The organism is Raineyella sp. LH-20 (assembly GCF_033110965.1).
Taxonomy (GTDB): domain Bacteria; phylum Actinomycetota; class Actinomycetes; order Propionibacteriales; family Propionibacteriaceae; genus Raineyella.
Window position 1 is genome coordinate 3337956 of record NZ_CP137003.1, and the last position, 57455, is coordinate 3395410.

The window sequence follows — 57455 nt, forward strand, 5'->3', positions numbered from 1 at the left end:
AGAGCCTTCTTGGAGTCCATCATCCCGGCGCCAGTGGCGTCGCGGAGCTTCTTGACGTCTGCTGCAGTGATTGCCATCTGTTCCTCGGTCCTTCTGCGATTGTGCGGGTGGGATCACTCGTTGTCGGTGGCGGGCGCCTCAGCGGCGGGCTCGGCAGGAGCGGCGGGCTTCACGTCGGTCTCGGCGGCCTCAGCGGTCTCGGCGGCCGGAGCGGCAGGCTTGACCTCGACCGGGGCGGCCGGCTCGGTGGCGTTGAGCAGCTCCTTCTCCCACTCGGCCATCGGCTCGGCGGCCTCGGCGGTGGTGGCCTCACCGGAGGAACGCGACACCAGGCCGTCGGCGACGGCGTCGGCGATCACCCGGGTGAGCAGCGAGACGGAACGGATCGAGTCGTCGTTGCCCGGGATGGCGTAGTCGACCTCGTCGGGGTCGCAGTTGGTGTCGAGGATCGCAACGACCGGGATGCGGAGCTTGCGGGCCTCGTCGACGCCGAGGTGCTCCTTCTTGGTGTCGACGATCCAGACCGCCTGCGGGGTGCGGGTCATGTCCCGGATGCCGCCGAGGTCCTTCTCCAGCTTGTCCTTCTCGCGGGACAGGCCGAGGAGCTCCTTCTTGGTGAGGCCGGAGCCCTGCACCTTCTCGAAGTCCATCGCCTCCAGTTCCTTCATCCGCGCGATCCGCTTGGAGATGGTCTGGAAGTTGGTGAGCATGCCGCCCAGCCAGCGCTGGTTCACGTAGGGCATGCCGACGCGGGTGGCCTGCTGGGCGATGGCCTCCTGGGCCTGCTTCTTGGTGCCGACGAAGAGCACCTGACCGCCGCGGGCGACGGTCTCCTTGACGAAGGCGTACGCCTTGTCGATGTACTTGAGCGACTGCTGCAGATCGATGATGTAGATGCCGTTGCGCTCGTTGAAGATGAAGCGCTTCATCTTCGGGTTCCAACGACGGGTCTGGTGCCCGAAGTGGACACCGTTCTCGAGCAGCTCGCGGGCAGTCACGACGGCCATGGCCGTTCCTCCTTGTGGCGCGACGAAGCGCCGACGGTTGTTCCGGTGCCGACCTTCGGCACCGCCTGATGCAGTCACGTCCTCACCCACGAGGGACCGTACGGGACGCCCGGCCCACCACGCCGAAGCGCGGCATCCACCGGTGGGACTGCATGCGAAGTCACCCCGAAAGGTTCGAGGTGCTGCCAGCAGTCTAGGGCGGGCCCGGCAACGATGCCACTCGGGCCCGGGGCGTACGACGGGGTGCAGGTCGGGCGGGTCATTGGGGCCCGGCCCCCTTGGCCGCATCTGTGGTGTCCTCCGCCGGCCCTGCCCGATCGTCCACAGGCCGAATCGGACCCCGACGAATCGTCCACAGGCCTCCGCGGCCCGGGCGACCCAGCGCCCGGTTGTCCCACCCTGCCCGCGTGAGATCACTCCTCCGGCTGCCCCGGCACGTTCATCTGCCCCGGCATGTTCACCTGGCCCGGCATGTTCACCTGGCCCGGCATGTTCACCTGGCCCGGCACACGCATCTGCTGCGGCAGACGCGCCGTCCGCGCCCGCCGCGCCCTGCCCGCCCGCTGGGGCTCCTGGCGTGCTGCCTCCTCCTCGGGACCGGGCTGACCACTGCCCTGGCGGCGACCGCGCGGGCCCTTCCGCTGGCCTCCGGCCCGGAGGGTGTACCGGCCGGGGCCCTCCCGGTGAGCGGACCAGTGGTCCGCCCGTTCGCCCCGCCTCCGGAGCCGTGGCTCGCCGGCCACCGTGGGGTCGATCTCGCCGCCGAGGTCGGCGCTCCTGTGCTCGCCGCGGCCGCCGGGACCGTCACGTACGCCTCGACCCTCGCCGGCCGGGGCGTCGTGGTGATCGACCACGGCGCCACCCGCACCACGTACGAGCCGGTGCAGGCGACCGTACGGATCGGCCAGCTCGTCGCGACGGGCGACGTGCTCGGCACCTTGCAGGCCGGACACCAAGGGTGTCCGGCGGCCGCCTGCCTGCACTGGGGCCTGCGCGAAGGGGTCGACTACCTCGACCCGATGCTGTTGCCGGCCTTGCCGTCCGGCCCGATGACGCGTCTGGTCGGTAGTGAGGAGGTCACCGCGGCTCGCCGGGAGGCCGCGGCCCGCGCCCTCGCGGCAGCCGCCGGCGCCGCTGCGCCCGGTGGCACCGCGCCGACGCGAGTGGGCGGCTGGCTGCCGCCGGTGTCCGGGCCGGTGACGTCACCGTTCGGGATGCGGGTGCACCCGGTCACCGGGGTCCGCAAGCTGCACGACGGGGTGGACTACGGAGCCTCCTGTGGGGTCCCGCTCCGGGCTCCCCTGCCGGGTACCGTCATCGAGGTCGTCCGCCACCCGGCGTACGGCTGGCGGATCCGGATCGACCACGGCATGGTCGACGGACACCGGCTGATCACCTCGCTGAACCACGCCCGCGGCTACTCGGTGCACACCGGGGAGACGGTGCAGCGCGGCCAGACGCTGGGCGCGGTCGGGTCGACCGGCCTGTCCACCGGATGCCACCTGCACCTGATGGCGTGGCAGGACGGGGCGCTGGTCGATCCCAGCCGGCTCGCCTGACGTCCTGGTGGGCCTGACATGAGGTCGCCGCTGCGGTCAGGCCCTCGGATGCGCCTGCTGGAAGGCCTGCTGCAGCCGGTCGGCGGTCACATGGGTGTAGATCTGCGTCGTCGCCAGCGAGGCGTGACCCAACATCTCCTGGACGCTACGCAGGTCCGCCCCACCCTCGAGCAGGTGGGTGGCCATCGCGTGGCGCAGGCCGTGGGGGCCGAGATCCGGGGCACCGGTGACCAGGCCGAGGTGACGGTGCACCAGGCGACGGACCACCCGCGGGTCGATCCGGCCGCCGCGCGCCCCCAGGAAGAGCGCCTGACCGCTCAGCGACGTGGCGACCTCCGGGCGGCGGGCCAGCCATCGCTCCACGGCCGCCAGCGCCGGACCGCCGGCGGGGACCATGCGGTCCTTGTTCCCCTTACCGTGGACGAGGACCAGTCGCCGGTCACCGTCCAGCGACTCGGTGTTCAACCCGCACAGCTCAGAGACCCGCAGCCCGGACCCGTAGAGCATCTCAAGGATCGCCACGTCACGGACCCCGAGCGGGCCCGGTTGCTCGGCGGCCCGCAGCCGGGCCTCGTCCATCAGTGCCGCCGCCTGGGTCTGGTCGAGGATCGCCGGCAGTGTTCGGACCGCCTTCGGCGAGGCGAGCCGCAGACTCGGATCGGTCGTGAGCAGACCGTCACGGCGCGCCCAGGCGAAGAATCCGCGGACGGCCGAGGCCCGCCGGCCCAGGGTCCCGCGGGAAGCGCCGGCTCGTTGTTGGGCCGCCAGCCAATCACGGAGGTCGGCGATCGTCACCTCGTCGGCGGCAGTCACCCCGCGACGCCCGAGATGGGCGAACAGCTCGGTGAGGTCACCGACGTACGCCCGCACGGTGTTCGGCGAGACGTGGCGCTCCCCCGCCAGATGCCGGCGGTATCCCTCGAGGGCTCCGCGGAGGTCCGCCGGCAGGTCGTCCGTACCGATCACCATGGCCCCACTGTCGGCCGGAGACGGGCCGGGCGCAAGCGCGCCACGCGCCCGGTCGCGCACTCCGGCCGGGTCACCACCCAGGTACGTCGCAGGCGGTTCACACCTGCACGTCTCGCGCCGACGGCGCCGGTCGGCCGCCTAGAGTGGGGTCCGCAGGCCCCCGGGCACGCTGATCCGATCGGCCAGGTTCCGGAGCCTGGCCGCGTGGGGTCCGCAGGCCCCCGCGCACGCTTTCGAGAGACAGGACGACGAACACATGACGAGCCTCACCGAGCTCACCGTTGGCGGCACCCTCCGCCCCATCACCCGCTGGGGGACCCCGGTGATGCACGCCCCGACCCAGCCGGTGGTCGAGTTCGACGACGACCTGCGCACCCTGGTGCGCGACATGTTCGCCACCTTGGACGCCGCCCAGGGCGTCGGGCTCGCCGCCACCCAGGTGGGGGTGGGCCTTGCCGTCTTCGTGTACGACTGCCCCGACGCCGACAACCACTACCAGGTCGGCGTGGTCTGCAATCCGGTGGTCGAGCTGCCCGAGGGGCGCGAGCGGGTACTCGAGTCGGCCGATGAGGGATGCCTGTCGCTGCCGGGCGGATACGCCCCGCTGGCCCGTCCCGACCACGCGATCTGCCGCGGCCAGGACATCGACGGCAACCCTGTCGAGATCCACGGCACCGGCCTGCTCGCCCGGTGCCTGCAGCATGAGACGGATCACCTCAACGGGATGGTCTTCGGTGACCGGCTGTCGACCCGGGTCCGCAAGAAGCTCAACCAGTCCCACGAGGCGCTGGCCCACCTCTACCCCGAGGACTGGCCGGTCTCCCCCAAGCACACCTCCGCCTGACCCGCGGCCCAAGCGGTCCGCCGGAAGCTGCCTCGGTCGTATCGGTCGTATCGGTCGTATCGGTCGCCCCGGTCGTCTCGTCCTTCTCGGCCCCTCGATCGGTCGCGGGCGATCGCCGACGCCGGCCAGGCGCGGAACGAGCGTCCGCCGCTACCCCAACGACCGGGCCGCCGACGCCGGCCAGGCCACGCGCAGAACGAGCCAAGCCCGTCGATCGCCGAGCCGCCCCCTCTCTTCGAGAACACGGTGGTCGGGGTCAGCTGACCCCGACGATCATCGCCGACAAGGGGTTGACACATTCGTTGCGGCGAATACATTGGATCCATGACCGAGATCATAGAACGCACCGTGCCAGCCTCAGCCACCCGCATCTGGGAACTGTGGACCACTCCCGAGGGCATCTCCCACTGGTGGGCCCCGGAGGGGTTCCGGACAGACGTCACCCGCCTCGACCTGCGCGAGGGCGGCGAACTCATCTACACGATGACCACCGTCGCTCCCGAGCAGGTGGCGTTCATGGAACAGAACGGGATGCCGCTGTCCACGGAATCGCGCAAGTACTTCACCGAGATCACCGAGCCGACGCGCCTGGCCTACCGGTCCGTCGTCGACTTCGTGCCCGACCACGAGCCCTACGAGCAGCTCACCGAGATCGAGCTGGAACCCGTCGACGGCGGTACCCGGATCACGATGCGGGTCGAGCCGATGCACGACGAGGTGTGGACTCAACGCCTGGTGGCGGGGCGTGCGAACGAGCTGGACAACCTGGCCGCGCTCGTCGCGGACGAGTAGGGCTCGACGACTGCCCATGGACCGCGTGGCACTCGACATCCAGCGTGCGCTCTACACAGCCGGCGAACCGACCCGTTTCCGGATCCTCGAGCTGCTCGCGACCCGACCACACACCGTGGGTGAGGTAGCCGACGCCCTCGGTGCACTCCAACCTCAGACCACCAAACACCTACAGGCACTGGAAGCGGCGCGCATCATCCGGGTGCACCGGCTGGGCCGCCGACGAGTCGCCCGGCTCGACCGGGAGACCCTTGCCCACCTGGCGACCTACTTCCACGGGCTCGCGGCGCCCGACCCGGACGACTCAGTGCTGGACGACTACCAAGACGCCATCGCGCGGGAGATGGCACGACCCTCCGGTCAGAACGCTGGACCGGTCCTGCATTTCGAACGCGTCCTGCCGGCCAGTGCCGAGGACGTCTGGCGCGCGTGGACCGATCCGCAACAAGCGGCCGCATGGTGGGCCCCCCGACACTTCCGCGTCACCGCCTTCGAGCTCGAGCCGTCGGCCGGAGCGCCGATCCGGATCATCCTGCGCGAGGGGGACGGGGCCGAGTACGCATCCCGCGGACAGGTCGTGGACGCCCGTCCCGGCCGGCTCGTCTTCACGCTCGCTCCGGTCGACTCTGCGGGTGAACCGCTGTTCCACGCCCTGCACACCCTCACCATCACCGGGACCGACCCGGCGACCGTCACGCTCCTCATCGAGGTCTCCGACGTACGGACCGACGCCGCATCCGCGATCGCCGGCCTCGAGCCCGGCTGGCGGCAACTGTTGGACGCCCTGGACACCTACGTACGGCACCCGGACTCATCCCCAGAATGAGGCCACGCGACCGACTCCGGCCACGCTTCTGCGGCGTACGTTCGTACGCTCACCGCGTCGCGTAGAAGGCAACGGCAGAGGAGGCCGCGACGTTCAACGAGTCGACGCCGTGCATCATCGGGATGGTGACACGCCTGTCGAGCAGCCGGTCGGTCTTCGCCGTCAGGCCGTGGCCCTCGGTGCCGAACACCAACGCCAACCTCTGGTGGTTCTCCGCGACCAACTCGTCCAGGGTGATCGCGCCCTCTCCGAGTGTCATGCCCGCCACGACATAACCCGCTTCCTTCAGCAATCGGATGTCGGCGGGCCACGAGTCGACCCGAGCCCACGGCACCTGGAAGACGGTGCCCATGCTGACCTTGATCGACCGACGGTACAACGGGTCGGCGCAGCGGGGAGTCACCAGCACGGCATCGACACCGAGCGCCGCAGCCGAACGGAAGCACGCACCGACATTCGTATGATCGACCAGGTCTTCGAGCACGGCGATCCTCGACCGCTGCCGCGCCCTGTCGATCTGCGGCGCAACGACCCGATCCTCGGCACACCCGCCGGAGGTGCGGTCGAGGACGTCCTCACGGACCACCAGCTGCTGCAGGTCGAGCAGGTCGGTCATCGCCCGGCCGGTCACCCGCCGCATCGAGGCGAGGGCGCCGCGATGCACGTGGAAGCCGGTGATCTCCTCGGCCAGCGCCTCGGAAACGACGAAGATCGGGACGTCGGGGTGGGCCGCCAACGCGTCGGCCAACGAGTCCAGCCACCGCGGCGCCAGCAGGAACGACCGCGGCGGGTATCCGGCCTCCAGCGCCCGCCGGATCACCTTCTCGCCCTCGGCGATGAACAGACCGTGCTCGGCCTCCAACGACCGGCGCAGCGAGACGTCCCGCAGCCGTACGTAGTCGGCGACCCGGTCGTCGTGGGGCTCGGTGATCGTGATCAGGGTGAGCGCTGAACTGGACATCCCTCCCAGTCTGCCCCTTGTGTCGGCCGCCGGCGGACGGCGCTCAGGAAGTCCTGGGTCGCAGCACCATCCAGAAGGTCCACACCGCGACGACCGCCACCACCGGGGCGAGCCACCAGGTGCCGGGGGCCACCGCGGCGGCCACCGCACCGAACGCGCACCCGGCGGCGCAGGCCAGCGCCCGCCGGTCGCGTTGGAGGAGTTCGATCATCAGGGCGAGGACCACACCGGTGATCCACAACGCCCAGATGTTCAGGAAGAACCAGTCCTGCAGGTGCATCGACATCTAACGCGCCCTCGCGGTGAAGCGGCCCTGGCTCATGATCAGCCGCAACGGCATCTCGAAGGTCTCGCTCATCAGCGGCTCGGTCAGCACCTCACGCACCGGCCCGGCGGCGACGATCCGGCCCTTCTTCAACAGCAGCGCATGGGTGACACCCTGCGGGATCTCCTCCACATGGTGGGTCACCATGATGCTCGCCGGTGCCAGCGGGTCGTTAGCCAGGTGACCGAGCAGGGTGACCAACCGCTCGCGTCCACCGAGGTCGAGTCCCGAGGCCGGCTCGTCGAGGAGCAACAGCTCCGGGTCGACCATCAGGCCGCGGGCGATCTCGACCCGCTTGCGCTCCCCCGAGCTGAGGGTGCCGAACGTACGATCCCGCAACGCCAGCATCCCGAAACGGTCGAGCAGCGCGTCGGCCCGCTCGTGGTCGAAGCTCTCGTACTCCTCGTGCCAGCGGCCGACCACGGCGTACGCCGCGGAGACGACGAGGTCGTGCACGGTCTCCCCGTACGGCACCCGCTCCTGGAAGGTCTGCGACACCAGACCGATGCGCGGGCGCAGGTCGAAGACGTTCACCGCACCGAGGACCTCGTCGAGCACTCCCGCCATACCGCCGGTCGGGTAGAGGTCGCCGGTCAGCAGCCGCAGCAGTGTGGTCTTGCCGGCGCCGTTGGCGCCGAGGACGACCCAGCGATCCGTCTCCCCGACCTGCCAGTTGATGTTCTCCAGCAACATCGTGTTGCCGCGCCTCACGCTCACATCGACCAGATCCACCACAGCGACCATGCCCACGAACCTACATGTCCCGACGCCCCTGCACGTGCCCGGCTCGCCACGCGTACGGCACCCTTCCGGCGGCCCCGTCGACGGGTCCGCGCGACTGCCTGCGCCCTCCGGGCAGCTGCCGACGAAGCGCTTCGTCGGCCGATGGCACAGGATCGACGAGACGGGGCAGGAGGCTGACGTACGGTGGGCGGGTGCCCCTGCTCGCCGCGATCCGTCTGGTGACGACCCTCAACGTGCTGCGCCACGGTCCCGCGACCGGGGCCGCCGCGTCGTCGGCCCCGAGTGTCGAGGTGGCAACACGGATGGTCATCGACGGCGATGCCGCCCACCACGTCAGCGACCCCGACGCGCTCCTGGGACTGTCCGACGAAGGGTCGAGTCCGCTGGACGAGGCGATGCCGGCGGCATTGGCCCACACCGTCGAGGACTGGATCCTGGCGCTCCCTCGTCCCGGTCGACTGGGTCCCCTGCGGGGCCCCTTGTCCTTCACCCGGGCCGCGCTCGACGCCGGGGCGGCGGTGATCCCGCGCACCGGTGGCGCCGGGTGGATCCCCACCCGCGTCGGCCCGGCGATCCAGTGGCTGCTGGTGCCTGCCGAGCGCCCGTTCCCCCCGGTCTCCTCGGCGGAGACCGAACACGCCCTGGCCGACGCCATGCGGGCGGCCACCGGCGACCTCGACCGGCTCGGGATGGTGTCGGGGCGCCGGCCCGCGGGCGACGGTGCGGCGCTGCCGGCCGCCTATCCCAGCCGGCAGCGCAACGCCGCCGCCCGGGCGTTGCGCCTGGTCGAGGCCTGCGAAGCCGGTCTGGCCGACGAATCCGGCCTGTTGCACGTCCACGCCGCCGAGCTCCGGGCGCAGGCCCTGCGAGCCTTGCTGAACGCCGCCCTGGACAGCCTCGAGGCATCCTGCGCCTGGCCGCCCGCCGATGCCGATGTCGCTTGAGGCAATCGGCTGAGGCGGTTCGGCCTGCCCCACCTCGCTCCGTATGCCCGGCCTCGCGCCTGCACGCTGGGCCGGGACTCGGCCCGAGCCTCACTATGCCCGGCCTCACGCCTGCACGCTGGCCCGGACTCGGCCTGAGCCTCACCTCGTTCCCCGTACGCCCGGCATCACCCCCGCACATTGGCATGCCCGAACTCGAACTCGGCCCGCTCCCCGCCCCCCACTCATGCGTTGTGCTCATGCGTTGGTGCGTGAAGACCAGCACGAACGCATGAACACAACGCATGACCAGACGACACGGCATGACCAGACGACAGGGCATGAACGGGCTGGGGACCTGAAGCCTGAGGACGACCGGGGAGACTGAGCCCGAGGAACAACTCGGAGAGCCGAGGCCGAGGGACCGCCCCCTGAAGCCAGCGCCCCGAAGAACCGGGCACCCGAGGAGCCTGTCGACGCCTTCCTGATGGTGCGATGGTCCCGGACGGGCTCGGCCCGTCCACCCCGAGACGGGGCGCACGGGCCGAGAACGACGGGCCGGGTCGAAGAAGCGGATCAACCGGCAGGTGGATCACATCCCTGGGCCCGTCCCGCAGACTGCGGAGCCGGTCGAACAGAGAGGCAAAAGGACTCAGGCGCCGGTCGCGTGCAGACCGCCGTCGACGTGGATGACCTCGCCGGTGGTCATCGGGAACCAGTCGGAGAGCAGGGCGACAACGGCCTTGGCCGTGGCGGTCGCGTCGGTCGGATCCCAGCCGAGCGGCGCCCGGTCGGCCCACACGTCGTTGAACTCGTTACCGCCCGGGATGGCCTTCTTGGCGAGGGTGTCGATCGGGCCGGCCGACACCATGTTGGTCCGGATCCCGTCGGCCCCGACGTAGCGGGCCATGTAGCGGCTGGCGGCCTCCAGCGCGGCCTTGGCGACGCCCATCCAGTCGTACGTCGGCCAGGCGACCGACCCGTCGAAGGTGAGGCCGACGACGCTGGCCGGGCCGGTGATCAGCGGCTTGCAGGCCCGCACCAGCGAGACCAGCGAGTACGAGGACGTGTGCAGCGCGGTCGCGACGTCGTCCCACTCGGTGGTCATGAAGCCACCCCCGAGAGCGGTCTGCGGATTGGCGTACGCGATCGCGTGCACGATGCCGTCGATCCGGTCGACGTGCTCACCCAGCACGCCCGCCAGGCCGGCCAGCTGGTCGGCATCGGTGACATTGAGTTCCAGCACCGGGGGCACCGGATCCAGCTTCTGGACGACCCGGCGGGTGAGGCTCATCGCCCGGCCGAAGTTGGAGACGATGACCGTCGCGCCCTCCGCCTGGGCGATCTCCGCCACCTTGTAGGCGATCGAGGTGTTCATCGTCACGCCGGTGACGAGGATGTTCTTGCCGTCGAGGATTCCCATGCCGTGCTCCTGTCTGCTGTCAGTGCCCATGCGGTGTATCAGTGCCCGTGCGGTGTATCAGTGCCCGTGCGGTGTATCAGTGCCCCATGCTGAGGCCGCCGTCGACCGGCAGCACGGCTCCGGAGATGTAACCGGCGGCGTCCGAGGCCAGGAAGGTGACCGCGGCGGCGATGTCGTCGACCTCGCCGAGGTGGCCGACCGGGATCTGCGCGGCATACTTCGCGACCAGGTCATCACCCAGCTCCGCCGTCATGTCGGTGCGGACGAATCCGGGGGTGACGACGTTCGCGGTGATCCCGCGCGACCCCAGCTCGCGTGCCACCGAACGGGCCAGCCCGACCAACCCTGCCTTGGAGGCCGCGTAGTTCACCTGTCCGGCGCCGCCCATCAGGCCGACGACCGAGGAGATCAGGATGACGCGCCCGAAGCGGGCCTTCATCATCGCGCGGGCCGCGCGGCGTACGACCCGGAAAGTGCCGGTGAGATTGGTGTCGATGACCGCATCCCAGTCGTCGTCCTTCATCCGCATCAGCAGGGTGTCGCGGGTGATGCCGGCATTGGCGACCAGCACCTCGACCGGGCCGAGCTCCTTCTCCACCGTGCTGAAGGCCGCCTCGACCTGGTCCTGGTCGGTGATGTCGCAGGGCACCCCGAACACGCCCTCGGGCACCTCCCCCGTGCGCGAAGTCGCGGCCACGCGGTAGCCCTCGGCGCTCAGCCGAGCGGCGATGGCCCGCCCGATGCCACGATTGCCGCCGGTGACGAGGGCGACCCGGCCCGCCGGGGCCTCAGATGCTGTGCTCACCGGGCACACGCTAGCAGCGCGGCGGAGGCCGGCCGCGTCGTCGGTCACACAAGAAACCCGTCCGATTTCTGTCCGCGCTGTCGAGGCATCGCCGGAAAACAGGAGGAAGGCCGACGCCACCGGGCCCTCCTCGAGCGCTGTCGGCCGCTGGACCGGCCGCCTATAGTGACGGAGTGGCAAGGTCAGCGGACCGACGGCGGCGGACCGGCAGGCACCGTCCGGCGCTGATCACCAGCGCCCCGCACAGCCCTGAGGAAGACCTCAACCGCCGCCAGATGGAGTACCTGGCGATGATGTCGCTGCGGGTCGCCTGCTTCATCGCCGCGGTGTTCCTGCACGGCGTGTGGCGCTGGATCGCCGTTGCCGGCGCGGCGTTCCTCCCGGCCATCGCGGTCGTCATCGCCAACGCCGTCGACCTCCGGCTCAACAAGGGCCAGGATCTGCCGGACGTGCCCCCCGAGGAGCCGCAGCGCCCCGAACTGGAGGGGCCCGACCGTACGACCCCGCTGATCATTCCCGGAGAATCGGAGCCGCTCCGCGGGAACGGCACGCCGCCGCCCACTTCCGGTGAACCGCAACCCGGTCGGCCCGAAGCTGCCGGGACCGAGGACGATCCCGAGAGCGCGGGCCCCGAGGACACTGCGCCAGGTGCGGACGGTCCGGCCGGCTGAGCACCCGGCACGTACGTCCTACCCATCCGGACATTTCGCCTACCCGTCCGGACATTTCGCCCGGCACGTACGTCCTGCCGTCCGCACCCCGAAGCCCGGTTCGCCCACCGGCACGAGGTGCCGTCAGAGGCGTCAGCCGCCGATCGCCGACATCGGCCGATCGGGCTGCAGGAAGCTCGGATCGTTGATGCCGTGGCCGGGCAGCTTCACGGCCACCGCCCGCGCCCACTGCTCGGCGATCTCCTCGTCACCGGCGCCGGAGCGCAGCAGTGTCCGCAGGTCGTCCTCGGTGCGGGAGAAGAGGCAGTTGCGGATCTGCCCGTCGGCGGTCAGCCGGACCCGATCGCAGGCCCCGCAGAACGGCCGCGACACGGAGGCGATGATGCCGACCACCTGATCGGTGTCCCCCACCCGGAACAGCTCGGACGGCGCGCTCCCCCGGCTCCGGCCCTCGGCCGCGACCGGACGAAGTCGGCGCCCCGCCAGCGCCGCGAGCACCTCGGCGGCCGTGACCATCCGGTCGCGTCGCCAGCCGTGCTGGGCGTCCAGCGGCATCTGCTCGATGAACCGCAGCTCGACCCCCTCGCGTCCGGCCCAGTCGACCAGGGCCGGCGCCTCGTCGTCGTTGATCCCCCGCATCAGCACCGCGTTGATCTTCACCGGCGCCAGCCCGGCCGCCTTCGCCGCCCTGATGCCGTCGAGCACGTCGGCATGTCGGCGGCGACGGGTCAGTGTCCGGAAGCGGTCCGGGTCGAGCGTGTCGAGGGAGATGTTGATCCGGTCCAGACCGGCCGACCGCAGCCCATCGACGCGCCCGGCGAGTCCGATGCCGTTGGTGGTCAGGGCGATGGTCGGACGCGGCCGCAGGTCTGCGATCGCGGCGACGATCTGCACCAGGTCCGGTCGCAGCAACGGCTCGCCGCCGGTGAGTCGTACGGAACTGATCCCGAGCCGCTCCACCCCGATCCGGACCAGCCTGACCAGTTCGTCGTGGGTGAGCAGGTCGTCGCTCGGCATCCAGTCCAGCCCCTCGGGGGGCATGCAGTACGTACACCGCAGGTTGCAGCGGTCGGTGAGGGAGACGCGCAGGTCCGTGGCGACCCGCCCGTGGGCGTCCGCCAGCGGCAGCATCGTTCGTACGGTCCCGGGCCGAGGCATGAGTGGAGTGTAGGCCAGTGCCCCTACTGGTCATCCAGCAGGACCCCGGTCGAACCCGACCGGACGGCCCATGCCATGATCGAGGCACACCGACGCAGCTGGAGGAGAACGATGACGGAGGAGTGGGCGAGCCTCAAGGACTGGATCGACATCCTGGCCCATCACATCGACACCGATGACTTCGAGCTGAGCAAGGACGACATCCTGACCATCCTCGACCTGGCGCGGGACGCGTCGCACCAGGTCGAACGCGCAGCCTCCCCGCTGACGCTGTTCCTGGTCGGTGTGGCGGTCGGGCGCGGCGGCAGCCTCGGCAAGGTGGCCGCCCAGACGACCGCCCTGGTGCTCAGCCTCGACGACCGGACGAACGAGGCCGCGGACACCGCCGACGACGAGTCGGACGACGAGGTCGACACCGACATCCAGTAGTCCGCCGGACGCGGCCCGGTCGTCATCCGACGGGACGCCGGACCGAGCGGACCGCGACCGCCGACTACCCTCGGGGGGTGGCAACGTACTGGAAGCGCTGGGTCGGACTGGTCATCTTCGCCGCCGTCCTGGTGACGGCGTTCGTCCGGCTCGGTGACTGGCAGCTGGATCGGCTCGAGCAGAAGCGCACCCGCAACGCCACCATCGTCGCCCAGCAGCAGGCCCCGGTCGCGACCTTCGACGAGGTCTTCGGTGGGCCGATCACGCCGGACAAGCAGTATCGACGGGTCCGGGTCGAGGGCACCTTCGATGCCGCCCACCAGGTGCAGGTGCGCTACCGCACCAACAACGGCGACACCGGCTACGAAGTCGTCGCACCGCTGCAGACCACCAGCGGCCAGTGGCTCCTCGTCGACCGCGGATTCGCCGCCCGGCCAAGCGCCGGACCGTTGCCCGCCGCCACCGCGATCCCCGCCCCGCCCACCGGTGTGGTGACCATCGAGGGGTACGTGATGGTCGACGAACCGGGCCAGCCGGACGCCATCGTCCCGGCCGAGGGCTCGACCCGGCTGGTCAATCCGGCCGCGATCGCCACCTGGTCGGGCCGCCCCCTCGTCGACGGCTACCTGAACGCCACCTCGATCACCCCGGCGCAGGGCGGCGGGCTCGGGCCGGTCGCCCTGCCGGAACTGAGCGAAGGCCCCCACCTGTCGTACGCGATCCAGTGGTTCTGCTTCGCGGCGATCGGCGTCGGCGGCACCTTCATCCTGATCGGCAAGGACGCTCGCGAGATCCTCACCGGCCGGCGCCGCCGGCGGGCCCGGGCGGAGGCCGCGACCGGCGACTCTGCCGGACCGACCGGAGCGACCACCGGTCCCGCCTCCGACGAGGTGCCGACCGCCGAGTCCGCGTCCGCCCGCACTGCTGCGGGTTCCGGCACGGCGACGGCCGGCTCCGACCGCTGAGCCCGGCGTGCTGACCGACGTCGCCGAGCTGCTGCGCTGCCCGCAGTGTCCCCCGGCGGAGGAGAACGGGCTGGTCCTCGATGGACGTACGCTGCGCTGCCCGCGCGGCCACAGCTTCGACGTCGCCAAGCAGGGCTACGTCAATCTGTTGGCCGGGGGCGTGCCGCGGCATGCCGACACCCCGGCGATGGTGGCCGCCCGCGAGCGGTTCCTCGGCACCAGGGCGTACGGTCCGATCCGTGATGCCGTACGCTTCGCCGCCCGGCGCCCGGATGACTCCAGCGGGCCGCTCACCCTGGTGGAGGCCGGCGCAGGAACCGGCTACTACCTGACCGGCTGCCTGGCCGACGACGACCGCGGGATCGCCTTGGACATCTCACCCGCCGCCGCCCGGCGGGCCTCCCGTGCCCATCCCCGGATCGGAGCGGTGGTGGCCGACACCTGGGCAGGTCTGCCGGTCCGCAGCGGTGTCGTCGACGTGCTGCTCGCGGTCTTCGCGCCGCGCAACCCCGCCGAGTTCGCCCGGGTCCTCGCGCCGCAGGGGCGGGTGCTGGTGGTCACGCCGTTGCCCCAGCACCTGGCCGGCCTGCGGTCCGCACTGCATCTGCTCGACATCGAGCACGACAAGGGGTCCCATCTGCTGGAGCGGATGGCCGGGCACCTCGACCTGGTCGCCGGCACCGACATCCGCTTCACCGCTCGGCTGTCCCCCGCCTCCGTCGCGGATCTGGTCGGGATGGGGCCGAACGCGTTCCATGTGACCTCGCGGGACGGTGGCCCGACCACGTCGGCGGGTCCGCGGGACGGTGGCCCGACCACGTCGGACGATCCGACGGCCCGGCCCCACAGCGCCACCCCATCCGCGACTGATCGGCTCGACGACGAGGTCGCCGTCGAGGTCGCCGTCGAGGTCGCCGTACGCCTCTGGGAGTTCGTCCGAGCCTGACCTGAGCCGATCTCAGTCGCACAACGTGAGCCGAATCTGGCCCCTCATGCACTGCGGTGCGGACGCCTTGGCCGGAGAACGGCGCCATCACGTGGGTCGCGACCAACGGACGGATCCTCTGGCCGGCTGAGCCGCCAGATTCGGCTCACCCGTCATAGGGCAACTCGGCCAAGACGTTGAGTCGGCCGGGAAGCAAGGTCGGCCCGACGCTTAGTCGGCCGGGAAACAAGGTCGGCCGGACGCTGAGTCGGCCGGCCGGGGAGCCGAAGTCAGCCGGCCGGCGTGCCGGCGCTGCGATCCGGCGCGGCGAACTGGGTGCGATAGAGCTCCGCGTACGCCCCGTCGCGGTCGAGCAGCTCGGTGTGGGTGCCGCGCTCGACGATCCGGCCGTCCTCCACCACCAGGATCTGGTCGGCGCCCCGGATGGTGGACAGCCGGTGCGCCACCACGAGGCTGGTCCGCTGCTCCATCGCCACGTCCAGGGCGCGCTGCACGGCGGCCTCGGAGTCCGAGTCGAGATGGGCGGTCGCCTCGTCGAGGACGACGATCGGCGGTGCCTTGAGCAGCAGCCGGGCGATCGCCAGGCGCTGCCGTTCACCACCGGAGAGCCGGTAGCCCCGCTCCCCCACCAGGGTGTCCAGTCCCTCGGGCAGCCGGCGGACCAGGTCGGCGATGTGCGCTGCTTCGAGCACCTGCCACAGCTCCTCGTCGGTCGCCTCGGGCCGCGCGTAGCACAGGTTCTCCCGCACTGTGTCGTGGAACATGTGGGCGTCCTGGGTGACATAGCCGACCGCCTCCTGCAGGGCTGCGGTCCGCAGGTCCCGGACGTCGATCCCGCCGACCCGGACGGTGCCGCCGGTGACGTCGTAGAGCCGGGCGACCAGGTGAGTCAGGGTCGTCTTGCCCGAGCCGGAGTGCCCGACGATCGCGGTGGTGCTGCCCGGCGCCACCCGGAAGCTGATTCCCTTCAGCACCGGCGTGCCCGGGACGTGTTCGGGCACGGCGACCGATTCCAGTGAGGCGAGCGAGACGTCCTCGGCGCGCGGGTAGGCGAACCGTACGTCCTCGAACTCGACCGAGGCTTCACCGCTGAGCGGACGGGCGTCCTTCTTCTCGGCGATCGCCGGGCGCAGGTCGAGGATCTCGAACACCCGCTCGAAGGAGACCAGCGCTCCCATCACGTCGATCCGCAGGTTCGTCAATGCGGTGAGCGGGCCGTAGAGCTGGCCGAGCAGCCCGGCGAGCGCCGTCAGGGTGCCGACGGTCAGCCTGCCGTCGACCGCCATCGAGCCGCCCACCCCGTACACCAGTGCCGTGGCGAGCGCGGCGACCAGGGTCAGAGTGGTGATGAAGAAGCGCCCGTTGAGAGCCATCGCGACCGACACGTCGCGGACGCTGGCGGCCCGGGCCGCGAACCGGTCGTGCTCCTCGGTCGGCCGGCCGAACAGCTTCACCAGCAGCGCGCCGGAGACCGAGAACCGCTCGGTCATCGTCGCCGACATCTCGGCGTTGTCGCTCATCTGGCGGCGGGTGAGGTCGGCGAGCTTGCGGCCGACCAGCCGGGCGGGGATGACGAACAGGGGCAGCAGCACCAGTGCCCCGACGGTGACCTGCCAGCTGAGCGTCAGCATCGCCGCCAGGGTGAGGACGAGCCCGAAGACGTTCGACACCGTTCCGGACAGGGTCGAGGTGAAGGCCCGCTGGGCGCCGATCACGTCGGAGTTGAGCCGGGAGACCAGCTTGCCGGTCTGCGTACGGGTGAAGAAGGCCAGCGGCATCCCGGACACATGGTCGAAGACGGCCGTCCGCAGGTCGTAGATCAGGCCCTCACCGATCTTCGCCGAGCACCACCGTTGCAGCAGCGCGAAGGCCGCGTTGACCACCGCGATGCCGACCACGACGAGCGCCGTCGTCACGACCACCGCGCGGTCATGGGCGAGCACGCCCTGGTCGATGATCTCGCGGAACAGCAGCGGGGGCGCCACCCCCAGGGCGGCCTGCACGATCACCACGGCGACGAAGACGCCGATCAGGCTCCAGAAGGGGCGGGCGTACGCCACCACGCGGCGGAAGGTGCCCTTGGAGAGCTTCTGATCGCCGAGGGCGTCGCCCTTCGTCATCTGCCGCATGACGTGGCCGGGGGTTGACATGCTCACTGGTGACCGGACTTCTTCGAGTGCTTCTTCTTGTCTGTCTTCTTCGCCGAGGACTTCTTCCCGCCGGAGCCGTCGCCGGCGGCCGCCGCGTCCCCGGCTGCTGCCCGGCGCTGCTTGCGGCGCGCCTTGACGGTGGCCGCCGCCAGCTCCTTCTCCCGGGCCTTGTCCTTCTTCTTGACCAGGATCCGCAGCGGCGGTGTCGGCAGGCCCCAGTCGGTCAACGGCGCCGGCGACCGATCGAGGTCGCGGGACGGATCGTGGGGATCGGCCTCGGTCGGCGGATCGTACGCAGAGCTGGGATCGGGATCCGGCTGGGGTGCAGAGCCGGGAGCCGGGTCGGCGGCGGGATCGATCTCGGCGGCGAGAGCGAGTCCGGCCGGGACGGCACCGGTGCTTGATCGCGGGCCGACGGCGCCGCGGCGGCGCAGCGCCACCCCAGCCTCCCGGAGCAGACCCTCGACGAGACTCTCGGCGTAGCCGGCTTCGGCGGCGAGTGCTGAGATCGACTCGCCCGCCCGGTAGCGACGTACGAACACGAGCATCAGCCGTTCGCGCTCCTCACCCGAGATGCGCGACCCCCTGGCGCCCGGTATCATGCCGCCTCCTGCCTCGTCCGACTGGACGCCCATGCTAGCAGCGGGCCCTCGGACCACCCGGTCGTCGACCGCGGGCCCGCCACCCCGCCCAGGGCACCCGGCATCCACGGAACGGGGAGGGTGCGTCGGCGCGCTGTCCGACCCGTACGCGCTGTCCGACCCGGGCGTCCTGTCCGACCCGGGTGTCCTGTCCGACCCGGGCGTCCTGTCCCGCCGTCCGGGCCCGGGCCCATCGCCACGTCAGGCCAGCGAGATCAGCTCGGCGTACTCCGGGCTCCACAGGTCCTCGTCGCCGTCGGGCAGCAGCAGCACCCGATCGGGGTCGAGCGCCTCGACCGCACCCTCGTCGTGGGTGACCAGCACGATCGCCCCGGCGTACGTGTTGATGGCGCTGAGCACCTCGGCGCGCGACGCCGGATCCAGGTTGTTGGTCGGCTCGTCGAGGAGCAGCACGTTGGCTGCCGAGACCACCAGCATCGCCAGAGCCAGCCGGGTCTTCTCGCCGCCGGACAGCACGCCGGCCCGCTTCTCGACGTCGTCACCGGTGAACAGGAACGAACCGAGGATCTTGCGCACCTCGGTGTTGTTGAGGTCCGGTGAGGCCGACACCATGTTCTCCAGGACCGTACGGGACACGTCGATGGTCTCGTGCTCCTGGGCGTAGTAGCCGATCCGGGCACCGTGGCCGAGCACCACCTGGCCGGTGTCCGGCTCCTCGAGCCCGGCGAGCATCCGCAGCATGGTGGTCTTGCCGGCGCCGTTGAGACCGAGGATGACGACCTGGGATCCCTTGTCGATCGCCAGGTCGACGCCGGTGAAGACTTCCAGCGAACCGTACGACTTGGAGAGGTTCTCCGCACGGATCGGCGTCTTGCCGCACGGGGCGGGCTCCGGGAAACGGATCTTCGCCACCCGGTCGGCCTGCCGTTCCTCCTCCAGACCGGCCAACAGCTTCTCGGCGCGGCGGGCCATGTTCTGCGCGGCGACGGCCTTGGTCGCCTTGGCACGCATCTTGTCGGCCTGGGCCATCAACTGGTCAGCCTTGCGCTCGGCGTTCTGGCGCTCCCTCTTGCGCCGCGCCTCGTCGGCGGCCCGCTGGGTGAGGTAACGCTTCCAGTCCATCGAGTAGACGTCGAGGACGGCCCGGTTGGCGTCGAGGTGGAAGACCTTGTTGACGGTCGCCTCGAGCAGGTCCGTGTCGTGGGAAATCATCAGCAGCGCCCCGGAGTAGCTCTGCAGGAAGCCACGCAGCCAGATGATGGAGTCGGCGTCCAGGTGGTTGGTCGGCTCGTCGAGCAACAGCGTGTCGGCCTGGGAGAAGAGGATCCGGGCCAGCTCGACGCGGCGTCGCTGGCCGCCGGAAAGGGTCTTCAACTGCTGGCCCAGCACCCGGTCCGGCAGCGCCAGGTTCGCAGCGATCCGGTGCGCCTCCGACTCCGCCGCGTAGCCGCCGGCGGTGAGGAACTGGGTCTCGGTCTTGGCGTACGTGGCCATCGCCGCGTTGCGGACGTCGTCGTCGGTGGCTTCGGCCATCGCGGTCTCGGCGGCCTTCATCCGGCGCAGGATGTGGTCCAGGCCGCGGGCGCCGAGGATCCGGTCGCGGACCAGTTCCTCGGGCTCGCCGGAGCGCGGATCCTGCGGCAGGTAACCGATCTGTCCGGTGCGCTGCACCTCACCGGCGGCTGGCAGCGACTCGCCGGCCAGGATCTTGGTCATGGTGGTCTTGCCGGCACCGTTGCGGCCGACCAGGCCGACCTTGTCGCCGGGTGCGACCTGGAAGGAGACGGGCTCGAGAAGGAGACGGGCTCCGGCACGGACTTCGAGATCGCGGACAATCAGCACCGCGCCATCTTATGCCCGCCGACAAAGGGGGCCCGCCGTTCAGACCCGCGGATGGAAGAGCTGTCGGCGGGACGCCGGCAGGTCGCTCGCCAGCCGGACCGACCAGGCACCGACCATGAACAACAACACCCCCAGGGTCGCGGCCGGCGCCTGCGGATGCAGCACCATGCCCTGGCGGCGGATGATCTCCAGCCCGACCAACAACAGGGCCACACCGTAGAGGGCGAGCCGTCCGGACTGGCGGGCGCCCAGCGGCGGGATCAGCGCCCGCTCGACCCGGCCGATCAGCGGCACCAGCGCGATCAACAGCGGGATCGACACCAGCCAGTACATCGGCGTGGTGAGCAGGAATGGGATCGGATGGCCCACCGCCATGCTGGGCAGCAGCAGCAGCCCGACCGCCGCCGCGATGATCGGGATGTGCCACAGGTAGATCGTCATGGCCAACGCATTCACGACGGCCAGCACCCGCTGCAGCCATCCGGCCCGGCGCAACCGGTCCCCGACGAGGTGTTCGGTGAGCGCCAGCAGGGCGAACTCGGCCAGCGCCAGCAGGGCCATCGGGGTGGTGGGCGGCACCAGGTTCGAGGTGTCCTGGTCGCCGATACCGACGGCGGACACCGGATAGGGCGCAAGCAGGAGCAGAGCCACGATCCCGGCGGCCGCGCTGGCGGCGATCACCAGGCTGCGGCGGACCAGACCGGGCAGGACCTGACCACGCCCGACCCGATGGCGCCCGACCCGACCGGACCCGATCTGACCGGCCCCGATCTGACCGACGACAGGTGGCCCGACCGGGCCGTCCGCGATCCCGCTGCCCTCGATCCCGCTGCCCTCGATCCCGCTGCCCTCGATCCCGCTGCCTGCTGGCCCGGGGCGCAGCCAGCCGCGGGCGTAGCCGATGCCGAGCTGGTGGGCGAAGAGCCAGACGAAGAGGTGGTTGAGCTCGCGGACCTCGGGGTCCCCGGTGAGGAAGGTCGCTGCGTCGACCAGCAGCGCACCGGCCAGCAGCACGATCGGGACCTGCACCCCCCACCGGTCGTGTGCCCGCACCATCAACGGGGCGACCAGCACGATGACGAGGTACGCGGAGATGAACCACAGCACCCGGGTGGCCATCAGGCTGAGGTACTGCGCGACCGGTAGCTGCCCCAGCCAGGCGAGGACGGTGGCCGTGATGGTCACGAACCCCATGTAGACGGTCAGCGGGCCGATCAGCCGGCGGGCCCGCTCCGCGAGGTAATGACCGTACGGATGTCCCTCCCGGACCACCCGCTCGACGACCTGGACGTTGGCGAAACCGCCCGCGACGAAGAACAGTGGCATCACCTGGAGGAACCAGCTGCCGATCCAGCCGGCAGGGCCGACCGTCCGCATCGTCAGGGTCAGGTGCGGTGAGCGGCCGGGCCCCATCGTCATCGCCAATTGGAAGTAGGACAGGTGGAACCACACCACGATGAGGATGGCCAGCGCCCGGGCGAGGTCGACCGGAACGTTGCGCGGTCGCCGATCGGTCATGGCACCTACGGTCTCAGACATTGATCCAAAAGTCTGCGCTCGGCCGCGGAGAGAACCCTCCGCGCCGAGCGCACGGAAGACACCGCGCATCGTGCCCGGTGCGGCCGGCGCCGCGGGCGCCGCGGGCGCCGACGGTCACCCACGCAGATGCACCCCGTGGTGACCATTCGTTCGGGGTCGCCCACGAACGAATGACTACCACGGGGTGCATCCGCATCTGACTGATGAGCTAGACGTTGAAGCCCATCGCCCGCAGCTGGTCACGACCGTCGTCGGTGATCTTCGCCGCGGTCCACGGCGGCATCCACACCCAGTTGATGTGCAGGGCGTTGACCATGCCCTCGAGAGCGGCTTCCGCCTGGTCCTCGATCATGTCGGTCAGCGGACAGGCGGCACTGGTCAGGGTCATGTCGACGACGACGCTGGTGTCCTCCTCGACGTGGACGCCGTAGATCAGGCCCAGGTCGACGACGTTGATCCCGAGCTCGGGGTCGACGACGTCCTTGAGCGCCTCGAGCACCTCGTCCTCGGACAGCCGCGACACCGCCGCCGCGCCGATCACGGCGGGGGCATCCTGGGCCCCGGATACCGAAGCGGTCCCGGGTTCCGAAGCGGAGGTGGACTCCGACGCCGGCTGGACGGGAATGTCGGACGGGATCCCGGACGGACCCGCGGCGGGTCCGGCGTCCGCGGGCGGGACGTCGCCGGCCGGCGTGACCGGTGTCGTCGGGGCATCGCCCATCAGTTCACGGTCCCGCACCATGTCTGCGGGGCTCTCGGCGCGTTCGGTCATACCCGGTCCTCCTTCGTGGCGGGTTGGCTCAGAGTGGGGACACTCGTCACGTGCTGCGTTGCGGTGTCCACAGTGTCCACAGCGTCCCCGGCGTGCACTTCCACGGCGACCGTCGCTGCCTCAGTCGCAGTCTCGGTCGCGGCCGCGGTCATCCCAGCCGACGGTGCCTCCGTCGTGGCGGTCGCGCGCATCAGCGCGTCGCGCAGCGCCGACCAGCTCAGCAGCGCGCATTTGACCCGGGCCGGGAACTTCGAGACGCCGGCGAAGGCGATGCCGTCCTCGAACTCGTCCTCGTCGGGCTCGATCCGGCCCTGCGACTCCATCATCTCCTTGAAGTGCTGGTAGAGCACCTGGGAGCCCTCGATGCTGCGCCCGATCACCAGGTCGGTCATCACCGACGTGGAGGCCTGGGAGATCGAGCAGCCCTCGCCGTCGTACGACACGTCGGTGATGGTGTCGCCGTCGAGAGCGACCCGCAGGGTGAGTTCGTCGCCACAGCTCGGGTTCACGTGGTGCACCTCGGCGGCGTACGGGTCACGCAGGCCGCTGTGATGCTTCTCCTTGTAGTGGTCCAGGATGATCTCCTGGTACATCTCCTCGACGTTCACGCGCGCTCCCTGTGGCGGGTCCGCGAGGCGGACCGCGGCCGGTTGAAGAAGTCCCGGGTGTGATCGAGCGCCTCGGCCAGCGCCTCGATCTCCTGTTCGGTGGTGTAGAGGTAGAACGACGCCCGGGTCGACGACTGGACACCGAACCGGTCGTGCAGCGGTCGGGCGCAGTGGTGCCCGCCACGCACCGCGACACCGCGCGCGTCGAGCAACGTCATCACATCGTGCGGGTGCACACCTTCCAGGCTGAACGAGATCGCCCCGCCCCGGTCGACCGCCTCGGTCGGCCCGAGGATCCGCAGGCCCCGCACGTCGGCCAGCCGCTTCAGGGCGTACGCCGTGATGTGCTGCTCGTGGGCGGCGATCCGGTCCATCCCGATGCCGTTCAGGTAGTCGATGGCGGCCGCCAGCATCACCGTCTCGGCGATCGGCGGGGTGCCGGCCTCGAACCGGTACGGCGGCGGGGCGTACGTCGACCCCTCCATCCGGACCACCTCGATCATCTCGCCCCCGCCGAGGAACGGCGGCAGCTGTTCGAGCAGGTCGTAGCGGCCCCAGAGCACGCCGAGCCCGGTCGGGCCGACCATCTTGTGAGCGGTGAAGGCGACCATGTCGGCCTCCCACGCCTGCACGTCGGTCGCCAGTTGCGGCACCGACTGGGAGGCGTCGACCACCAGCACCGCGCCGACGGCATGGGCCATCCGGGCGACGGTGCTGACCGGGTTGAGGGTGCCGAGCACGTTCGACTGGCGGGTGATCGCGACGACCTTGGTCCGCTCGTTGACCAGGCCTTCGGCCTCGGCTTTCACCAGGTCGAGTCGGCCCTCCTCGGTCACGTCGAACCAGCGCAGGGTGGCGCCGGTGCGCTGGCAGGCCAGCTGCCACGGCACGATGTTGGAGTGGTGCTCCATCACGGAGATCACCACCTCGTCGCCGGGGCCCAGCCGCGAGCCGAGGGTGTGCGCGGCGAGGTTGAGCGCCTCGGAGGCGTTCTTGGTCCAGATCACCTCACGGGCCTCGGCGGCGCCGATGAAGTCGGCGACCTTCGCCCGGGCGCTCTCGTACGCCGCGGTGGCCTCCCCGCCGAGCAGGTGCATGGCCCGGGCGACGTTGGCGTTGTGGTGGGCGTAGAAGTCGGTGATCGCCTCGATCACCTGGCGCGGCTTCTGCGAGGTGTTCGCCGAGTCGAGGTAGACCAGCGGCCGGTCGCCGACCGTACGCTCCAGCACCGGGAAGTCCCGGCGGACGGCCGCGACGTCGTACGCGTCGACCGCCGCACGCACGCCGCCCGCCCCGCTCACCGGACCGCCGCTCACCGCATCGGAAGCCAGGGTGTCAGGCATCGACCCGAGCCGCCTTCACGTACTTGTCGTAGCCCTCCGCCTCGAGCTCCTCGGCCAGCTCCGGGCCGCCCTGGGTGACCATGTGGCCGTCGACGAAGACGTGCACCACGTCGGGCTTGATGTAGCGCAGGATGCGCGTGTAGTGGGTGATCAGCAGCACGCCGCGGTCGCCCTGCTGGATGAACCGGTTGACACCCTCGGAGACGACCCGCAGGGCGTCGATGTCGAGGCCGGAGTCGGTCTCGTCGAGGATGGCGACCTTGGGGTTGAGCAGCTCGAGCTGGGCGATCTCGTGGCGCTTCTTCTCGCCACCGGAGAAGCCCTCGTTGACCGAGCGCTGCGCGAAGGTGGGGTCGAGGTCCATCCGGCCCAGCGCCTCGGTGACTTGCTTGGTCCAGGTGCGGATCTTCGGCGCCTGGCCGTCGACCGCGGTCTTGGCGGTCCGCAGGAAGTTCGCGACCGAGACGCCGGGCACCTCGACCGGATACTGCATCGCCAGGAACAGGCCGGCGCGGGCCCGCTCGTCGACGCTCATTGCGAGGATGTCGGCGCCGTCGAGCGTCACGGTGCCACCGGTGACGGTGTACTTCGGATGCCCGGCCAGCGTGTAGGCCAGGGTCGACTTGCCGGAGCCGTTCGGGCCCATGATCGCGTGGGTCTGGCCGGAACGGATGGTGAGGTCGACGCCCTTGAGGATGGGCTTGGGACCGGATTCGGTCTCCACCTGGACGTGCAGGTCGTGGATCTCGAGGGTTGCCATGGGGTGGTCTCCTGTGTGCGGGACGTCTGGGAAGGGAAGTCGGAAGGGACGATCAGGCCTGCGGCGGGGCACCGACGGTCGCCGCGAGCTCTGCGGTGACGGCCTCCAGCAGGCGCTGTTCGATGTCGGGGACGCCGATCTTGGCGATGATCTCGGTGAAGAAGCCGAACACCACCAGGCGACGGGCCTCCGCCTCCGGGATGCCGCGGCTCTGCAGGTAGAACAGGTGCTCGTCGTCGAACCGGCCGGTGGTGGCCGAGTGGCCGGCGCCGGCGATCTCGCCGGTCTCGATCTCCAGGTTGGGCACCGCGTCGGCCCGGCAGCCGTCGGTGAGCACCAGGTTGCGGTCCGACTCGTACGTGTCGATGCCTTCGGCGGTCTTGCGGATCAGCACGTCGCCGACCCACACGGTGTGCGCGCCCTTGCCCTGCAGTGCGCCGCGGTAGTCGACCCGGGACACCGACTTGGGGGTGGCGTGGTCGACCAGCAGCCGGTGCTCGAGATGCTGGCCGGCATCGGCGAAGTAGACGCCGTACTGGTGCAGCTCGCCGCCCACCCCGGCGTAGTCGGTGGTCTGGGTGAGCCGGACCAGGTCGCCGCCGAGGGTGGCGGTCACCGCGGTCACCGACGCGTCCCGGCCGACCTCGACCGAGGTCTGGCCGGTGTGCACCGCATCGTCGTCCCACAGCTGCAGCTCGACCAGGTTGACCGTGGCGCCCTCGCCGACCAGCACCGAGACGTACGCGTCGTACGTCGCCGACCCGAAGTGCTCCAGAGCGATGGTGGCCTTGGCGTGGTGCCCGACGGTGATCACCAGATGCTCGTGCACCACCGCGTCGACGCTCTCACCGGTGAGGGTGAGGATCACCGGCGCAGCGAGCTCCGCCTCGGCCGGGATGTCGACCCGGACCGCCCCGTCGGCGTTCGCCGCCGCGAGGACCGCGAGCCGGTCCATCGGCGCCCGACCGCCGAGAGCACGGGCCTCCTCGCCGGTGATCCGGGTCAGCGTGACACCTTCGGGCAGGCTGGTCTGCCACTGCAGCCGGTCACCGGTGGCGTCGGCCTCCAACAGCCCGCGCAGCCGCTTCAGCGGGGTGAACCGCCAGATCTCCTCGCGCCCCTTGGGGACCGGGAAATCGGCGACGTCCCACGACGGTGTGGCGTGCAGATGGGAGGCGATCTTCGGCAGACGCGGGACGCGCAGCGCGGGCGCGGCGGCGGTCAGGCCGTTGGACGTGCCTTCGGCGGACAGGCCTTCAGTGGACAAGCCTTCATTGGACGCGGTATCGACGGACAAGGGTCACTCTCTTCGATGCGTACGGGGGCGTACGGGACGTACGGGGGGACGGACCGGCCGGCGGGTCAGCCGACGGCGCCTTCCATCTGCAGCTCGATCAGACGGTTGAGTTCCAGGGCGTACTCCATCGGCAGCTCCTTGGCGATCGGCTCGATGAAGCCGCGCACGATCATCGCCATCGCCTCGTCCTCGGCCATGCCGCGCGACATCAGGTAGAACAGCTGGTCCTCGGAGACCTTCGACACCGTCGCCTCGTGGGCCATCGACACGTCGTCCTCGCGGATGTCGACGTACGGGTAGGTGTCGGAGCGGGAGATGGTGTCGACCAGCAGCGCGTCACAGCGCACCGACGACTTGGCGTTGTGGGCGCCCTCCTCGACCTGCACCAGGCCGCGGTAGGAGGACCGGCCACCGCCGCGAGCGACGGACTTGGAGATGATCGAGCTGGAGGTGTTCGGCGCCAGGTGGACCATCTTGGAGCCGGTGTCCTGGTGCTGTCCCTCGCCGGCGAAGGCGATCGACAGCGTCTCGCCGCGGGCGTGCTCGCCCATCAGGTAGACGGCCGGGTACTTCATGGTGACCTTCGACCCGATGTTGCCGTCGATCCACTCCATCGTCGCGCCCTCCTCGCAGGTGGCGCGCTTGGTGACGAGGTTGAAGACGTTGTTCGACCAGTTCTGGATGGTCGTGTAGCGCACCCGGGCGTTCTTCTTGACGATGATCTCGACCACGGCGGAGTGCAGCGAGTCCGACTTGTAGATCGGGGCGGTGCAGCCCTCGACGTAGTGGACGTACGACCCCTCGTCGGCGATGATCAGCGTCCGCTCGAACTGGCCCATGTTCTCGGTGTTGATCCGGAAGTAGGCCTGCAGCGGGATCTCGACGTGGACGCCCTTCGGCACGTAGATGAACGAGCCGCCGGACCACACCGCGGTGTTCAGCGCGGCGAACTTGTTGTCGCCGGACGGGATGACGGTGCCGAAGTACTCCTGGAAGATCTCCGGGTGCTCCTTGAGGCCGGTGTCGGTGTCCAGGAAGATCACGCCCTGGCGTTCGAGTTCCTCGTTGATCTTGTGGTAGACCACCTCGGACTCGTACTGGGCGGCGACGCCGGCCACCAGCCGGGCCTTCTCCGCCTCGGGGATGCCCAGCTTGTCGTACGTGTTCTTGATGTCCGCCGGCAGGTCCTCCCAGGACTGGGCCTGCTTCTCGGTGGAGCGGACGAAGTACTTGATGTTCTCGAAGTCGATGGCGTCGAGCTCGGCGCCCCAGGTCGGCATCGGCTTGCGCTCGAAGAGCTTCAACGCCTTCAGCCGACGCTGCAGCATCCACTCGGGCTCGTGCTTGAGCCCGGAGATGTTCGCCACGACCGCCGGGCTCAGACCACGCTCCGCCGCCGCACCTGCCTTGTCCGGATCGTGCCAGCCGTACTCGTAGTGGCCGAGTGCATCGATCTGCTCGGCCTGGGTGAGCTGCGGCTCGTTGGTCACCTGCGTCATCGGATCAGCCCTCCTGGTGGGTGGCATCGGTGGTCGTCCCCGCGGTGGCGGCGGGCGCCTCGGTGCGGGGGTGGATCTGGGTCGGCGTACGCGTCGCGATCGGCGCATCGGCCGGATGGGTGTGGCGGCGGCCGGAGAGGACCACCGGGTCGGGGATGTGGGTGGTGCACACGCCGTTGCCGTCGGCGATCGTCGCCAACCGCTGGACGTGGACGCCGAGCAGCCGGGAGAACACCTCGGTCTCGGCCGTGCACAGCTCGGGGAACTCCTCGGCGACGTGCGACACCGGGCAGTGGTGCTGGCAGAGCTGCTCCCCGGTCCGGGCCGGCTGCATCGTGGCGACGTAGCCCTGGTCGTTGAGCGCACGGGCGAGTGCGTCCGGGGCGGCGATGGCCTGTCCCTCGGAGGCGGCTTCCTCCAGGATCAGCTGGTAGCGGCGGACGACGTCGGCGACCCGGTCCTCGGCGAACCGCTCGATCGCGGGATCGCCGGCCAGTGCCTGCAGCTGGCGCAGCGCCTGGATCGCCAGCTCGTCGTACGACGAGGGGAAGTGGGTGCGGCCGGCGTCGGTGAGCAGGAAGACCTTCGCCGGGCGTCCACGACCACGGCTGCCGTAGACCCGCTGCTCCTCGCTGCGCAGGTCGCCCTCCTCCTCGAGGACGGCCAGATGGCGACGTACGGCGGCCGGGGTAAGGTCGAGCCGCTCGGCCAGCTGACCCGCCGTGGACGGGCCGTGCTCGAGGATGGAGCGAGCCACCCGCTCCCGGGTCGTCCGCTCGGCGTCGCGCACGCTGGGGATGGGCAGCGTCGTCCGCTCCGTCGCGGTGGGGTGGGGGCTGGTCGGCCCGACGCCACCGGACGGACGCGCGGCGTCCACCCGAGAAGATTTCACAACGCCATTGTTGTCTTAATCAGGTCGAAGTCAAACGCGGGCGTGCCGCCGCCGGATGACGTACGGTGTCGGACGCCCTGCCTCGCTGCCTCGCTGCCCCGCAGCCCCGCAGCCCCGCAGCCCCGCACCAGGCTGACGCCATGGCCATCGGGGCATTGATGCGTTGGGGCCCGGCTCCGGCACGCCCTCGGTGAGCCCTCCGATCACCCCGGGTACCTCCTCGGTCAGGCGGCGCCGTCCAGGAACGACCCGACCAGCGCGGCGAACTCCGCGGCCTTCTCGATCTGGGTCCAGTGCCCGCAGCGACCGAACACGTGCAGCTGGCTGTCGTCGATCCAGTCGAGCAGGGTCAGCGAGGTGGACAGCGGGATGACCTGGTCGTCGCGGCCGTGCACGACCAGGGTGCGGTGCCGGATCGTCCGCACCTCGTCCTCGGTGTGCGCCAGGCCGTCGACACCCCGCTGGCGCGGCGCCGGGAACATGCTGGCGAACGCCTCCTGCACCCCGGGACGGACGCTCGCTTCGTACCGCATCCGGACCAGGTCGTCGCTGATCAGCGCCGGATCGTACGCGAAGGTCTCGCGCATCAGCCGGCCCATGTTCTCGATCGACGGCTGGTAGCCCCAGACCCGGTCCAACCCGTCGGTCAGCTCGAACGGCACCCCGGCGGCCCCCATCAGGATCACCTTGTCGACCCGCTCGGGGTGATGGATGGCGAGCGAGAGGGCCATCGACCCGCCGAACGAGTTGCCGACCACCGAGGCCTTCTCCACCCCGACGGCGTCCATGAAGGCGATCATCTGGTCCAGCCAGAGCTGGCGGCTGTAGATGATGTCGGCCGGCACCTCGGTGTAGCCGAAGCCGGCGAAATCGGGCGCCAGCACCCGGAACCGCGCCGACAACGCCCCGATCAGCAGCCGCCAGTTCGCCCACGCACTGACGCCCGGCCCGGAGCCGTGGAACAACAGCACCGGCGCCCCCTCGCCCACGTCGTGGTAGTTCGTGACGATGTCACCGGTCCGGACGGACCGACCGATCTCGGGGTTCGACTCGCTCATGCTGGGTCCTTTCGGGGCGCGTCCTTGCGCCGTCCGGGGCGTCCTGGGTGTTCGCCGGTCACGCTAGGGGTGCCGGCGGTGGGTGTCCACGGGGGTGACCACCCTCGCGAACGCGGCACACACGGGAGTGCGGCCCATCGAGGCCGGAGGGTCCACGTCGGACTGTGGGCGGGAGGACGCGGACCGTACGGTCCGCCGGGCCTCCCTCACCCGTTTCTCAGGTTCGTCCGTCCTAGACTCGACGGGTGCCCGACTCCCCCGCCGCCCTCGAGATCACCGACATGGTCGTACGCCTCGGCGGGCGCACCGTCATCGACGGCCTCTCGTTGCGTGCCGAACCGGGCCGGGTCACCGCTCTGCTGGGCCCCAACGGCGCCGGCAAGACGACCCTGATCCGCTGCTGCACCGGCATCCTCACCCCTGATTCCGGCACCGTACGGATCCTCGGCGAGGACGCCGCGACAGCCTGCGCGACCGGCCGGGTCGGGATGATGCCGCAGACGACCGGCGCCTGGTCCGGGGTGAAGCCCCTCGAGCTGTTGCACTACCTGGCCTCCTTGCACACCCACCCGCTGCCGATCGAGCCGCTCGCCGAACGCCTCGGCCTGGACGGCTTCGCCTCCACCCCGTACCGGCGGCTCTCCGGCGGTCAGCAGCAGGCGGTCAACCTGGCCGGCGCGCTGGTCGGGCGCCCGGAGTTGGTCTTCCTCGACGAGCCGACGGCCGGGATGGACCCGCATTCGCGCCGCTCGGTCTGGGCGCTGGTGGAAGACCTGCGCGACGCCGGCGTCTCGGTGCTGCTCACCACTCATCTGATGGACGAGGCGGCGACACTGGCCGATCGGATCTGGATCATCGACCACGGCCGGATCGCCCTGTCGGGCACCGTCGGGGAACTGACCGCCGACGGACACTCCCTGGAGGACGTCTTCCTGGCCAACACCGACGCCCGGATGCACCCGTGACCGGCCCGCAGGCGCCGCTCCGCGGCCGGGACACCCAACCGGTCGGCACCGCCCCATCGGTCGACACCGCCCCATCGATCGGCACCGCCCCATCGATCGGCACCGCCCCATCAGCCACGCCAGGAGGTCCCGTGACAGTCCTCGACTACTCCCCCGCCCCCGGCGCGGCCCCCGCCGGACGGCGGGTGTGGAGCCACGCCCTGACCGAGGCCCGACTGCTGGTCCGCAACGGCGAACAGCTCCTGCTGGCGCTGGTCATCCCGATCGCCTTCCTGGTCGGCGGCAAGTGGTTCGGCCCGGCGATGGGGCTCGGCTTCCGCGAACTCGCCCCCTCGGTGTTCGCGCTGGCCCTGTGGTCGACCTGTTTCACCTCGCTGGCGATCACCGTCGGCTTCGAGCGGCGGTACGGCGTCCTGGAGCGGCTCTCCCCCACCCCGTTGGGGCGCGGCGGGCTGCTGCTCGGCAAGGCCGTCTCGCTGGTGCTCGTCTCGATCGGTCAGCTGGTCATCCTCGCCGCGGTCGCTCTGGCGCTGGGCTGGCGCCCGGTCGGCGGCCTGACACCCACCCTGGTCACCGCGCTCACCACGGTCCTCGGCGGGCTGGCCTTCGCCGCACTGGGGATGCTGCTGGGTGGCACGCTGCGCGCCGAAGTGACGTTGGGTCTGGCCAACCTCATCTACCTTGTGCTGTTGATGGGCGGGGCGGTGATGCTGCCGCTGGGCCGCTACCCGGAGGCCGTACGTTCCGTGATCGCACTGCTTCCCACCGCCGCCGTGGGCGAGTCGCTCCGCGCCTGGTCCGACGGCACGGTGCTGTGGCAGCCCCTCATCGTCGGATTGATCTGGTCGGTGCTCGGCGCGCTGGCCGCACGAAAGGCGTTCCGTTGGACCTCATGACCCGCCTGTTCGGCACGACGCGGGCCCTGCGCGGCTGGTCGCTGGCGAACCTCATCGCCAACAGCGCCATCATCCTCACCGGTGGCGTCGTCCGGGTCTCCGGCTCGGGTCTGGGCTGCTCCCAGTGGCCCAAGTGCACCCCGGATTCGTACGTCACCCTGCCGGCGAACGGCCTGCACGGGGTGATCGAGTTCGGCAACCGGCTGCTCACCTTCGCCCTGATCATCGTCGCGGTGGGCGCCATCCTCGCCGCCTGGCGGGCCCGCGACAACGGCGCCCCGGTGCCGCGGATCCGGATGATCAGCGTGCTGGTGATGCTCGGCATCGTCCTGCAGGCGGTGGTCGGCGGCGTCACCGTCTGGGTGCGGCTCAGCCCCTACCTCGTCGCCATCCATCTGCTGCTGTCCGCGGCACTGGTCAGCATCTGCACCTGGGGGGTCCGGCTGGCCTGGCATCGGATCCCGACCGTGGCCGGCGCCGTCCCGGTGACGCTCACCCGGGTGGCGTACGTCCTCACCTGGGTCGCCGTCTACCTCGGCACCCTGGTCACCGGCTCCGGCCCGCACGCCGGCGACCTGTCCTCTCCACGCACCGGGCTCGACCTGGAGACGATCGCCAAGATCCACGCGGTGAGCGTGTGGCTGCTGGTCGCCCTGTCGATCTCTTTCGTGGTGACGCTGCGCAGCCGCCAGTCGTACGAGTTCCTCGGGGTGCTGCTGCTGCAGGGTGCGGTCGGCTACGTGCAGTACTTCACCGGACTGCCACGCGGGCTGATCATCGTGCACCTGCTCGGGGTGTGCCTGGTGATGATCGCCTCGACCAACCTCACCCTGTCGGTCCGCCGACCGACCGCGGCCCACGGCGTCACGAACGCGCAGGATCTCGCCAGCTCCTGACCCCACCGGCCGGTCGGGGCCGTCGGATCACCAGGGAGCGATCACCCGATCCAGCTCCAGGCGGCCCTGGATCAGTCGGGTCAGTTTGGCCGGATCGGCGACGGCGAAGTCCGGGTGCAGGTCGTGCAGCACCCGCAGCACGTCGTCGGGACGCACCAGTGGCTCCCCGTGGGCGATCACCAGGTCGAGCATCGGCACCCCGTCGGTGGCGTACGCGCTGATCCCCTTCACGTCGGCCCGGGCGTCGAAGGACCGCGGGCCGTTCTTGGTCATCCGTTCGGTGACCACCTCGTCGCGGTCCAGGAACAGCCGGACGGCGTCAGCCATAGCCCGCGCATCGGCGCCGGGCAGTTCGACCCGCCAGACCGAGGCCTCCAGTCCGTCACCGACCTTGCCGCCCTCGGCCTGGCGGATCTCGACCAGCACCAGTCCGTCGGGCATCGCGGCGTTGAGCGCGGCGAGCACCTTGGCCGGGTCGCAGATCTCGGCCAGCCCGATCTCGAGGTACTCGGCCTCGGTCGCGGCGCCGGTCGGCGACGAGTTGGCGTACGAGATCCGCGGGTGCGGATTGAAGCCCGAGGAGTAGGCCATCGGGACGTGCGCCCGGCGCAACGCCCGCTCGAAGGCCCGGACGAAGTCACGATGCGAGGTGAACCGGGCCCGGCCGCGCTTGGCGTACCGGATGCGGAGCCGTTGGACCGGCGGGGCCTGCTGTTCGGGCTGCTGCTGGGGTGCCACGAGGTGCCACCCTACCTGGGATCACCCGCCCGCACCGGCCCGGCGAGACGGCTCGCCGCTGCCTCGGCCCACCTGGCCCGGCCTTCGCGCTCCCTCGGCCCCGCTCCCCGTGCCACGGCCCCGCCGCCCGTCCTGTCCCGCCCGATCCCGCCCTGTCCTGTCCCGCCCCGTCCTGTCCCGCCCCGTCCTGTCCCGCCCCGTCCTGTCCTGTCCACCGCAACGCGATGGGCCCGCCGGCCCGTCCCCGCGTATCGTGGACGTCGTCCCCGCCCGCGGGGATTGTCCGCCACCGTGCAGCGGCGCACCTGGTCCGATGTGTGGATCCCCACCGAACCTCCAGGAGCCGGCCCATGGACCTCGGGTCCTTCCGTACCATCGACGGCCGCCCGGCCGTACGGTTCACCCTGCACCATCCCCGCCCGCCGCACCGCGTGTGGCTGTCGCTGACCGAGACCGCGCGGCTCGACCGCTGGTTCCCTGCCCACGTGACGCTGGAGCCCCGTGAGGGTGGCGCCGTGTTCTTCGGGAACGAGGGCTTCGAGCCGATGCTCGGCACGGTGCTGGCGTACGAGGACGGCGAGCGGCTCGGGGTCACCTTCGGCGGCGACGAGGTGTGGTTCGACCTGATGCCGGACGGCGGCTCGACACTGCTGACCATGACGATCTACCTGGCGGACCGCGATCTGGCCGCGCTCAACGCGGCCGGCTGGACCAACTGCCTGTCGCGCCTCGAACTGTGCCTGCGCGGCGAGGAGCCGCGGGACCTCTACCGCTGGGAGGACGTCTACGACCGGTACGTCCTCGCCGGCATGCCGGCCGACGGCGCGATCGACGGGCTCACCGGCGCCGCCTGATCTGCCGCCGACACCCACCACGGAGCCTGTCGTAGACCCTCGATAGACTCCGGCCATGGGCACAGCTCCGTACGAATTCCGGCACGGCCCCGAGGGTGAGACCGTGCACATCCACGTCAGGGGCCGCGACGTGCTCGCGATGCCGATGATCAATCAGGGCACCGCCTTCCGACACGCGGACCGTGAGGCGCTGGGCATCGCAGGCCTGCTTCCGCCCGGGGTGACCTCGCTGAACTCCCAGCTCAAGAAGGTCTACGAGCAGTACAACGAGCAGCCCTCCGACCTGGCGAAGAACAACTACCTCGAGGCGATGCACGACCGCAACGAGGTGCTCTACTACCGGCTGCTCGCCGAGCACCTGGAGGAGATGCTGCCGATCGTCTACACCCCGACGATCGGTGAGGCGATCGAGAAGTACAGCTTCTGGATGCAGCGTCCGCGCGGAGTGTTCCTGTCGATCGACCACCCCGAGGACATGGCGCAGGCCCTGGGGGCGTACGGCCAGGGGCCGGAGGACGTCGACCTGATCGTGGTCACCGACTCCGAGGGCATCCTCGGCATCGGCGACCAGGGCGTCGGCGGCGTACGGATCGCCGTCGGCAAGCTCGCCGTCTACACGGCGGCCGCGGGCATCCACCCGCAGCGGGTGCTGCCCGTCGTGCTGGATGTGGGCACCGACAACGTCGCCCTGCTGAGCAGCGAGCACTACCTGGGCGAGCGGCACTCCCGGATCCGCGGCGAACGCTACGACGGTTTCGTCCGGCAGTTCATGGAGACGACGGCGTCGATGTTCCCGCACGCGATGATCCACTTCGAGGACTTCGGCGCGTCGAACGCCCACACCGTCCTCGACACCTACCGAGGCGACTACTGCGCATTCAACGACGACATCCAGGGCACCGCGGCCGTGGTGGTGGCGGCCGTGCTGTCGGCGCTGCGGACCACCGGCGGCGCGCTGGTCGACCAGCGGATCGTCGTCCACGGCGCCGGGACCGCCGGCACCGGGATCGCCGATCTGCTCCGTGACCTGATGGTCGCCGACGGGCTCACCGTCGAGGAGGCCGACCGGCGGTTCTGGTGTCTCGGCTCGCGAGGTCTGCTGCGGGAGAGCCTGGGCGAGCGGATGCGTCCCTTCCAGGTGGAGTACGCCCGACGCGACGCCGAACTCACCGACTGGGACGTCGCGATGCCCGGCCGCTACGAGCTGGCGGACGTGGTCCGCAACGTACGCCCCACGGTGCTGATCGGCACCTCGGCCCAGCCGGGCGCCTTCACCGAAAAGATCATCCGCACGATGGCTGACCAGGTCGAGCGCCCGATCATCCTGCCGCTGTCCAACCCGACGACGAAGGCCGAGGCGGTCCCCGCCGACCTGCTCACCTGGACCGACGGGCGCGCGCTGATCGCGACCGGCTCGCCGTTCGGCCCGGTGGAGTACGACGGGGTCCGCCACGCCATCGCCCAGGCCAACAACGCGCTGGTCTTCCCCGGGATCGGGCTGGCCGTCGCCGCCTGCCGGGCCAGCCGGGTGTCCGACCGGATGATCGCCGCCTCGGCCTCCGCGGTGGCCAGCCTCAGTCGCACCAACGTGCTCGGCGCCTCCTTGCTGCCCGGCATCCAGGACCTCCGGGCGGTCTCGGCGACCGTGGCGCTCGCCGTCATCGCCGCCGCGGAGGCGGAAGGCCTGGCCGCCCGGCCGTTGGCCGACCGGGTGCAAGGTGTCTACGACCAGATGTGGGATCCGCGCTACCCGAAGATCGTCGCGGACTGACCCGACGCAACGTCGTCGCCCGGCAGGCTCGATCGCCGGGCGACGACCGCGCCGGTGGCCCGGACGGCCTCAGTCCGCGGCCAGCGGGTTGCGGACCGGGGCCAGCGGCAGGAGCGTACGACCGCTCGGACCGACCTGGATCTCGGTGTCCATCTGCGGGCAGACGCCGCAGTCGTAGCAGGGGTTCCACCGGCAGTCGTCGACCGGCTGCTCGTCGAGGGCGTCCTGCCAGTCGTCCCACAGCCAGTCCCGGTCGAGGCCGGCATCGAGGTGGTCCCAGGGCAGCACCTCGTCGTAGTCGCGTTCCCTGGTGGTGTACCAGGCGATGTCCACGCCCTGGGCCGGGAGGATCTGCTCGGCGGCGCGCATCCAGCGTTCGTACGAGAAGTGCTCCGACCAGCCGTCGAAGTGGCCACCGTCGCGCCAGACGGACTCAATCACCGCGCCGACCCGTCGGTCGCCGCGCGACAGCATCCCTTCGACGATGCCTGGCTGGCCGTCGTGGTAGCGGAAGCCGATGGAGCGTCCGTAGCGCTTGTCGGCCCGGATCACGTCGCGGAGCCGCTCCAGGCGCCGGTCGGTGGTCTCCGCGTCGAGCTGGGCGGCCCACTGGAACGGGGTGTGCGGCTTCGGCACGAACCCACCGATCGAGACGGTGCACCGGATGTCCTTGCGGCCCGACACCGCGCGGCCGGTCTCGATCACCTTGCGGGCCAGATCGGCGATCGCCAGCACGTCCTCGTCGGTCTCGGTCGGCAGACCGCACATGAAATAGAGCTTCACGGTGCGCCAGCCGTTGGAGTAGGCGGTCGCGACCGTACGGATCAGGTCCTCTTCGTCGACCTGCTTGTTGATCACCCGACGCATCCGCTCCGAGCCGCCCTCCGGGGCGAAGGTCAGGCCGGAGCGACGGCCGTTGCGGGACAGCTCGTCGGCGAGGTCGATGTTGAAGGCATCCACCCGGGTCGACGGCAGCGACAGCGAGACGTTGGACCCCTCGTAGCGGTCGGCCAGCTGCTTGGTGACCTCGGCGATCTCGGAGTGGTCGGCCGAGGACAGCGACAGCAGGCCGACCTCCTCCAGACCGGTCGCCTCCAGGCCGGCCTGCACCATCGCGCCGATCGTCTCGATCGACCGCTCGCGGACCGGCCGGGTGATCATCCCGGCCTGGCAGAACCGGCAGCCACGGGTGCAGCCGCGGAAGATCTCCACCGAGTAGCGCTCGTGGACGGTCTCGGCGAGCGGAACCAGCGGGTGCTTCGGGTAGGGCCAGTTGTCCAGGTCCATCAGGGTGTGCTTGCGGATCGCGTACGGCACGCTCGGCCGGTTCGGCGCCACCCGGCGGATTCGCCCGTCCGGCAGGTAGTCGACGTCGTAGAACCGCGGCACGTACACCCCGCCGGACTCCGCCAGTCGCAACAGCAGGCCGTCACGCCCGCCGGGTCGCCCCTCGGCCTTCCACTCCCGGATGACGGCCGAGATCGCCAGCGAGACCTCCTCGCCGTCGCCGAGCACCGCAGCGTCGAGGAAGTCGGCGATCGGCTCCGGGTTGAAGGCCGCGTGACCGCCGGCGATGACCAGCGGGTCGTCCTCGCCGCGGTCGGCCGCGTGCAGCGGGATCCCGGCCAGGTCGATCGTCTCGAGCATGTTGGTGTAGCCGAGCTCGGTGGAGAAGCTGAAGCCGAGCACGTCGAACGCCCGCACCGGCCGGTGCGTGTCGAGGGTGAACTGCGGCACCGTCGATGCGCGCATCATCGCAGCCATGTCCGGCCAGACGGTGTACGTACGTTCGGCGAGGATCCAGTCGCGTTCGTTGAGGATCTCGTAGAGGATCGCCACGCCCTGGTTGGGCTGGCCCACCTCGTACGCATCCGGATAGGACAAGCACCAGCGGACCTCGGTGGCGGCCCACTCCTTGACCACGGAGTTCAGCTCGCCCCCGACGTACTGGATCGGCTTGCCGACCCGGGCCAGCAGCGGCTCGAGCCGCGGAAACAGCGATTCAGGGCCGTTGCTGGCCGCCAGGTGCGGGTGGCTGGTCGCGGTGCTCATAGGGTCCCAGGGTATCCCCCGACTCCCGGATCTCCGAGTCCCCGGACGATCGGATCGGCTCGACCTCCTCGACCGGCTCGACCGACTCGACCGACGCGGTCCCCACCGGCGGGACGGCCGGGACGCCCGACCCCGGCAGGACCGGTCCCTCGGGCGACGGGCCGTACGTCGCCACCGGCGTCGGCAGCGTTGCCAGGCCCGGGGCCGCCGTCCGGGCCACACCGCGCCAGCCCCGGACCCGGTCGGCGAGGAACACCAGCCCGACGCCGATCACCAACGGCACCAGGACAGCGGGCGATCCGGTGCCCGCGGACCGGTCGCCGAGCGCCGCGTAGTCCGCCGTCAGCACCACCGGCACCAGGGCGGTCAGGTTGTTGACGGTGTGCAGCACCACCGACGCCTCCAGTCCGCCGGTCCGCCAGGTCAGTGCACTGGTCAGCACGCCGAAGCAGACGTAGAAGGCGTTCAGCCAGGGGTCGGCGGCCGCATGGGCGCCCATGAAGAGCAGGGACGACACCGCCACCCCGACCACGGCGCCGATCCGGGGGTGCGGCACCATCGCCGCGATGCTGCGCGGCACCAGGCCGCGGAACGCCCACTCCTCCCCGGCGCACTGCAACGGAGTGGTGAGCAGGGTGAGCCCGAGCATCAGCCACACCGACGGGGTGAGGACGGCGGCCGGGAATCCTCCCTCGGCCAGAGTGGGCACCATCAGCAGCACGAACCACGGCACCCCGATCACCAGCAGGCACCACAGCAGCCACCGCCACCGGAATCGGCCGGCGACCGACGCCGACCAGCCCGGGCGCTGGCCGAAGAACCCCCAGCCGAGGACCATCGCCATCGGGACGAGCAGGGCCAGCCCGAGGTTGTTGCCGATGAACAGGCCGGGCCCGAAGGGGATCGTCCCGTTCGCCGCCGCCAGCAACTGTTCGGTGCTCACCGTGCCGAGGGCGACGTCGACGACCAGCCCGGCGACGGCCGCCACACCGCCGATCAGCAGGTAGCCGCCGATCAGCAGGACGACCGCCAGCAGCCCCTTCCACCAGCGGTACCGCGGCGTCCGCAGGAACCCGTAGTAGTCCTGGCTCTGGGTCGGCAGGGCCGGCGCGAGGTGGGAGGCGCTCCGATCGGGGTGGGTCATGCCGGGATCCTTTCAGTCGGAGGTCCGCGAGCCGCTGGGGCGGTCAGGATCCGTACGCCCGCTGCGATCGGCGCGCGTCCGTTCGGCGACTGCCTCGGCGAGTTCGTCCGCGACCAGGGTGCGGGGGTCGAACAACCGGGCCCGGTAGCCGGTGCGAGCCACCACGTGGGACGCCAGCGTCACCGTCATCATCTGCAGGATGGTGACCAGGGCGAGCAGGAAGAACACCGGCCAGGTCCGGACGTGCAGCGCCACCCCGACGAGCAGCACCAGCAGGCCGAGGCTCTGCGGCTTGGACGCCGGGTGCATCCGGGAGATCAGGTCGGGGAACCGGACCAGGCCCACCGCGGCGGTGAGACACAGCAGGGCACCGACGAGGCAGAGCACGGCCGCCACCAGGTCGAGGATCGCGCCGGTCATCACGCACCTCCCGACCGGTCAGTGCCGGACGATGCGGGATCGGACGGGCTCAGATCGGACGGGGTCGGATCGGACGGGGTCGGATCGAGCGCTGTCGGATCGGACGGTCGCCTGCCGTCGCCGCGCCGACGGGCCCGCCGACCGAACTCCCCAGTGGAACCGGGCACCTGGTCATGGACGAACCGGGCCATCGACACCGCGCCGATGAATCCGACCAGGGACAGCGCCAACAGGATCGGCAACGTGGTGAGCCGATCGCTGAGCACGACCTGGAGGGCCAGACCGCCGACCGCGATGCCGACGATCAGATCACTCGCGATGATCCGGTCCAGGCTGGTCGGCCCCTTTGACAGCCGGACCAGCGTGACGCCGGCGGCCACCCCGAGCACGACGACGGCGATCACCGCCACCACCGCCTGGACCGCCTCGATCCTGTCCACCGCGCTCACCGGTCCCCCTCCCGATCCGTCCTCGGTCCCGTTGCAGACGCGTCGACAGATCCCTCGAGTGCCGCGATCTCCTCGTCGGTCCCGAACGCACGGATCACCCGCTCCTCGACCGTACGGACGGTGGCGTACGCCTCGTCCAGGTGCGAGCGGTCGCGGACGTCGAGGACGTGGACGAAGACCCGCGTCGGGGCGCGCATCTGCTCCACGACGACCGATCCGGGCACCAGGCCGATGAGTTCGACGATCATCGCGATCAGCAGGTCGGAGGTCGTCCGCAGCCGGACCCGTACGATCGCACTGCGGACCGGCCGGCGCCAGGAGACGGCGAGCACGGCCACCTGCCAGGACGACACCACCAGGTCGACCAGAGTGGCGGCGACCAGCCGGATCACCCCGAGCACCCGGATCCGGCCACGGAACCGGATCGCCGGCAGCGGGAACAGCAGCGCCACCGCGCCGGTGACGACCAGCCCGCCGACGACGGTCCGCAGGTCGGCGCGGCCCCACAGGATGCACCAGATCAGCACACCGATCAGGATCGACCGCCAGCCGGGCCGGGCCCGCCGGGTCGGCACCCGGTTGCCGTCCCCGGCACGAGGTTCCCGGCTCATCGCACCCCCTCCGGCAGCACGGCTGTGGCGTACGCACCGCTGCGCGCGTCGTGCGCGGCACGGTCGGTGAAGCCGTAGAGCGGGCCGCCGACGACGGTGAGTGCCAGGCTGACGGCGACCAGCGCCCCGGCGACGACGGCCATCGACGGCTGCAGCGGCAGCCCCGCCTCCACCATCTTGCCGTCCTCGTTCTCGACCAGCGGCATCGCCTGCCAGAAGGCACGGTTCCAGATCTTCGCCACCGCGAACAGGGTGAGCAGGCTGGTCACCAGCACCGCACCGACTCCGATGCCGGCCAGCCAGTCCTGGGCGTCGAGCCCGGCCCGCAGCAGCCCGACCTTGCCGATGAAGCCCGACATCGGCGGGATGCCGGCCAGGTTGAGCGCCGGCACGAGGAACAGCGCCCCCAGCACCGGTGAGGCCGACGCCAGCCCGCCCAGTTCGTTGAGCGAGGTCGACCCGCCCCGGCGTTCGATCAGGCCGGCGACCAGGAACAGTGCGGTCTGCACCAGGATGTGGTGCGCGGTGTAGAAGATCGCACCCGACAGCCCGGCGTCGGTGTCCAGTGCGATGCCGAAGACCATGTAGCCGATGTGGCTGACCAGGGTGAACGAGAGCATCCGTTTGATCTCGCCCTGGGCGATGGCTCCCAGGATGCCGATCAGCATGGTGAGGATGCCGATCACCAGCATCGGCGTACGCAGCGCGTTGTCGGGGAAGAGCACGGTCTGGGTGCGGATCATCGCGTACACCCCGACCTTGGTGAGCAGGCCGGCGAACACCGCGGTGACCGGCGCCGGGGCGGTCGGATAGGAGTCAGGCAGCCAGGCCGACAGCGGGAAGACGGCGGCCTTGATGCCGAAGACGGTGAGCAGCAGGAAGTGGATGACCTGCTGGACCTCCACCGGCAGGGCCGCGAGCCGGGCGCCGGCCAGCGCCATGTTGACCGTGCCGGTCGCCGCGTAGACGGCGGCCAGCGCGACCAGGAAGAGCAGTGAGCTGACCAGGGAGACCACCACGTACGTGGTGCCGGCGCGGATCCGGTCCCCGGTGCCGCCGAGGGTCAGCAGCACGAACGAGGCGAACAGCAGCATCTCGAAGCCGACGTACAGGTTGAACAGGTCGCCGGTGAGGAACGCGTTCGACACACCGGCGGTCAGCGCCAGGAAGGTCGGGTGGAAGATCGAGATCGGCGTCTCGCGGCGGCGCTGCTCCTCCTCCTGCCCCAGCGAGAAGAGCAGGACCAGCAGGCAGATCACCGACGACACGAGCAGCAGCAGTGTGGAGAGCCGGTCGGCGACCAGGGAGATGCCCTGCGGCGCCGGCCAGCCGGCGATCCAGGTGATCTGGACGCCGACCCGGTCGGCCCGGTAGGCCAGCACGGCGGCGACGGTCACGATCAGCGAGAGGACCGTCACCGAGACGACACGCTGAGCGTTCGGCCGCCGTCCCAGGATCAGGCTCAGCCCGGCCCCGAAGAGCGCCAACAGGATCGGCATCGGCACCAGCCAGGTCATCGGACCGCCTCCGCACCGTCGGCGCCCTGGGCCCCGGAGCCCGTCCCCGGCCCACCGGCCGGGTCGCTGCCGGCCTCCTCACCGGGCTCGCCGGTGGCGGCCCCGGCGTCGTACGACTCGGAGGCCTCGTCGAGCAGCGCCAGCCGGCGGATCACGGCGTCCTCGACGTCGTCCTGGACCTCGTCGTGGCCGGTCACCTGGAAGGCGCGATAGCCCATCGTCAGCAGGAAGGCGGTGGTCGCCAGGGTGATCACGATCGAGGTGAGCACCATCGCCTGCGGCAGCGGGTCGGTGATCGCGTCGCGGGGGCTGGTGCCGATGAAGGCCGGCAGCCGCGCCGGGCCGGCGATGATCGGGTAGAGCAGGTTCACGCCGTTGGAGGCGAGAAGGATGCCGATCAGGATCCGGGTGAGGGAGCGTTCCAGCAGCAGGTAGACCCCGCAGGCGATCAGGAAGCCGGCGACGAGGAGCAGGGTGAGGTTGGGCGCCATCAGACCTCCGTCTCCCGGGGTTCCTCGAACGGGCGCCCCGGCAGCCGCAGCGCGCTGCGCCCACCGCGGACCCCACCGCCCTCGGCCGGGTGCGGCGCCCGGTCCTGTTCGGTCTGGACGTCGACGCCGGCCCCCAGCGACCGGGCGATGTCGAGCAGCAGACCGATCACCACCAGGTAGACGCCGATGTCGAAGAAGACCGAGGTGACCACGTGGATGTCGCCCAGCAGCGGCCAGACCCGGCCGAAGGCGTGTGCCTCGGCGAGGAACGGGAGGTGGATGTCGACGGCGTACGACTCGAGCACCGAGCCACCCACCGCCAGCGGTGCGACCGCCGAGAGGATCGCGACGAGCATGCCGGAGCCCAGCACCGCACCGGCGTCGACCGGAGCGGCGTCGTCGAGTTCGTGGCGGCCGCCGGCCAGGTAGCGCAGCACCAGCGCCAACCCGGCGATCAGCCCGCCGGCGAAGCCACCCCCCGGCCAGTTGTGCCCCGCCATCAGGACGTACACCGAGGTGATCACCATCACCGGGAAGAGCAGCCGGGTGACCACCTCCATCACCAGCGAACGGCGCAGCGGGGAGAGCGCCTGGCCGCCGCGCAGCCAGGCGTGACCGCGCGACCCGTGGCGCTCACGGGCGGCCTGGTCCCGCGCCTGGGCCGGCGTACGGACGGTGTAACGGGCACGGATGAAGATCAGCGAGGCGACGCCGGTGGCCGCGATCAACAACACCGCGATCTCGCCGAGGGTGTCCCAGGCGCGGGTGTCGACGAGGGTGACGTTGACGATGTTGGTGCCGTGGCCGATCTCCCAGGACTGGGTGTAGAGGGCGTCCGACACGGGCTCGGCGACCCGGGCGGTGGACGCCACCAGGACCACGCCGACCACGGTGGCGCCGACGGCGACGGCGAGCCCGATCCGCCACCAGCGCATCGAGGTGAGCGGGCGGTCGGTGAAGTACTTCGGCAGCTTGCGCAGCACCAGGACGAAGACGACGATCGACACCGTCTCGGTGAGCACCTGGGTGAGGGCCAGATCCGGCGCCCCGTGGACGAGGAAGAGCAGCGCCAGGCCGTAGCCGGTGACCCCCACCAGGATCACCGCCTTGAGCCGGCCGCGGGAGTTGGCCGCGAGCCAGGCCGCGACGCACATCACCACGCCGATGACCGCCTGCACCGGGGTGTCCCAGAGTCGCACGCCGGCGCCGAGTCCCGACTGGACGAACACCGCGGTGCCGGTGAACACCACCAACATGCCGAGGATCGCCGCGAGGTAGAGCGGCAGCGAGCCCGGCTGGACCCGCGAGGTGACGTCCACCGCGAGTCGGTCCAGCCAGCGGATCAGCCGGTGGAAGGTCTGGTCGGCCGGCGGGATCTCCGGCATCGTCTCCTGCAGGGCGCCGATCCGGTCCCGGAAGCGGAACATCAGGGCCCCCGCCAGCCAGCAGGCCACCGACAGACCGAACGCGGGGCTCAGCCCGCTGGGCATCTGCATGCCGTGCGACCGGGCGCCGACGGTCAGGGTCTCGCCGTACGGCAGGATGATCGCGCTCCACTCGGGCCCCACCGCACCGAGGACCACCGTCGCCGCGCCCAGCAGCAGCGGTGCCGCGGCGAACCCGAGCGGCACCCGGTGCACCAGGGTCCGCTTCGCCGGGGCCCGGTGATCGACGCCGTACGCCGCCTTCGTCTTCGTGGCGAAGGCCCCCCACAGGAACCGCAGTGTGTAGGCCACGGTGAGCACCGAGCCGACCACCACCAGGCCGGACATCGCGATCGAGGGCCCCGGCAGCATGCCGGTGCCGTCGGAGAACGGGTCAACCGCCCAGTTCACCACCGCCTCGAAGGCCGCCTCCTTGGCCAGGAACCCGGCGGTCGGCGGCAGGCCGGCCATCGCCATGCCGGCCAGCGTGGCCGCCGCGGCGATCCACGGCAGTTCCCGGGCGACCCCGGACAACTCGCGCAGGTCACGGGTGCCGGTGGCCCGGTCGACGATGCCCACGGTGAGGAACAGGGCCGACTTGAACACCGCGTGGGTGACCAGCATCGCCAGCCCGGCGACGGCGCCGGCTCGGGTGCCCGATCCGAGCAGGACGAAGAGGAAACCGAGTTGGGAGACCGTGCCGTACGCGAGCAGCAGCTTGATGTCGTGCTGGCGCAGCGCCCGGTAGCCGCCGACCACCATCGTCACCGCGCCGACGGTCATCACCAGCGGGCGCCAGACCGGCACCGAGGCGAAGCCCGGCGCGAGCACGGCCAGCAGGTAGACCCCGGCCTTCACCATCGCCGCGGAGTGCAGGTAGGCCGACACCGGTGTCGGCGCCGCCATCGCCCCCGGCAGCCAGAAGTGGAACGGCACCTGGGCCGACTTGGTGAGGGCGCCGAACAGCACCAGCACCACCGCTCCGACGACGTACGGTCCCCGCGGCGCCGCCGCGACCACGCCGGCCAGGGAGAAGGTGCCGGTGGTGCCGGCGAGCATCAGCAGGCCGGCGAGCATCGCCAGGCCCCCGGTGCCGGTCACCAGCAGGGCGGTCAGGGCGGCGCCCCGGTTGGCGGCCCGCAGCGGGTTGTGGCCCACCAGCAGGTAGGAGAGGACGGTGGTCAGCTCCCAGAAGACGTAGAGGTAGACGAGGTTGTCGGCGCTGACCAGGCCGAGCATCGACCCGGCGAAGGCGAGCAGCAGTCCGGCCACCCGGGCCTGCGGCGGCCCGCCGGCGAAGTACCACCGGCAGTAGAACAGCACCGCCGCCCCGATGACGCTGACGACCAGACCGAGCACCCACTGCACCAGCCCGATCCGCAGGTCGACGGTGAGCCCGATGCCGGGCACCCACGGCTGGTGCAGCTCGTACGCCCCACCGGCGAGGATCGTCGGGTGGAGTCCCACCAGCCACACCGCCGCGGCGGCCGGGACCAAGGCGAACAGCAGGAACACGCGCCGGCCCAGCAGGCGGGTGACCGCCGGGGCCAGGATCGCCAGTCCGAAGTGGACGGCGATCAGCGCTGTCATTCCCCGCTGGGCCCCGCGCCGAGGGCCGGGAACCAGAGGGCGATCTCGCGGGCGGCGCTCTCCGGGCTGTCGGAGCCATGCACGAGGTTGGCCTGGTTGGACAGCGCCCAGTCGCCGCGGATGGTCCCCGGGGCCGCCGTACGACCGTCCGTGGCGCCGTTCAGCGCCCGGACGGCATCAACGGCGCAGTCGCCCTCGAGCACCAGTGCGACGAGTGGGCCGGAGGTGATGAAGTCCCGCAGGCCCGGGTAGAAGGCCCGCTCGAGGTGCTCGGCGTAGTGCGCGTCGGACTGGGCGGCGTCGACCGTCCGCAGCTCCATCGCCACGACCCGCAGCGACTTCCGCTCGTAGCGCTCCAGGATGGCTCCGATGAGACCCCGAGCGACGGCGTCGGGCTTGATCAGGACGAGGGTGCGCTGCGCTACGGTCATGGCGTCACCCTAGCGGACACGCCGTCCGCGGCCGGGCCGCACCGCCTCGTCGCGACCGGACCGTAACACGGTGTCGGACGGCCGACGGTCAGGCGGTCCGGCCGCCCGCGATCCGCCGGCCCAGCACGAAGGTGGCCAGATAGAGCCCGGCGAAGACGCCGGCCACCACGTACATGATCGGGCTGAGGATGCCCAGTGCGACGCCGACCACTTGCGTCAGCCAGCCGAGCACCTGCCCGTACGATCGCTTGATCGTGGCGCCCGCCGCCAGGGCGAGCAACGCCGCACCGCCGGCGAGGCCACCCGCCAGCCCGGGACGGACCTGGTCGACCATCACCATCACGGCCATCGAGAGGGCGAAGACGACCACCTCGAAGTAGAGGGTCAGCATCAGCACCCGGATCATCGGGTTGTCCTTGGCCAGCAGCACGCTCAGTCCTCCCCCTCGGCTCCCCAGCCGGTGGTGCCGATCTCCAGTTGGGCGGCACCGTCGGTGGTCGCCGCCCGGGCGGCGACCCGGCTCTCGCCGGCTGCCCGCTCACCCGGTACGAGGATCCCACGGGCCTCGCCGATCCCGATCACCGTGCCGGTGACCAGAATGCCGGGGGTCGGCGGCACCGCGTCCTCCCCGGCCAGCAGCTGCGGGTCGATCCCCTCCGCCATCAGGGTGTCGGCGATCAGGGTGGCCTGTTCCAGCGCGTCGGCCATCGTCGGCGCGACCTGCACCCGGTCGCCACCGAAGACCTCACGGGCGATCTCACCGAGTTCCTCGGGCCGGAGGGCGCGGCTGGTCGAGGCGACCGTGGTGACGACGATCTGGTGCATCACCGGCTCGAGGGTCTCCAGCACCTGCCGGACATCCTTGTCCCGCATCGCGGCGAACACCCCGATCAGCGGGTCGAAGGTGAACGCCTCCTGGACCGTCCGCACCACGGCGGACGCACCGTGCGGGTTGTGCGCCGAGTCCAGGACGATCGTCGGCGAGGTGCGGACGACCTCCATCCGGCCGGGGGCGACGACCTGGTCGAAGCCGTCCTGGATCACCTCGGGGGTGAGTGCCTTGCCGCCCAGGAAGGTCTCCACCGCGGCGATCGCCAGCGCGGCGTTGTGGGCCATGTGCTCTCCGTAGAGAGGCAGGTGCAGGTCGCGGACCGGACCGCCGGCCGCGTTCACCGCGATCACCTGGCCACCGAGGGCAGTCGTACGGTCGAGCAGACCGAAGTCGACACCCTCCGCGGCGACCGGCGCACCGAGGTCGGCCGCCCGGCGCAGCAGCACGGCGGCCGCCTCCAGATCCTGTCCGGCGGTGACCACCCGGCCGCCTTCCTTGATGATCCCGGCCTTCTCGGTGGCGATCTCGGTGAGCGTGCCACCGAGCAGGTGCATGTGGTCGTAGCTGATCGGGGCGAAGACCGCGACCGAGGCGTCGGCCACTGAGGTGGCGTCCCAGAGGCCGCCCATCCCCACCTCGACGATCGCCACGTCGACCGGCGCGTCGGCGAAGGCGGCGTACGCCATGCCGGTCATCACCTCGAAGAAGGTCATCGGGATGCCGTCGATGAGCTGTCCGTCCACCATCGCGACGTACGGTGCGACGTCATCCCAGATCTCGGCGAAGCGCTCCACACTGATCGGCGCCCCGTCGAGGCAGATCCGCTCGCGGATGTCGGTCAGATGCGGCGAGCTGAACCGGCCGGTTCGCAGGCCGACCGCGCGCAGCAGCGCCTCGATCATGATCGCGGTGCTGCCCTTGCCGTTGGTCCCGGTGATCTGGATCACCGGCATCGCCCGTTGGGGATCACCGAGCAGGTCACACAGGGCGGCGATCCGCGCCAGCGACGGACCGATGCGGTTCTCCGGCCACCGCGAGGTGAGCTGCTCGGTCAGGGCCCGGTGGCGGGCCTCGCCGGTGAGTGCCGACAGGTCAGGAGAGATCTCAGACATAGCGCAGCGAAGTCTAGACGGGTTCCGCCCGGGAGAAGCATCCTTGCGGGCCCTCTAGACTCGGGGGCATGTCCCCCGTGACACCCGCTCTCGACGCCGACACCGACGCCGCCGCCCCTGGTCCGGGCAGGCGCCCGGTCCTCGACTGGGTCGGGTTGGTCTGCCGACTCGGCCTCGGCGGCGTCCTCGTCGTCGCAGGCGCTCTCAAGGTCAGCGACCTCGACCAGTCCGTGCTCGCGGTCCGCGGCTACCAGGTGCTGCCGTACGACCTGGCCGTGGTGGTCGGCTATGCCCTGCCGCCGCTGGAGATCATCGTCGGCCTGCTGCTCATCGCCGGCTTGTTCACCCGGTGGGCGGCCCTGATCGGCAGCCTGTTCATGGTGGCGTTCGTCGTCGGGATCACCCAGGCGTGGGTGCGCGGGCTGACCATCGACTGCGGCTGCTTCGGTGGCGGCGGCCAGGTCGCGGCCAACCAGACCAAGTACGGCCTGGAGATCCTGCGCGACCTCGGGCTGATGGCCCTCGGCGTGTTCCTGGTCGTCCGACCACACACCCGGTTCGCGGTGGAGGACCGACTGTTCGCGCTCGCGCCGGTGGCTCCCCTGGCCGACGACGAGACACACCCCGACGAGACCCCGGAAACCGACTGAAGGAAGGCTCCTGGATGAGCAGCAAGAAGCCGGCAGGCCCCACCCCCGCAAGCAATCGCCGGGCCCAGCTGCGTGCCGCGGCCGAGGCGGAGGCAAAGCGCGCCCGCACCCGGAAGATCATCGTCACCGCACTGTCGGTGGTCGTCGTCGCCGCCCTGGTGATCGGCGGCCTGATCTGGGCACAGAGCCGCAACACGCAGGGGGCCGGCGGTTCGCTGCCGCCGAACACCACCTCCGCCGGCAACGGGATCATCGTCAACCCGGGCAAGGCGGACGGCAAGCCGGTCGTCGAGCTGTTCTTCGACTACCAGTGCCCCGCCTGCGGCAACCTGGAGCGACAGGCCGGGAAGTACATCCTGGACGCCGCTGAGCAGGGTGACTACCAGCTCATCTACCGGCCGATGACCTTCCTCGACACCAACCTGCGCAACGACTCGTCGGTGCGGGCGGCCAACGCGGCGGCCTGCTACGCCGAGGTCGGCGACTACTCGGCCTACCACCAGGCGGTCTTCGACAACCAGCCCGCACAGGAGGGTGCCGGCTACACCGACGACCTGCTGCGCAACCAGCTGCCGACCAAGCTCGGCACCTCCGGCGACAAGCTGACCCAGTTCCAGCAGTGCTACGACACCGGCCGGTTCAAGGGCTTCGCCCAGCAGACGAACACCGCCGCCGCCCGCGACGGGGTGACCGGCACCCCGACGATCCGGGTGAACGGCAAGGACCTGGACCTCAAGTCCGTGTCCGCCCCCGACCAGTTCCCGGCCGCCGTGGCGAAGGCCGCCGCCGGTCAGTGATCCCGGCCCGTACGGCCCTGTGACGAGGTCTCGCCCCCATCCGCGATGTGCGTGGGGGCGAGACCAGTCCGTAAGATGCACCCCATGAACGCTCCCCTCCGGAACCCCTCGTCCACCACGGCACCGCAGTCGGCGGTCACCCCGGTCGTCGAGGCACGGGTACCGGAGAAGCCGGCCCTGGAGGGCCTCGAGGACCGCTGGGGCACCCGCTGGGACGAGGACGGGACGTACGCCTTCGACCGCGCCGCCCCGCGGACGTCGGTGTTCTCGATCGACACCCCGCCGCCCACCGTCTCCGGGTCGCTGCACGTGGGGCACGTGTTCTCCTACACCCACACCGACGTCATTGCCCGCTACCAGCGGATGCGCGGCAAGGAGGTGTTCTACCCGATCGGGTGGGACGACAACGGCCTGCCGACCGAGCGCCGGGTGCAGAACTACTACGGCGTCCGCTGTGACCCGTCGGTGCCGTACGACCCGGACTTCACCCCGCCGGCCAAGCCGGACCCGAAGCGCCAGGTGCCGATCAGCCGTCGCAATTTCGTGGCGCTGTGCCACGAGCTGACCGCCGTCGACGAGCAGGTCTTCGAGACGCTGTGGAAGCACGTCGGCCTGTCGGTCGACTGGAGCCTGCTCTACACGACGATCTCCGACGAGTCGCAGGCCGTCGCCCAGCGCGCCTTCCTGCACAATCACGAGCGCGGCGAGGCGTACATGTCCGAGGCGCCGACGATGTGGGACATCACGTTCCAGACCGCGGTGGCCCAGGCCGAGCTGGAGGCCCGCGACTACCCCGGCTTCTACCACGCACTGAACTTCCACAAGGCCGACGGCGGCGAGGTCGTCATCGAGACCACCCGGCCCGAGCTGCTGGCCGCCTGCTGCGCGCTGATCGCCCACCCGGACGACGAGCGCTACCAGCCGCTGTTCGGCAGCACGGTGAAGACCCCGGTGTTCGGCGTCGAGGTGCCGGTGCTCCCGCACCGTGACGCGGAGCCCGACAAGGGCTCCGGCATCGCGATGTGCTGTACGTTCGGCGACCTCACCGACGTCACCTGGTGGCGGGAACTGCAGCTGCCGACCCGTACGATCATCGGCCGCGACGGCCGGCTCTCCCGCGAGGTGCCCGACTGGGTCGTCAACGCCGCGGCGTACGAACGGATCGCCGGCAAGACGACCTTCTCCGCCCGCGAGGAGACCGTGGCGATGCTGCGGGAGAACGGCGAGCTGATCCGCGAGCCGGAGCCGACCCAGCGCAAGGCGAACTTCTACGAGAAGGGCGAGAAGCCCCTCGAGATCGTCTCGACCCGCCAGTGGTACATCAGCAACGGCGGTCACAACGAGGACCTCAAGCAGGCGCTGCTCAAGCGCGGCGACGAGCTGGACTGGGTGCCGGCGCACATGCGACACCGCTACGAGGACTGGGTCGGCGGCCTGAACGGCGACTGGCTCATCTCGCGCCAGCGCTACTTCGGCGTGCCGTTCCCGGTCTGGTACCCGCTGGACGCGGAGGGCGAGCCGGACTACGACCACCCGATCCTGCCCGCCGAGGACGCCCTGCCGGTCGACCCGGCCTCGGAGTGCCCGACCGGCTACCAGGAGGAGCAGCGCAACCAGCCGGGTGGCTTCATCGCCGACCCGGACGTGATGGACACCTGGGCGACCTCCTCGCTGACCCCGTGGATCGCCGGCGGCTGGGGCCGCGACGAGGACCTCTTCGCGCGGGTCTTCCCGATGGACATCGCCCCGCAGGCACACGACATCATCCGCACCTGGCTGTTCTCCCGGGTCGTCCGGTCGCACCTGGAGTTCGACACGCTGCCGTGGCGGCGCGCGACGATCTCCGGCTTCGTCGTCGACCCGGACCGCAAGAAGATGTCGAAGTCGAAGGGCAACGTCGTGGTGCCCTCCGAGATCCTGGAGAAGTTCGGCGCCGACGCGGTGCGCTGGCGAGCCGCGATGGCTCGGCCGGGGATGGACTCCCCCTTCGACGAGAAGCAGATGAAGGTCGGTCGCCGGCTGGCGATGAAGATCCTCAACGCGTCGAAGTTCGTCCTCGGCTACGGCACCTCGACCGATGCCTCTGCGGTGACCGCACCGGCCGACCTGGCCATGCTCACCGCCCTGGCCGACGTGGTGCGCCGCTCCACCGAGGCGTTCGAGGCGTACGACTACTCGGTGGCGCTGGAGACCGCGGAGAAGTTCTTCTGGCAGTTCTGCGACGACTACCTGGAGCTGGTCAAGGAGCGGGCGTACGGCGCCCAGGGTGAGGCGGCGGCCGCGTCGGCGCAGAACGCGCTGGCTCTCGCTCTGTCGGTGCAGCTGCGACTGTTCGCGCCGATCATGCCGTTCGTCACCGAAGAGGTGTGGTCGTGGTGGCAGGAAGGCTCGGTGCACCGCGCCGCGTGGCCGACGCCCGAGGAACTGACGTCGGGGCTGTCCGGTGCGGGTGACCCGGAGCTGCTCGGCGACGTCGCGTCGGCCCTGGAGCTGCTGCGCGGCGCCAAGTCGGCGGCGAAGCGCTCGATGAAGACCCAGATCGTCGCGGTGACGATCGATGGTCCGGCGGACGCGATCGCCCGGTTGCAGAGCGTCGAGGCCGATCTGCGCGCGGTCGGCCGAATCAGCGGCGAGATCACCTGGCAGACCGGTGCCGAGGCGATCGGTGCGGCGGTGGAGCTGGAGCCCGAGGACGCCTGAGCGGCCCGTGGTGCCTGAGCCGGCCGAGGGCTGAGCGGCCACAGAGCGGATCCACGCAGGCCCGACGCAGAGCGCGTCTTCCCGGGCCTGCGTGGTGTCGTACGGCGGGCGACGCCGCACTGGGCCCCGCGCGATGCGATGCCGGGTGCGATATCGGCAGACAGGCGAGGGACACCCGGCATGGTGCGGTGCCGGCACGGACCGACGTAGCCCGGACCCGCCCCGGGACGTGCGGTCACGCCGGCAGTGCCGGCCGGCCCGGGTCACGATCTCACGATCCCCGACGATTCTCAGCCTCCCCGACGTTGGCGGCCTTCCCCGACCGTATTCGGTCGGTCTTGCCGCGGAACGTCGGTCTTCTTGAGAACCATCGGTCTTGGTGGGGAACGTCGGGGTCCTTGGGGAACGTGTCCGCGAGGTTCTTCGGAATCGTCGAGGTTTCGAGGGCCAAGATCCCCGACGGCCCGCCGGATCTGACAGAGCTGCGGCCCGTCGACCGGGAGACTCAGCGCATCGTCGTCGACCTACCCGATCGGCCAGGGGTCCCTCGCCTGAAGGTGCAGCGGCGTCCGCGAGTCGACCCAGGCTTCAGGATGGGATCGATCCCCGGGAAAGGCCTGGACGCCGTCTTATGCGTTCTCCTGGGTCATGCGCTTCCAGGGTCATGCACTTCGCCCCCGCATTGTTGCCTGAAGTCCGCAACAATGCGGGGGCGAACGCTGTGCTGGCACAGACGGTGCATCATCGACCCCACGCCGGGTAGGTCAGACGTGCAGGGTCAGATCCCGCCGCGAGCCGGAGCCCAAGCCGGGGTCGGATAACACCGGGGTCAGATAGCACCGCGCGCCGGAACGAGGGCAGGATCAAGCCGTACGCCCGTATCGCTGGCCGCACCGACCTGTGGCAGCGGGTCAGGACAGCAGGTCAGGCCGTACGCTCGTGCCGCTGGCCGCGCTTGGTGGTCTTCGCGCGGCTCAACAGCTCCGGCTTCGCCCCCTCGGTGATCACCTCTCCGTCCACCACGACCTGGGTGATGCTTTCGTCGGAGGGCACGTCGTACATCACGTCGAGCAGGGACTCTTCGAGGATGGCGCGCAACCCACGGGCCCCGGTGCCACGCTCGAGCGCGGCGTCGGCGACCGCCGCGATGGCGTCCTCGGTGAACTCCAGCTCGACACCGTCCAGCTCGAACAGCCGCTGGTACTGACGGACCAGCGCGTTGCGCGGCTCGACGAGGATCCTCACCAGTGCCTCGCGATCCAGCGGCGCCACCGTCGCGATCATCGGCAACCGGCCGATGAACTCGGGGATCAGCCCGTACTTGTGCAGGTCCTCGGGGCGGACGTCGGAGTACGGGTCGGGGTTCTTCGACATCCGCGACGCCAGGTCGTTGTTGAAGCCGAGCGGGCGCTTGCCGACCCGCTCGTTGATGATGTCGTCCAGCCCGGCGAAGGCACCGCCGACGATGAACAGGACGTTGGTCGTGTCGATCTGGATGAAGTCCTGGTGCGGGTGCTTGCGGCCGCCCTGCGGCGGGACCGAGGCGACCGTGCCCTCGAGGATCTTCAGCAGCGCCTGCTGCACGCCCTCACCGGACACGTCCCGGGTGATCGACGGATTTTCCGACTTGCGAGCCACCTTGTCGATCTCGTCGATGTAGATGATCCCGGTCTCCGCCTTGTGCACGTCGAAGTCCGCAGCCTGGATCAGCTTCAGCAGGATGTTCTCGACATCCTCACCGACGTAGCCGGCCTCGGTCAGCGCGGTCGCATCGGCCATCGCGAAGGGCACGTTCAGCATCCGGGCCATCGTCTGCGCCAGGTACGTCTTGCCGCACCCGGTCGGGCCGATCAGCAGGATGTTGGACTTGCCCAGCTCCACCCCGTCCTCCTCGGCGGCCCGCCGAGGAGTCGGGGCGTTCTGAGCCTGCACCCGCTTGTAGTGGTTGTAGACGGCGACGGCGAGGGTCTTCTTCGCCCCGTCCTGGCCGATCACGTACTCATCGAGGAAATCACGGATCTGCTGTGGCTTGGGCAGTTCGTCGAAGGTGCCGGTCTCCCCGCTCTCCGAGAACTCCTCCTCGATGATCTCGTTGCACAGCTCGATGCACTCGTCGCAGATGTAGACGTTGGGTCCTGCGATGAGTTTCTTGACCTGCTTCTGGCTCTTCCCGCAGAAGGAGCACTTCAGCAGGTCACCGGTCTCCCCGATGCGCGACATGACTGTTCGTTCCCCTCGTGACCTAAGCGTCCTTGAGGGACTTCAGCACGTCGTCGATCAGACCGTATTCCTTGGCCTCGGCGGCGGTGAGGTACTTGTCCCGGTCGACATCGCGGCTGACCTGGTCAACCGTCTGGCCGGTCGCGTCGGACAGCATCCGCTCCATCAGGGAGCGGATCCGCAGGATCTCGTTCGCCTGGATCTCGATGTCGGACGACTGACCGTACGAGGTCTGGCCCATCGACGGCTGGTGGATCAGGATCGTCGAGTTCGGCAGGGCGAGCCGCTTGCCCTTGGTGCCGGCGGCCAGCAGCACCGCTGCGGCGGAGGCCGCCATGCCGAGGCAGATGGTCTGCACGTCCGGCTTGATGTACTGGATCGTGTCGTAGATGGCGCTCATCGCGGAGAAGGAGCCACCGGGCGAGTTGATGTAGATGCTGATCGGCCGCTCCGGGTCCATCGACTGGAGCACCAGCAGCTGGGACATCACCGCGTTGGCGATGTCGTCGGTCACCGGGGTGCCGAGGAAGATGATCCGGTCCTCGAAGAGCTTGGTGTACGGATCGACACGGCGGACGCCGTACGACGTACGCTCCTCCCACTGCGGGATGAAGTAGTCCATCTGCGGCCCGACCGGGGCGGCTCCCCCGGCGCTCAGCGGGGCGCCACCGAACGGCGACAGGCCCGCGGGCTGCAGGGCCTCGTGCCGCTGCTCCATGTCGAACCGTGCGAGATGCTGCTTGTCCATGGTCGTCCTCCTCACTGGTTCGGGGCGTCGTCGCGGTCGGCGGTGATCTGGGACGCCTTCTCGTAGACGGCGTCGATGAAGCCGTACTCGAGGGCCTCCTGCGCGGTGAACCACCGGTCGCGGTCGGAATCGGTCTCGATCTTCTCCAGCGGCTGGCCGGTGTGCTCGGAGATCAGCTTGGCCATCTCCTTCTTGGTGGCCAGCAGCTGCTCGGCGTTGATCTTCACCTCGGTGGCGGTGCCGCCGATGGCGCCGAGCGGCTGGTGCATCAGGATCCGGCTGTGCGGCAGAGCGTAGCGCTTGCCGCGGGTGCCGGCGCTGAGCAGGAACTGGCCCATCGACGCGGCCATCCCCATGGCCACGGTGGCGACGTCGTTCGAGATCCACTGCATGGTGTCGTAGATCGCCATGCCCGCGGTCACCGATCCACCCGGCGAGTTGATGTAGAGATAGATGTCCTTCTCCGGGTCCTCGGCGTTCAGGAGGAGCATCTGGGCGCAGATCGCGTTCGCGTTCTCGTCCTTGACCTCCGAGCCCAGGAAGATGATCCGGTTCGCCAGGAGGGACTGGTAGACGTTGTCCGCCATGCCGAGTGGGCTCGCGCCGTTGGCGGCGAGGGGGCTTCCCTGATTCACGTTCACGACCCCGAACCTACCGGCCCGTCGCGCCAAAACGGACCCCATCCGCCCCGTGTTCGCTATGGGCAGACGCACGACGACGGCGGCCGCCCCCCGAAGGGAACGGCCGCCTGGGATCGTACGATCAGCGAGCGATCACTTGGCGGCGGCGTCCGCCGCGGCCTCGTCGGACGCGCCGGCCTCGGTGGTCTCCTCAGTGGTCTCGGCGTCATCGGCCTCGACCAGCTCGGCCTCCAGAGCGGAGGTCGCCGGAGCGTCCACCACGGCAGCGTCGACCTCGTCACCCTCGGCGGTCGCCGCGAAGGTGCCGTCGGCCTGCAGGTTGGCCACGTCGACGACGTTGCCGTCGGCGTCCTTGACGGTGGCGGCACCGAGGATCAGCGAGAGCGCCTTCGAGCGGCGGATCTCGGTCATCCACTCCTGGGTGTGGTCGTGCTCGAGCATGTGCTGCATCTCCTGCTCGGGGGAGGTGCGGTTGGCACGGGCCCGGGCGAAGAGGTGCTCGGTCAGATCGGTCTGCTCGATCTGCACGTCGTGGTCCTCGGCGATCTTGTCCAGCACCAGCTGGGCCTTGACGGCCTGCGCGGCACGATCGGCGAGGGTCGCGCGGAACTCGTCCTCGGTCTCGGCCTCGTCCTCGGAGTCCGCGAGGTACTGCTTCAGGGTCATCCCGGCCTGGGCGAGCTCCTGGTCGACCTGGTTGTTGCGGGCGTCGACCTCGGAGGCCAGCAGCTGCCCGGGCAGCTCCATGTCGATCTGCTCGACGACGGCCTCGAGCACCTTGTCCCGGGCGGCGTTGGCCTGGTCGACGCGGTGCAGGCGGGCCAGGTTCTCCCGCAGGTCGTCGTACATCTCCTCGGCGGTGTCGAACTCGGACACCATCTGGGCGAAGTCGTCGTCGACCTCGGGCAGCTCCTGCTCCTGCACCTTGGTGACGGTCACCTCGATGTCGGCCTCCTGGCCCATCGCCGCGCCACCGACCAGGGTGGAGGTGAAGCTCTTCGACTCGCCGGCGGACATCCCGACCAGCGCCTCGTCCATGCCCTCGACCATGCCGCCGGCACCGACGCGGTAGGTGACGCCCTCGGCCTCGCCGCCCTCGACCAGCTCGCCGTCCTTGGTGGCCTTCAGGTCGAAGGTGACCAGGTCACCCTCGGCGGCCGCACGCTCGACCTCGGTGTTGGTGGCGAAGCGCTCGCGCAGGATCTTGACCTGCTCCTCGAGCTCCTCGTCGGTCGACTCGACGGCGTCGACCTCGACCTCGATGGAGTCGAAGGCGGGGATCATGAAGTCCGGACGGACGTCCATCTCCGCGGTGAACTCGACGGTCTCGCCGACCTCGAGCTTGGTGACCTCGATCTCCGGCTGGGTCAGCGGCACGAGCTCGTGCTCGGTGACCGCCGAGGAGTAGAGATCCGGGAGCGCCTCGTTCAGGGCCTGCTCCAGCGCGACACCCGGGCCGAACCGCTGGTCGATGATCGCCGCCGGCACGTGCCCCGGACGGAAGCCGGGAATCTGCACCTGCTGCGCGATCTCCTTGTAGGCCTTGTCCAGGTGCGGCTTCAGGTCGGCGAAGGGCACCTCGACGGTGATCTTGGCCCGGGAGGGGCTCAGCTGCTCAACAGTGCTCGGCAAGACGGATACTCCTGAATCGATGGACACAGGGCGACGGCCGGTTGGTCGCCCCCTCACGTCATGGTGTCCGCAGCGGAGTCTCGCCCGGCGCAGACAGGATGTCATCCTAGCGTGACGCCGCCGCACCGCGGAAACCTGGACTTGGTCACCGCACCGGCTCGCCGC

Annotated in this window: 53 protein-coding genes and 1 pseudogene (1 of these 54 only partly in view); 17 read left to right on the forward strand and 37 right to left on the reverse strand. The window is 70.5% G+C overall.

Annotated features, from left to right (window positions below; all coding sequences use genetic code 11):
• Window positions 1–77: the start of a translation elongation factor Ts gene (tsf, locus tag R0146_RS14780; protein ID WP_317690615.1), read on the reverse strand. Its footprint begins 739 nt before the window's first position; 77 of the gene's 816 nt are visible here — the first part of the coding sequence; its start codon is at window positions 75–77; the stop codon falls past the left edge of the window.
• A gap of 36 nt (window positions 78–113) precedes the next feature.
• Window positions 114–1007, reverse strand: a complete 894-nt coding sequence (rpsB, locus tag R0146_RS14785; RefSeq protein ID WP_317690616.1) for a 30S ribosomal protein S2 — start codon at window positions 1005–1007, stop codon at window positions 114–116.
• A 683-nt stretch (window positions 1008–1690) separates the two neighbouring features.
• On the opposite strand from rpsB, the gene R0146_RS14790 reads away from it, so the two are divergent.
• On the forward strand, window positions 1691–2566 hold the full coding sequence (locus R0146_RS14790; RefSeq protein ID WP_317690617.1) for a M23 family metallopeptidase: 876 nt from the start codon (window positions 1691–1693) through the stop codon (window positions 2564–2566).
• A 36-nt stretch (window positions 2567–2602) separates the two neighbouring features.
• On the opposite strand, the gene R0146_RS14795 is transcribed toward R0146_RS14790, so the two are convergent.
• Entirely contained in the window at window positions 2603–3535 is a 933-nt protein-coding gene (locus R0146_RS14795; RefSeq protein ID WP_317690618.1) for a tyrosine recombinase XerC, read from the reverse strand.
• 256 nt (window positions 3536–3791) lie between these two features.
• Here R0146_RS14795 and def point away from each other — a divergent pair, with 256 nt between their 5' ends.
• From def to R0146_RS14810, 3 genes are all read left to right on the forward strand, one after another.
• Window positions 3792–4379: a peptide deformylase gene (gene def / locus R0146_RS14800; protein ID WP_317690619.1), complete on the forward strand. Its 588-nt coding sequence runs from the start codon at window positions 3792–3794 to the stop codon at window positions 4377–4379.
• Window positions 4380–4703: 324 nt separating this feature from the next.
• Window positions 4704–5171: an SRPBCC family protein gene (locus R0146_RS14805; RefSeq protein WP_317690620.1), complete on the forward strand. Its 468-nt coding sequence runs from the start codon at window positions 4704–4706 to the stop codon at window positions 5169–5171.
• A gap of 16 nt (window positions 5172–5187) precedes the next feature.
• Entirely contained in the window at window positions 5188–5997 is an 810-nt protein-coding gene (locus tag R0146_RS14810) for an SRPBCC domain-containing protein (RefSeq protein ID WP_317690621.1), read from the forward strand.
• 49 nt (window positions 5998–6046) lie between these two features.
• On the opposite strand, the gene R0146_RS14815 is transcribed toward R0146_RS14810, so the two are convergent.
• Genes R0146_RS14815 through R0146_RS14825 form a run of 3 tightly spaced genes read right to left on the reverse strand, consistent with a single transcriptional unit; the run spans window position 6047 to window position 8027 of the window.
• Window positions 6047–6958, reverse strand: a complete 912-nt coding sequence (locus tag R0146_RS14815) for a TrmH family RNA methyltransferase (protein WP_317690622.1) — start codon at window positions 6956–6958, stop codon at window positions 6047–6049.
• A gap of 43 nt (window positions 6959–7001) precedes the next feature.
• Window positions 7002–7244, reverse strand: coding sequence for a hypothetical protein (locus tag R0146_RS14820; RefSeq protein ID WP_317690623.1), 243 nt, complete (start codon window positions 7242–7244; stop codon window positions 7002–7004).
• Window positions 7245–8027, reverse strand: coding sequence for an ABC transporter ATP-binding protein (locus tag R0146_RS14825; protein ID WP_317690624.1), 783 nt, complete (start codon window positions 8025–8027; stop codon window positions 7245–7247).
• Window positions 8028–8218: 191 nt separating this feature from the next.
• Between R0146_RS14825 and R0146_RS14830 the strand changes: the two genes are divergently transcribed.
• Complete coding sequence (locus R0146_RS14830; protein ID WP_317690625.1) at window positions 8219–8971, forward strand: Rv1486c family protein; 753 nt, start codon at window positions 8219–8221, stop codon at window positions 8969–8971.
• 631 nt (window positions 8972–9602) lie between these two features.
• Here R0146_RS14830 and fabI read toward each other — a convergent pair.
• Together fabI and fabG are read right to left on the reverse strand one after the other, a co-directional pair.
• Window positions 9603–10373, reverse strand: a complete 771-nt coding sequence (gene fabI, locus R0146_RS14835) for an enoyl-ACP reductase FabI (RefSeq protein WP_317690626.1) — start codon at window positions 10371–10373, stop codon at window positions 9603–9605.
• Window positions 10374–10449: 76 nt separating this feature from the next.
• Complete coding sequence (gene fabG, locus R0146_RS14840; RefSeq protein ID WP_317690627.1) at window positions 10450–11178, reverse strand: 3-oxoacyl-[acyl-carrier-protein] reductase; 729 nt, start codon at window positions 11176–11178, stop codon at window positions 10450–10452.
• 173 nt (window positions 11179–11351) lie between these two features.
• On the opposite strand from fabG, the gene R0146_RS14845 reads away from it, so the two are divergent.
• Window positions 11352–11849: a DUF3099 domain-containing protein gene (locus R0146_RS14845; protein WP_317690628.1), complete on the forward strand. Its 498-nt coding sequence runs from the start codon at window positions 11352–11354 to the stop codon at window positions 11847–11849.
• A 132-nt stretch (window positions 11850–11981) separates the two neighbouring features.
• Here R0146_RS14845 and moaA read toward each other — a convergent pair whose 3' ends face one another.
• Entirely contained in the window at window positions 11982–13007 is a 1026-nt protein-coding gene (gene moaA, locus R0146_RS14850) for a GTP 3',8-cyclase MoaA (RefSeq protein ID WP_317690629.1), read from the reverse strand.
• Between the two features lie 111 nt (window positions 13008–13118).
• Between moaA and R0146_RS14855 the strand changes: the two genes are divergently transcribed.
• From R0146_RS14855 to R0146_RS14865, 3 genes are all read left to right on the forward strand, one after another.
• On the forward strand, window positions 13119–13436 hold the full coding sequence (locus R0146_RS14855; protein WP_317690630.1) for a DUF6457 domain-containing protein: 318 nt from the start codon (window positions 13119–13121) through the stop codon (window positions 13434–13436).
• Window positions 13437–13513: 77 nt separating this feature from the next.
• Window positions 13514–14401 (forward strand): SURF1 family cytochrome oxidase biogenesis protein, encoded by an 888-nt coding sequence (locus R0146_RS14860; protein WP_317690631.1) that lies wholly within the window; start codon window positions 13514–13516, stop codon window positions 14399–14401.
• A gap of 7 nt (window positions 14402–14408) precedes the next feature.
• A complete protein-coding gene (locus R0146_RS14865) occupies window positions 14409–15347 on the forward strand; it encodes a putative RNA methyltransferase (protein WP_317690632.1) in 939 nt (312 codons plus the stop codon).
• A gap of 269 nt (window positions 15348–15616) precedes the next feature.
• Here R0146_RS14865 and R0146_RS14870 read toward each other — a convergent pair whose 3' ends face one another.
• The 12 genes and pseudogenes from R0146_RS14870 to R0146_RS14925 form a co-directional block, all read right to left on the reverse strand.
• Window positions 15617–17497 carry an ABC transporter ATP-binding protein gene (locus R0146_RS14870; protein WP_317690633.1) on the reverse strand — a complete coding sequence of 627 codons (1881 nt, stop codon included), beginning with the start codon at window positions 17495–17497 and terminating at the stop codon, window positions 15617–15619.
• 2 nt (window positions 17498–17499) lie between these two features.
• Complete coding sequence (locus R0146_RS14875) at window positions 17500–18132, reverse strand: helix-turn-helix domain-containing protein (protein WP_317690634.1); 633 nt, start codon at window positions 18130–18132, stop codon at window positions 17500–17502.
• A 207-nt stretch (window positions 18133–18339) separates the two neighbouring features.
• Entirely contained in the window at window positions 18340–19941 is a 1602-nt protein-coding gene (locus R0146_RS14880) for an ABC-F family ATP-binding cassette domain-containing protein (RefSeq protein ID WP_317690635.1), read from the reverse strand.
• A gap of 39 nt (window positions 19942–19980) precedes the next feature.
• Complete coding sequence (locus R0146_RS14885; RefSeq protein ID WP_317690636.1) at window positions 19981–21459, reverse strand: acyltransferase family protein; 1479 nt, start codon at window positions 21457–21459, stop codon at window positions 19981–19983.
• A 229-nt stretch (window positions 21460–21688) separates the two neighbouring features.
• Window positions 21689–22021 (reverse strand): metal-sulfur cluster assembly factor, encoded by a 333-nt coding sequence (locus R0146_RS14890; RefSeq protein WP_317692430.1) that lies wholly within the window; start codon window positions 22019–22021, stop codon window positions 21689–21691.
• Between the two features lie 347 nt (window positions 22022–22368).
• Window positions 22369–22860: pseudogene (sufU, locus tag R0146_RS14895) on the reverse strand (Fe-S cluster assembly sulfur transfer protein SufU); the annotation flags it as partial.
• Window positions 22857–24203 (reverse strand): cysteine desulfurase, encoded by a 1347-nt coding sequence (locus tag R0146_RS14900; protein ID WP_317690637.1) that lies wholly within the window; start codon window positions 24201–24203, stop codon window positions 22857–22859. The pseudogene sufU and the gene R0146_RS14900, both read right to left, overlap by 4 nt.
• The gene (sufC, locus tag R0146_RS14905; protein WP_317690638.1) at window positions 24196–24963 is read right to left on the reverse strand and encodes a Fe-S cluster assembly ATPase SufC; all 768 of its coding nucleotides are present in this window, start codon (window positions 24961–24963) and stop codon (window positions 24196–24198) included. Before sufC ends, R0146_RS14900 begins: the two co-directional genes overlap by 8 nt.
• A 52-nt stretch (window positions 24964–25015) precedes the next feature.
• Window positions 25016–26230: a Fe-S cluster assembly protein SufD gene (gene sufD, locus R0146_RS14910; RefSeq protein ID WP_317690639.1), complete on the reverse strand. Its 1215-nt coding sequence runs from the start codon at window positions 26228–26230 to the stop codon at window positions 25016–25018.
• 95 nt (window positions 26231–26325) lie between these two features.
• Window positions 26326–27759 carry a Fe-S cluster assembly protein SufB gene (sufB, locus tag R0146_RS14915; RefSeq protein WP_317690640.1) on the reverse strand — a complete coding sequence of 478 codons (1434 nt, stop codon included), beginning with the start codon at window positions 27757–27759 and terminating at the stop codon, window positions 26326–26328.
• Between the two features lie 4 nt (window positions 27760–27763).
• Complete coding sequence (locus tag R0146_RS14920; RefSeq protein ID WP_317690641.1) at window positions 27764–28636, reverse strand: helix-turn-helix transcriptional regulator; 873 nt, start codon at window positions 28634–28636, stop codon at window positions 27764–27766.
• A gap of 239 nt (window positions 28637–28875) precedes the next feature.
• Window positions 28876–29709, reverse strand: coding sequence for an alpha/beta fold hydrolase (locus R0146_RS14925; protein WP_317690643.1), 834 nt, complete (start codon window positions 29707–29709; stop codon window positions 28876–28878).
• A 281-nt stretch (window positions 29710–29990) separates the two neighbouring features.
• Between R0146_RS14925 and R0146_RS14930 the strand changes: the two genes are divergently transcribed.
• From R0146_RS14930 to R0146_RS14940, 3 genes are all read left to right on the forward strand, one after another.
• Window positions 29991–30674 (forward strand): ABC transporter ATP-binding protein, encoded by a 684-nt coding sequence (locus R0146_RS14930; protein WP_317692431.1) that lies wholly within the window; start codon window positions 29991–29993, stop codon window positions 30672–30674.
• Between the two features lie 131 nt (window positions 30675–30805).
• On the forward strand, window positions 30806–31570 hold the full coding sequence (locus tag R0146_RS14935) for an ABC transporter permease (RefSeq protein WP_317690644.1): 765 nt from the start codon (window positions 30806–30808) through the stop codon (window positions 31568–31570).
• Window positions 31567–32466: a COX15/CtaA family protein gene (locus R0146_RS14940; protein ID WP_317690646.1), complete on the forward strand. Its 900-nt coding sequence runs from the start codon at window positions 31567–31569 to the stop codon at window positions 32464–32466. The genes R0146_RS14935 and R0146_RS14940 overlap by 4 nt, the downstream gene beginning before the upstream one ends.
• Window positions 32467–32493: 27 nt before the next feature.
• Here R0146_RS14940 and R0146_RS14945 read toward each other — a convergent pair whose 3' ends face one another.
• A complete protein-coding gene (locus tag R0146_RS14945) occupies window positions 32494–33204 on the reverse strand; it encodes a TIGR03936 family radical SAM-associated protein (protein ID WP_317690647.1) in 711 nt (236 codons plus the stop codon).
• A 350-nt stretch (window positions 33205–33554) separates the two neighbouring features.
• Between R0146_RS14945 and R0146_RS14950 the strand changes: the two genes are divergently transcribed.
• Together R0146_RS14950 and R0146_RS14955 are read left to right on the forward strand one after the other, a co-directional pair.
• Window positions 33555–34058: an SRPBCC domain-containing protein gene (locus tag R0146_RS14950; protein WP_317690648.1), complete on the forward strand. Its 504-nt coding sequence runs from the start codon at window positions 33555–33557 to the stop codon at window positions 34056–34058.
• Between the two features lie 55 nt (window positions 34059–34113).
• Window positions 34114–35829 carry an NAD-dependent malic enzyme gene (locus R0146_RS14955; protein ID WP_317690649.1) on the forward strand — a complete coding sequence of 572 codons (1716 nt, stop codon included), beginning with the start codon at window positions 34114–34116 and terminating at the stop codon, window positions 35827–35829.
• Between the two features lie 69 nt (window positions 35830–35898).
• On the opposite strand, the gene R0146_RS14960 is transcribed toward R0146_RS14955, so the two are convergent.
• The 11 genes from R0146_RS14960 to R0146_RS15010 all read right to left on the reverse strand — a co-directional run bounded on the left by R0146_RS14960 (window position 35899) and on the right by R0146_RS15010 (window position 47902).
• Window positions 35899–37881, reverse strand: a complete 1983-nt coding sequence (locus R0146_RS14960; protein WP_317690650.1) for a TIGR03960 family B12-binding radical SAM protein — start codon at window positions 37879–37881, stop codon at window positions 35899–35901.
• On the reverse strand, window positions 37832–39025 hold the full coding sequence (locus tag R0146_RS14965; protein WP_317690651.1) for a CPBP family intramembrane glutamic endopeptidase: 1194 nt from the start codon (window positions 39023–39025) through the stop codon (window positions 37832–37834). Before R0146_RS14965 ends, R0146_RS14960 begins: the two co-directional genes overlap by 50 nt.
• Before the next feature lie 12 nt (window positions 39026–39037).
• Window positions 39038–39445: a monovalent cation/H(+) antiporter subunit G gene (gene mnhG, locus R0146_RS14970; RefSeq protein ID WP_317690652.1), complete on the reverse strand. Its 408-nt coding sequence runs from the start codon at window positions 39443–39445 to the stop codon at window positions 39038–39040.
• Window positions 39445–39894, reverse strand: a complete 450-nt coding sequence (locus R0146_RS14975; protein ID WP_317690653.1) for an MrpF/PhaF family protein — start codon at window positions 39892–39894, stop codon at window positions 39445–39447. The genes mnhG and R0146_RS14975 overlap by 1 nt, the downstream gene beginning before the upstream one ends.
• Window positions 39891–40505, reverse strand: coding sequence for a Na+/H+ antiporter subunit E (locus R0146_RS14980; protein WP_317690654.1), 615 nt, complete (start codon window positions 40503–40505; stop codon window positions 39891–39893). The genes R0146_RS14975 and R0146_RS14980 overlap by 4 nt, the downstream gene beginning before the upstream one ends.
• Entirely contained in the window at window positions 40502–42022 is a 1521-nt protein-coding gene (locus R0146_RS14985; RefSeq protein WP_317690655.1) for a Na+/H+ antiporter subunit D, read from the reverse strand. Before R0146_RS14985 ends, R0146_RS14980 begins: the two co-directional genes overlap by 4 nt.
• Window positions 42019–42513, reverse strand: coding sequence for a Na(+)/H(+) antiporter subunit C (locus R0146_RS14990; protein WP_317690656.1), 495 nt, complete (start codon window positions 42511–42513; stop codon window positions 42019–42021). Before R0146_RS14990 ends, R0146_RS14985 begins: the two co-directional genes overlap by 4 nt.
• On the reverse strand, window positions 42513–45527 hold the full coding sequence (locus tag R0146_RS14995; RefSeq protein ID WP_317690657.1) for a Na+/H+ antiporter subunit A: 3015 nt from the start codon (window positions 45525–45527) through the stop codon (window positions 42513–42515). The genes R0146_RS14990 and R0146_RS14995 overlap by 1 nt, the downstream gene beginning before the upstream one ends.
• Window positions 45524–45958 (reverse strand): nucleoside-diphosphate kinase, encoded by a 435-nt coding sequence (ndk, locus tag R0146_RS15000; RefSeq protein WP_317690658.1) that lies wholly within the window; start codon window positions 45956–45958, stop codon window positions 45524–45526. Before ndk ends, R0146_RS14995 begins: the two co-directional genes overlap by 4 nt.
• An 88-nt stretch (window positions 45959–46046) precedes the next feature.
• Window positions 46047–46388: a DUF4233 domain-containing protein gene (locus R0146_RS15005; RefSeq protein WP_317690659.1), complete on the reverse strand. Its 342-nt coding sequence runs from the start codon at window positions 46386–46388 to the stop codon at window positions 46047–46049.
• A gap of 2 nt (window positions 46389–46390) precedes the next feature.
• The gene (locus R0146_RS15010; RefSeq protein WP_317690660.1) at window positions 46391–47902 is read right to left on the reverse strand and encodes a bifunctional folylpolyglutamate synthase/dihydrofolate synthase; all 1512 of its coding nucleotides are present in this window, start codon (window positions 47900–47902) and stop codon (window positions 46391–46393) included.
• Window positions 47903–47970: 68 nt separating this feature from the next.
• Here R0146_RS15010 and R0146_RS15015 point away from each other — a divergent pair, with 68 nt between their 5' ends.
• From R0146_RS15015 to valS, 3 genes are all read left to right on the forward strand, one after another.
• The gene (locus R0146_RS15015) at window positions 47971–48552 is read left to right on the forward strand and encodes a DoxX family protein (protein WP_317690661.1); all 582 of its coding nucleotides are present in this window, start codon (window positions 47971–47973) and stop codon (window positions 48550–48552) included.
• Window positions 48553–48566: 14 nt separating this feature from the next.
• Window positions 48567–49349 carry a DsbA family protein gene (locus R0146_RS15020; RefSeq protein ID WP_317690663.1) on the forward strand — a complete coding sequence of 261 codons (783 nt, stop codon included), beginning with the start codon at window positions 48567–48569 and terminating at the stop codon, window positions 49347–49349.
• Window positions 49350–49433: 84 nt separating this feature from the next.
• Window positions 49434–52049, forward strand: a complete 2616-nt coding sequence (gene valS / locus R0146_RS15025; protein WP_317690664.1) for a valine--tRNA ligase — start codon at window positions 49434–49436, stop codon at window positions 52047–52049.
• 924 nt (window positions 52050–52973) lie between these two features.
• Here the strand turns inward: valS and clpX are convergent.
• The 4 genes from clpX to tig all read right to left on the reverse strand — a co-directional run bounded on the left by clpX (window position 52974) and on the right by tig (window position 57290).
• The gene (gene clpX, locus R0146_RS15030; protein ID WP_317690665.1) at window positions 52974–54269 is read right to left on the reverse strand and encodes an ATP-dependent Clp protease ATP-binding subunit ClpX; all 1296 of its coding nucleotides are present in this window, start codon (window positions 54267–54269) and stop codon (window positions 52974–52976) included.
• A 22-nt stretch (window positions 54270–54291) separates the two neighbouring features.
• Window positions 54292–55017, reverse strand: a complete 726-nt coding sequence (locus tag R0146_RS15035) for an ATP-dependent Clp protease proteolytic subunit (RefSeq protein ID WP_317690666.1) — start codon at window positions 55015–55017, stop codon at window positions 54292–54294.
• 11 nt (window positions 55018–55028) lie between these two features.
• Entirely contained in the window at window positions 55029–55604 is a 576-nt protein-coding gene (locus R0146_RS15040; RefSeq protein WP_317692432.1) for an ATP-dependent Clp protease proteolytic subunit, read from the reverse strand.
• 186 nt (window positions 55605–55790) lie between these two features.
• Complete coding sequence (gene tig / locus R0146_RS15045) at window positions 55791–57290, reverse strand: trigger factor (RefSeq protein WP_317690667.1); 1500 nt, start codon at window positions 57288–57290, stop codon at window positions 55791–55793.
• Window positions 57291–57455: the final 165 nt, after the last annotated feature.

Coding starts and splice junctions, on each gene's coding strand:
- rpsB (WP_317690616.1), bottom strand. CDS start 1,007: ATGGCCGTCGTGACTGCCCGCGAGCTGCTCGAGAACGGTGTCCACTTC.
- R0146_RS14795 (WP_317690618.1), bottom strand. CDS start 3,535: ATGGTGATCGGTACGGACGACCTGCCGGCGGACCTCCGCGGAGCCCTC.
- def (WP_317690619.1), top strand. CDS start 3,792: ATGACGAGCCTCACCGAGCTCACCGTTGGCGGCACCCTCCGCCCCATC.
- R0146_RS14805 (WP_317690620.1), top strand. CDS start 4,704: ATGACCGAGATCATAGAACGCACCGTGCCAGCCTCAGCCACCCGCATC.
- R0146_RS14810 (WP_317690621.1), top strand. CDS start 5,188: ATGGACCGCGTGGCACTCGACATCCAGCGTGCGCTCTACACAGCCGGC.
- R0146_RS14815 (WP_317690622.1), bottom strand. CDS start 6,958: ATGTCCAGTTCAGCGCTCACCCTGATCACGATCACCGAGCCCCACGAC.
- R0146_RS14820 (WP_317690623.1), bottom strand. CDS start 7,244: ATGTCGATGCACCTGCAGGACTGGTTCTTCCTGAACATCTGGGCGTTG.
- R0146_RS14825 (WP_317690624.1), bottom strand. CDS start 8,027: ATGGTCGCTGTGGTGGATCTGGTCGATGTGAGCGTGAGGCGCGGCAAC.
- fabI (WP_317690626.1), bottom strand. CDS start 10,373: ATGGGAATCCTCGACGGCAAGAACATCCTCGTCACCGGCGTGACGATG.
- moaA (WP_317690629.1), bottom strand. CDS start 13,007: ATGCCTCGGCCCGGGACCGTACGAACGATGCTGCCGCTGGCGGACGCC.
- R0146_RS14855 (WP_317690630.1), top strand. CDS start 13,119: ATGACGGAGGAGTGGGCGAGCCTCAAGGACTGGATCGACATCCTGGCC.
- R0146_RS14870 (WP_317690633.1), bottom strand. CDS start 17,497: ATGTCAACCCCCGGCCACGTCATGCGGCAGATGACGAAGGGCGACGCC.
- R0146_RS14875 (WP_317690634.1), bottom strand. CDS start 18,132: ATGGGCGTCCAGTCGGACGAGGCAGGAGGCGGCATGATACCGGGCGCC.
- R0146_RS14885 (WP_317690636.1), bottom strand. CDS start 21,459: ATGACCGATCGGCGACCGCGCAACGTTCCGGTCGACCTCGCCCGGGCG.
- R0146_RS14900 (WP_317690637.1), bottom strand. CDS start 24,203: ATGCCTGACACCCTGGCTTCCGATGCGGTGAGCGGCGGTCCGGTGAGC.
- sufC (WP_317690638.1), bottom strand. CDS start 24,963: ATGGCAACCCTCGAGATCCACGACCTGCACGTCCAGGTGGAGACCGAA.
- sufB (WP_317690640.1), bottom strand. CDS start 27,759: ATGACGCAGGTGACCAACGAGCCGCAGCTCACCCAGGCCGAGCAGATC.
- R0146_RS14925 (WP_317690643.1), bottom strand. CDS start 29,709: ATGAGCGAGTCGAACCCCGAGATCGGTCGGTCCGTCCGGACCGGTGAC.
- R0146_RS14930 (WP_317692431.1), top strand. CDS start 29,991: ATGGTCGTACGCCTCGGCGGGCGCACCGTCATCGACGGCCTCTCGTTG.
- R0146_RS14940 (WP_317690646.1), top strand. CDS start 31,567: ATGACCCGCCTGTTCGGCACGACGCGGGCCCTGCGCGGCTGGTCGCTG.
- R0146_RS14950 (WP_317690648.1), top strand. CDS start 33,555: ATGGACCTCGGGTCCTTCCGTACCATCGACGGCCGCCCGGCCGTACGG.
- R0146_RS14955 (WP_317690649.1), top strand. CDS start 34,114: ATGGGCACAGCTCCGTACGAATTCCGGCACGGCCCCGAGGGTGAGACC.
- R0146_RS14960 (WP_317690650.1), bottom strand. CDS start 37,881: ATGAGCACCGCGACCAGCCACCCGCACCTGGCGGCCAGCAACGGCCCT.
- R0146_RS14965 (WP_317690651.1), bottom strand. CDS start 39,025: ATGACCCACCCCGATCGGAGCGCCTCCCACCTCGCGCCGGCCCTGCCG.
- mnhG (WP_317690652.1), bottom strand. CDS start 39,445: ATGACCGGCGCGATCCTCGACCTGGTGGCGGCCGTGCTCTGCCTCGTC.
- R0146_RS14980 (WP_317690654.1), bottom strand. CDS start 40,505: ATGAGCCGGGAACCTCGTGCCGGGGACGGCAACCGGGTGCCGACCCGG.
- R0146_RS14985 (WP_317690655.1), bottom strand. CDS start 42,022: ATGACCTGGCTGGTGCCGATGCCGATCCTGTTGGCGCTCTTCGGGGCC.
- R0146_RS14990 (WP_317690656.1), bottom strand. CDS start 42,513: ATGGCGCCCAACCTCACCCTGCTCCTCGTCGCCGGCTTCCTGATCGCC.
- R0146_RS14995 (WP_317690657.1), bottom strand. CDS start 45,527: ATGACAGCGCTGATCGCCGTCCACTTCGGACTGGCGATCCTGGCCCCG.
- ndk (WP_317690658.1), bottom strand. CDS start 45,958: ATGACCGTAGCGCAGCGCACCCTCGTCCTGATCAAGCCCGACGCCGTC.
- R0146_RS15010 (WP_317690660.1), bottom strand. CDS start 47,902: ATGTCTGAGATCTCTCCTGACCTGTCGGCACTCACCGGCGAGGCCCGC.
- R0146_RS15015 (WP_317690661.1), top strand. CDS start 47,971: ATGTCCCCCGTGACACCCGCTCTCGACGCCGACACCGACGCCGCCGCC.
- R0146_RS15020 (WP_317690663.1), top strand. CDS start 48,567: ATGAGCAGCAAGAAGCCGGCAGGCCCCACCCCCGCAAGCAATCGCCGG.
- valS (WP_317690664.1), top strand. CDS start 49,434: ATGAACGCTCCCCTCCGGAACCCCTCGTCCACCACGGCACCGCAGTCG.
- clpX (WP_317690665.1), bottom strand. CDS start 54,269: ATGTCGCGCATCGGGGAGACCGGTGACCTGCTGAAGTGCTCCTTCTGC.
- R0146_RS15035 (WP_317690666.1), bottom strand. CDS start 55,017: ATGGACAAGCAGCATCTCGCACGGTTCGACATGGAGCAGCGGCACGAG.
- R0146_RS15040 (WP_317692432.1), bottom strand. CDS start 55,604: ATGGCGGACAACGTCTACCAGTCCCTCCTGGCGAACCGGATCATCTTC.